This is a genomic window from Kitasatospora kazusensis, from assembly GCF_039529945.1.
Taxonomy (GTDB): Bacteria; Actinomycetota; Actinomycetes; order Streptomycetales; family Streptomycetaceae; genus Kitasatospora; species Kitasatospora kazusensis.
This window is the reverse complement of sequence record NZ_BAAANT010000036.1, coordinates 1-56761: the sequence shown is the minus strand read 5'-3', so window position 1 is coordinate 56761 and position 56761 is coordinate 1. Positions and strand designations below refer to the sequence as shown.

General features: G+C 73.1%; 48 protein-coding genes. 30 read left to right on the top strand and 18 right to left on the bottom strand.

Annotation, left to right across the window (positions count from 1 at the left end; translation table 11 throughout):
* The first annotated feature begins 172 nt into the window (after window positions 1-172).
* A complete protein-coding gene (lpdA, locus tag ABD330_RS24980; RefSeq protein WP_344468228.1) occupies window positions 173-1573 on the top strand; it encodes a dihydrolipoyl dehydrogenase in 1401 nt (466 codons plus the stop codon).
* Between the two features lie 61 nt (window positions 1574-1634).
* Here lpdA and ABD330_RS24975 read toward each other — a convergent pair whose 3' ends face one another.
* Window positions 1635-3416, bottom strand: a complete 1782-nt coding sequence (locus ABD330_RS24975; RefSeq protein ID WP_344468227.1) for an FtsW/RodA/SpoVE family cell cycle protein — start codon at window positions 3414-3416, stop codon at window positions 1635-1637.
* Window positions 3417-3787: 371 nt separating this feature from the next.
* Here ABD330_RS24975 and ABD330_RS24970 point away from each other — a divergent pair, with 371 nt between their 5' ends.
* Together ABD330_RS24970 and gcl are read left to right on the top strand one after the other, a co-directional pair.
* Window positions 3788-4708, top strand: coding sequence for an undecaprenyl-diphosphate phosphatase (locus ABD330_RS24970; RefSeq protein ID WP_344468226.1), 921 nt, complete (start codon window positions 3788-3790; stop codon window positions 4706-4708).
* 650 nt (window positions 4709-5358) lie between these two features.
* Entirely contained in the window at window positions 5359-7140 is a 1782-nt protein-coding gene (gcl, locus tag ABD330_RS24965) for a glyoxylate carboligase (protein WP_344468225.1), read from the top strand.
* 171 nt (window positions 7141-7311) lie between these two features.
* On the opposite strand, the gene ABD330_RS24960 is transcribed toward gcl, so the two are convergent.
* Window positions 7312-7563, bottom strand: a complete 252-nt coding sequence (locus ABD330_RS24960) for a DUF4190 domain-containing protein (protein WP_344468248.1) — start codon at window positions 7561-7563, stop codon at window positions 7312-7314.
* Between the two features lie 55 nt (window positions 7564-7618).
* Window positions 7619-7786 (bottom strand): hypothetical protein, encoded by a 168-nt coding sequence (locus tag ABD330_RS24955; protein WP_344468224.1) that lies wholly within the window; start codon window positions 7784-7786, stop codon window positions 7619-7621.
* 131 nt (window positions 7787-7917) lie between these two features.
* Here ABD330_RS24955 and ABD330_RS24950 point away from each other — a divergent pair, with 131 nt between their 5' ends.
* The 5 genes from ABD330_RS24950 (at window position 7918) to ABD330_RS24930 (ending at window position 12943) form a co-directional block, all read left to right on the top strand.
* Complete coding sequence (locus tag ABD330_RS24950; RefSeq protein ID WP_344468223.1) at window positions 7918-8625, top strand: TetR family transcriptional regulator; 708 nt, start codon at window positions 7918-7920, stop codon at window positions 8623-8625.
* 136 nt (window positions 8626-8761) lie between these two features.
* Complete coding sequence (locus ABD330_RS24945; protein ID WP_344468222.1) at window positions 8762-9619, top strand: trypsin-like serine peptidase; 858 nt, start codon at window positions 8762-8764, stop codon at window positions 9617-9619.
* A 145-nt stretch (window positions 9620-9764) separates the two neighbouring features.
* On the top strand, window positions 9765-10391 hold the full coding sequence (locus ABD330_RS24940; RefSeq protein WP_344468221.1) for a TetR/AcrR family transcriptional regulator: 627 nt from the start codon (window positions 9765-9767) through the stop codon (window positions 10389-10391).
* Window positions 10375-12003, top strand: coding sequence for an isovaleryl-CoA dehydrogenase (locus ABD330_RS24935; protein ID WP_344468220.1), 1629 nt, complete (start codon window positions 10375-10377; stop codon window positions 12001-12003). Before ABD330_RS24940 ends, ABD330_RS24935 begins: the two co-directional genes overlap by 17 nt.
* Before the next feature lie 37 nt (window positions 12004-12040).
* A complete protein-coding gene (locus ABD330_RS24930; protein WP_344468219.1) occupies window positions 12041-12943 on the top strand; it encodes an amidohydrolase family protein in 903 nt (300 codons plus the stop codon).
* A gap of 52 nt (window positions 12944-12995) precedes the next feature.
* Here ABD330_RS24930 and ABD330_RS24925 read toward each other — a convergent pair whose 3' ends face one another.
* Window positions 12996-13349, bottom strand: a complete 354-nt coding sequence (locus tag ABD330_RS24925; RefSeq protein WP_344468218.1) for a hypothetical protein — start codon at window positions 13347-13349, stop codon at window positions 12996-12998.
* A gap of 92 nt (window positions 13350-13441) precedes the next feature.
* Between ABD330_RS24925 and ABD330_RS24920 the strand changes: the two genes are divergently transcribed.
* Genes ABD330_RS24920 through ABD330_RS24910 form a run of 3 tightly spaced genes read left to right on the top strand, consistent with a single transcriptional unit; the run spans window position 13442 to window position 15301 of the window.
* On the top strand, window positions 13442-14314 hold the full coding sequence (locus ABD330_RS24920) for a helix-turn-helix domain-containing protein (protein WP_344468217.1): 873 nt from the start codon (window positions 13442-13444) through the stop codon (window positions 14312-14314).
* Window positions 14311-14541 carry a DUF397 domain-containing protein gene (locus ABD330_RS24915; RefSeq protein ID WP_344468216.1) on the top strand — a complete coding sequence of 77 codons (231 nt, stop codon included), beginning with the start codon at window positions 14311-14313 and terminating at the stop codon, window positions 14539-14541. Before ABD330_RS24920 ends, ABD330_RS24915 begins: the two co-directional genes overlap by 4 nt.
* 55 nt (window positions 14542-14596) lie before the next feature.
* A complete protein-coding gene (locus tag ABD330_RS24910) occupies window positions 14597-15301 on the top strand; it encodes a VOC family protein (RefSeq protein ID WP_344468215.1) in 705 nt (234 codons plus the stop codon).
* 137 nt (window positions 15302-15438) lie between these two features.
* Here ABD330_RS24910 and ABD330_RS24905 read toward each other — a convergent pair whose 3' ends face one another.
* Window positions 15439-15936 carry a DUF2269 family protein gene (locus ABD330_RS24905; protein ID WP_344468214.1) on the bottom strand — a complete coding sequence of 166 codons (498 nt, stop codon included), beginning with the start codon at window positions 15934-15936 and terminating at the stop codon, window positions 15439-15441.
* 398 nt (window positions 15937-16334) lie between these two features.
* On the opposite strand from ABD330_RS24905, the gene ABD330_RS24900 reads away from it, so the two are divergent.
* From ABD330_RS24900 to ABD330_RS24880, 5 genes are all read left to right on the top strand, one after another.
* On the top strand, window positions 16335-17618 hold the full coding sequence (locus tag ABD330_RS24900) for a choice-of-anchor A family protein (protein ID WP_344468213.1): 1284 nt from the start codon (window positions 16335-16337) through the stop codon (window positions 17616-17618).
* 248 nt (window positions 17619-17866) lie between these two features.
* Window positions 17867-18205 (top strand): CU044_2847 family protein, encoded by a 339-nt coding sequence (locus ABD330_RS24895; protein WP_344468212.1) that lies wholly within the window; start codon window positions 17867-17869, stop codon window positions 18203-18205.
* 14 nt (window positions 18206-18219) lie between these two features.
* Window positions 18220-20025 carry a VMAP-C domain-containing protein gene (locus tag ABD330_RS24890; RefSeq protein WP_344468211.1) on the top strand — a complete coding sequence of 602 codons (1806 nt, stop codon included), beginning with the start codon at window positions 18220-18222 and terminating at the stop codon, window positions 20023-20025.
* A 16-nt stretch (window positions 20026-20041) separates the two neighbouring features.
* Window positions 20042-21049, top strand: coding sequence for an AAA family ATPase (locus ABD330_RS24885; protein WP_344468210.1), 1008 nt, complete (start codon window positions 20042-20044; stop codon window positions 21047-21049).
* Window positions 21039-24161: a TIR-like protein FxsC gene (locus ABD330_RS24880; protein ID WP_344468209.1), complete on the top strand. Its 3123-nt coding sequence runs from the start codon at window positions 21039-21041 to the stop codon at window positions 24159-24161. Before ABD330_RS24885 ends, ABD330_RS24880 begins: the two co-directional genes overlap by 11 nt.
* On the opposite strand, the gene kynU is transcribed toward ABD330_RS24880, so the two are convergent.
* Window positions 24136-25362, bottom strand: coding sequence for a kynureninase (kynU, locus tag ABD330_RS24875; protein WP_344468208.1), 1227 nt, complete (start codon window positions 25360-25362; stop codon window positions 24136-24138). The two genes, ABD330_RS24880 and kynU, sit on opposite strands and share 26 nt — an antisense overlap.
* 10 nt (window positions 25363-25372) lie before the next feature.
* The gene (locus ABD330_RS24870) at window positions 25373-26203 is read right to left on the bottom strand and encodes a tryptophan 2,3-dioxygenase (RefSeq protein ID WP_344468207.1); all 831 of its coding nucleotides are present in this window, start codon (window positions 26201-26203) and stop codon (window positions 25373-25375) included.
* A gap of 186 nt (window positions 26204-26389) precedes the next feature.
* Between ABD330_RS24870 and ABD330_RS24865 the strand changes: the two genes are divergently transcribed.
* Complete coding sequence (locus tag ABD330_RS24865) at window positions 26390-26824, top strand: Lrp/AsnC family transcriptional regulator (RefSeq protein ID WP_344468206.1); 435 nt, start codon at window positions 26390-26392, stop codon at window positions 26822-26824.
* A gap of 16 nt (window positions 26825-26840) precedes the next feature.
* Here ABD330_RS24865 and ABD330_RS24860 read toward each other — a convergent pair whose 3' ends face one another.
* From ABD330_RS24860 to ABD330_RS24845, 4 genes are all read right to left on the bottom strand, one after another.
* Entirely contained in the window at window positions 26841-27482 is a 642-nt protein-coding gene (locus ABD330_RS24860; protein WP_344468205.1) for a MarC family protein, read from the bottom strand.
* 69 nt (window positions 27483-27551) lie between these two features.
* Complete coding sequence (locus tag ABD330_RS24855) at window positions 27552-27953, bottom strand: RidA family protein (RefSeq protein ID WP_344468204.1); 402 nt, start codon at window positions 27951-27953, stop codon at window positions 27552-27554.
* Between the two features lie 20 nt (window positions 27954-27973).
* Complete coding sequence (locus tag ABD330_RS24850) at window positions 27974-28723, bottom strand: IclR family transcriptional regulator (protein WP_344468203.1); 750 nt, start codon at window positions 28721-28723, stop codon at window positions 27974-27976.
* A complete protein-coding gene (locus ABD330_RS24845) occupies window positions 28720-29742 on the bottom strand; it encodes a sugar kinase (protein ID WP_344468202.1) in 1023 nt (340 codons plus the stop codon). The genes ABD330_RS24850 and ABD330_RS24845 overlap by 4 nt, the downstream gene beginning before the upstream one ends.
* A gap of 125 nt (window positions 29743-29867) precedes the next feature.
* Here ABD330_RS24845 and ABD330_RS24840 point away from each other — a divergent pair, with 125 nt between their 5' ends.
* Genes ABD330_RS24840 through ABD330_RS24830 form a run of 3 tightly spaced genes read left to right on the top strand, consistent with a single transcriptional unit; the run spans window position 29868 to window position 33363 of the window.
* Window positions 29868-31157, top strand: coding sequence for an alanine racemase (locus tag ABD330_RS24840; protein ID WP_344468201.1), 1290 nt, complete (start codon window positions 29868-29870; stop codon window positions 31155-31157).
* The gene (locus ABD330_RS24835; RefSeq protein WP_344468200.1) at window positions 31157-32755 is read left to right on the top strand and encodes an N-acyl-D-amino-acid deacylase family protein; all 1599 of its coding nucleotides are present in this window, start codon (window positions 31157-31159) and stop codon (window positions 32753-32755) included. The genes ABD330_RS24840 and ABD330_RS24835 overlap by 1 nt, the downstream gene beginning before the upstream one ends.
* Window positions 32752-33363 carry a bifunctional 4-hydroxy-2-oxoglutarate aldolase/2-dehydro-3-deoxy-phosphogluconate aldolase gene (locus tag ABD330_RS24830; protein ID WP_344468199.1) on the top strand — a complete coding sequence of 204 codons (612 nt, stop codon included), beginning with the start codon at window positions 32752-32754 and terminating at the stop codon, window positions 33361-33363. Before ABD330_RS24835 ends, ABD330_RS24830 begins: the two co-directional genes overlap by 4 nt.
* Before the next feature lie 38 nt (window positions 33364-33401).
* On the opposite strand, the gene ABD330_RS24825 is transcribed toward ABD330_RS24830, so the two are convergent.
* Window positions 33402-33698 (bottom strand): barstar family protein, encoded by a 297-nt coding sequence (locus tag ABD330_RS24825; RefSeq protein WP_344468198.1) that lies wholly within the window; start codon window positions 33696-33698, stop codon window positions 33402-33404.
* A gap of 129 nt (window positions 33699-33827) precedes the next feature.
* Between ABD330_RS24825 and ABD330_RS24820 the strand changes: the two genes are divergently transcribed.
* The 4 genes from ABD330_RS24820 (at window position 33828) to ABD330_RS24805 (ending at window position 37739) form a co-directional block, all read left to right on the top strand.
* Entirely contained in the window at window positions 33828-34391 is a 564-nt protein-coding gene (locus ABD330_RS24820) for a DoxX family protein (RefSeq protein WP_344468197.1), read from the top strand.
* Window positions 34391-34894 carry a hypothetical protein gene (locus ABD330_RS24815; protein WP_344468196.1) on the top strand — a complete coding sequence of 168 codons (504 nt, stop codon included), beginning with the start codon at window positions 34391-34393 and terminating at the stop codon, window positions 34892-34894. Before ABD330_RS24820 ends, ABD330_RS24815 begins: the two co-directional genes overlap by 1 nt.
* 83 nt (window positions 34895-34977) lie before the next feature.
* The gene (locus ABD330_RS24810) at window positions 34978-35556 is read left to right on the top strand and encodes a Uma2 family endonuclease (protein ID WP_344468195.1); all 579 of its coding nucleotides are present in this window, start codon (window positions 34978-34980) and stop codon (window positions 35554-35556) included.
* A 332-nt stretch (window positions 35557-35888) separates the two neighbouring features.
* Window positions 35889-37739: a glycosyl hydrolase family 18 protein gene (locus tag ABD330_RS24805; RefSeq protein ID WP_344468194.1), complete on the top strand. Its 1851-nt coding sequence runs from the start codon at window positions 35889-35891 to the stop codon at window positions 37737-37739.
* 93 nt (window positions 37740-37832) lie between these two features.
* Here ABD330_RS24805 and ABD330_RS24800 read toward each other — a convergent pair whose 3' ends face one another.
* Both ABD330_RS24800 and ABD330_RS24795 read right to left on the bottom strand, forming a co-directional pair.
* Window positions 37833-39278: a M1 family metallopeptidase gene (locus ABD330_RS24800; RefSeq protein ID WP_425555630.1), complete on the bottom strand. Its 1446-nt coding sequence runs from the start codon at window positions 39276-39278 to the stop codon at window positions 37833-37835.
* Between the two features lie 6 nt (window positions 39279-39284).
* Complete coding sequence (locus ABD330_RS24795; RefSeq protein WP_344468192.1) at window positions 39285-43169, bottom strand: Pls/PosA family non-ribosomal peptide synthetase; 3885 nt, start codon at window positions 43167-43169, stop codon at window positions 39285-39287.
* Between the two features lie 409 nt (window positions 43170-43578).
* Here ABD330_RS24795 and ABD330_RS24790 point away from each other — a divergent pair, with 409 nt between their 5' ends.
* The gene (locus ABD330_RS24790; protein ID WP_344468191.1) at window positions 43579-45264 is read left to right on the top strand and encodes a hypothetical protein; all 1686 of its coding nucleotides are present in this window, start codon (window positions 43579-43581) and stop codon (window positions 45262-45264) included.
* Between the two features lie 187 nt (window positions 45265-45451).
* On the opposite strand, the gene ABD330_RS24785 is transcribed toward ABD330_RS24790, so the two are convergent.
* Window positions 45452-46024 (bottom strand): MarR family winged helix-turn-helix transcriptional regulator, encoded by a 573-nt coding sequence (locus ABD330_RS24785; RefSeq protein WP_344468190.1) that lies wholly within the window; start codon window positions 46022-46024, stop codon window positions 45452-45454.
* A 121-nt stretch (window positions 46025-46145) separates the two neighbouring features.
* Here ABD330_RS24785 and ABD330_RS24780 point away from each other — a divergent pair, with 121 nt between their 5' ends.
* Window positions 46146-47453: an MFS transporter gene (locus ABD330_RS24780; RefSeq protein ID WP_344468189.1), complete on the top strand. Its 1308-nt coding sequence runs from the start codon at window positions 46146-46148 to the stop codon at window positions 47451-47453.
* Window positions 47454-47550: 97 nt separating this feature from the next.
* Here the strand turns inward: ABD330_RS24780 and ABD330_RS24775 are convergent, their stop codons facing one another.
* Window positions 47551-48636: a DNA polymerase III subunit beta family protein gene (locus ABD330_RS24775; RefSeq protein ID WP_344468188.1), complete on the bottom strand. Its 1086-nt coding sequence runs from the start codon at window positions 48634-48636 to the stop codon at window positions 47551-47553.
* A 230-nt stretch (window positions 48637-48866) separates the two neighbouring features.
* Between ABD330_RS24775 and ABD330_RS24770 the strand changes: the two genes are divergently transcribed.
* From ABD330_RS24770 to ABD330_RS24760, 3 genes are all read left to right on the top strand, one after another.
* Window positions 48867-50510, top strand: a complete 1644-nt coding sequence (locus ABD330_RS24770) for a dolichyl-phosphate-mannose--protein mannosyltransferase (RefSeq protein ID WP_344468187.1) — start codon at window positions 48867-48869, stop codon at window positions 50508-50510.
* A gap of 48 nt (window positions 50511-50558) precedes the next feature.
* Window positions 50559-51329 (top strand): ABC transporter permease, encoded by a 771-nt coding sequence (locus ABD330_RS24765; protein WP_344468247.1) that lies wholly within the window; start codon window positions 50559-50561, stop codon window positions 51327-51329.
* A 221-nt stretch (window positions 51330-51550) separates the two neighbouring features.
* On the top strand, window positions 51551-52135 hold the full coding sequence (locus tag ABD330_RS24760; protein ID WP_344468186.1) for a TMEM165/GDT1 family protein: 585 nt from the start codon (window positions 51551-51553) through the stop codon (window positions 52133-52135).
* A gap of 74 nt (window positions 52136-52209) precedes the next feature.
* Here the strand turns inward: ABD330_RS24760 and ABD330_RS24755 are convergent, their stop codons facing one another.
* Window positions 52210-53247, bottom strand: coding sequence for a peptidoglycan-binding domain-containing protein (locus ABD330_RS24755; protein WP_344468185.1), 1038 nt, complete (start codon window positions 53245-53247; stop codon window positions 52210-52212).
* A 355-nt stretch (window positions 53248-53602) separates the two neighbouring features.
* Between ABD330_RS24755 and ABD330_RS24750 the strand changes: the two genes are divergently transcribed.
* Window positions 53603-55687, top strand: a complete 2085-nt coding sequence (locus tag ABD330_RS24750) for an MDR family MFS transporter (protein WP_425555629.1) — start codon at window positions 53603-53605, stop codon at window positions 55685-55687.
* A gap of 28 nt (window positions 55688-55715) precedes the next feature.
* Here ABD330_RS24750 and ABD330_RS24745 read toward each other — a convergent pair whose 3' ends face one another.
* Complete coding sequence (locus tag ABD330_RS24745; RefSeq protein WP_344468184.1) at window positions 55716-56624, bottom strand: GNAT family N-acetyltransferase; 909 nt, start codon at window positions 56622-56624, stop codon at window positions 55716-55718.
* Window positions 56625-56761 lie beyond the last annotated feature (137 nt).

Genomic DNA, 56761 nt, shown 5'->3' with positions numbered 1-56761 from the left:
GCGTTCCCCGGGCTGGAAGGCTGGGGCCGGAAGAACCTCCGACGGGGTCGGCGGAGAATCGCCTTACCCCTGCCGCCGCCGCGTCAGAGAATGGATCTTGAAAGCCAGGACGCCGGTGCGGCTCGTGAGGGCCGGACCGGCGCGCGGGCCATCAACAAGGCGAAGGCGAACCATGAGCACACATTTCGACGTCGTAGTCCTCGGTGCGGGCCCCGGCGGGTACGTGGCCGCGATCCGCAGCGCCCAACTCGGCCTCAGCGTAGGGATCGTGGAGGAGCGGTACTGGGGCGGCGTCTGCCTGAACGTCGGCTGCATCCCGTCGAAGGCGCTGCTGCGCAACGCCGAGCTGGCCCACCTGCTGACCCACGAGACCAAGACCTACGGCATCCAGGTCGAGGGCAGCATCACCTTCGACTACCGCGAGGCGTTCCAGCGCAGCCGCCGGGTCGCGGACGGCCGGGTCAAGGGCGTCCACTACCTGATGAAGAAGAACGGGATCACCCAGTTGGAGGGCCGCGGGACCTTCGTCGACGCCAACACCCTCCAGGTGACGGCCGCCGACGGCAGCACCCGGGCGGTGACCTTCGGCAGCTGCATCCTGGCGACCGGCGCCACGCCGAAGCTGCTGCCCGGGACCTCGCTGAGCAGCAAGGTGGTCACGTACGAGGAGCAGATCCTCTCCGACGAGCTGCCCGGCAGCATCGTCATCGCCGGGGCCGGCGCGATCGGCATCGAGTTCGCGTACGTGCTGCACAACTACGGCGTGAAGGTGACGATCGTCGAGTTCCTGGACCGGATGGCGCCGCTGGAGGACGAGGAGGTCTCGGCCGAACTGCTCAAGCGGTACCGGCGGCTCGGGATCGAGGTGCTGACCTCCACCCGGGTGGAGTCGATCGACGAGTCCGGCGAGCAGGTCCGGGTCACCGTCTCCGGCGGCGGGGAGCAGCGCGTCCTGGTGGCGGACAAGGTGCTGCAGGCGATCGGCTTCCAGCCGCGCGTCGCGGGCTACGGCCTGGAGACCACCGGGGTGCGGCTGACCGAGCGCGGCGCCGTCGAGGTCGACGGGCGGTGCCGGACCTCGGCGCCGCACATCTTCGCGATCGGCGACGTGACCGCCAAGCTGATGCTGGCGCACGCGGCCGAGGCGATGGGGGTGATCGCGGCCGAGACCATCGCCGGTGCGGAGACGATGGAGCTGGACTACGTGATGATCCCGCGCGCCACCTACAGCCAGCCGCAGATCGCCAGTTTCGGCTGGACGGAGGCGCAGGCGAGGAGCCAGGGCTTCGACGTCCAGGTGGCGAAGTTCCCGTTCACGGCCAACGGCAAGGCGCACGGTCTCGGGGACACCGTCGGCTTCGTCAAGATCCTCAGCGACGCGGCCCACGGCGAACTGCTCGGCGCCCACCTGATCGGCCCGGAGGTCACCGAGCTGCTGCCCGAGCTGACGCTCGCCCAGCAGTGGGACCTGACCGTGACCGAGCTGGCCCGCAACGTGCACGCGCACCCCACGCTGGGCGAGGCGGTCAAGGAGGCGCTCCACGGCCTGGCCGGGCACATGATCAACATGTGAACGGAGGACGGCCCCGACCGCTACCGGTCGGGGCCGTCCCGCAGGGTTGCCGCGCCGTCGCTCAGCCGGTCGCGTTCCCGAAGCCGGGCTGGCCGAAGCTCGGCTGGTCGAACCCGGCCGGGCCGCCGCCGTGCGTGCCGCCGGAGCCGTGCGTGCCGCCGGAGCCGTGCGTGCCGCCCGAGGTGGTCGGGCTGCCGAACGGGGGTGCACCGGCGCCGTCGAACCGCGGCGAGTCGCCGCCGCCGAACTGCGGCTGAGCGCCGCCCCCGAACTGCGTCTGCCCGGTGCTGCCGAACGGAGCCGCGTCGGGCCCCGTCGCCGGAGCCGCGTGGCCGGGCGGCCTCGCGTTGCCGCCGAGTTGGACGGTGTGGTCGGGGACGGGCCGGCCCGTCCCGAAGGTCCCGCTGCCGGACGTTCCGCTCCCGGCGGTGCCGGTCCCGAGGGTGCCCGTTCCGGCGGTGCCGCTCCCGGCGGTGCCGGTCCTGGGCGCAGCCAAGGCCACGGGCTCGTCGGTCGACTCCGGGGCCGGTTCGAGCGCGGTGCGTCCGGCCGCGTCGCTCAGCTTGATCAGCAGCGCGATGAGCAGCCAGTTCGCCACCAGTGAGGACCCGCCGGCCGCCAGGAAGGGCAGCGCCTTGCCGGTCAGCGGGATCAGGCCCGTCACGCCGCCGACCACCACGAAGACCTGGAGCGCGACGGCCGCCGAGAGGCCGGAGGCGAGCAGCTTGCCGAACGGGTCGCTCAGGGCGACCGCCGTCCGCAGGCCGCGCTGGATCAGCAGGGTGTAGACCAGCAGGACGACGGTGACACCGGCCAGGCCGAGTTCCTCGCCGACGGTGGTGAAGATGAAGTCGCTGCGCCCGGCGAAGTTGATCAGCCAGGGCCGGCCCTCGCCGAGGCCGGTGCCGAGCAGGTGTCCGCTGCCGAAGCTGAACAGCGCCTGCGCCGCCTGGTCGGACGGCACCTTGGGCTTGCCGTCGGGTCCGTAGACGTACGCGTCCAGCGGGTGCAGCCAGGCCACCACGCGGCCGTGCACGTGCGGCTCCAGGGTGCCGACGACCCCCGCGCCGCCGACCGCCATCAGCAGGCCGAAGACCACCCAGCTGGTGCGTTCGGTCGCGACGTAGAGCATCACGACGAAGACGCCGAAGAAGATCAGCGAGGTGCCGAGGTCACGTTCGAAGATCAGCACCAGCAGGCTGACCACCCAGATCGCCAGCACCGGTCCGGCGTTGCGCCCGCGCGGCAGGCTCATCCCCCAGACCTTGCGGCCGGCCAGCGCGAGCGCGTCCCGGCTGGCCATCAGGTAGCCGGCGAAGAAGATGGTGATCGCCAGTTTGACGAACTCGTCCGGTTCGAAGGAGGGCAGCCCGGGGAGCTTGATCCAGCGCTTGGCGCCGAAGCTGTCGCTGGGGGAGAACACCGGTGCGGCCAGCAGGACCAGCGCGCCGACCATCAGGACGTAGACGTACCGCTGGAAGAACCGGTGGTGCTTGACGGCGATGATCAGTCCGATCGCCACCGCGACGGCGATGAAGAGCCACATCACCTGGCCGGGGGCGGACGGCAGCTTCTGGTAGTCGCCCTTGCCGCCGTGCACGACGGCGTACGACTCGTCGAGCCGGTGCTGGAGCACCAGGCCGAAGCCGCTCAGCAGCACCGCGATCGGCAGGATCAGCGGATCCGAGTACCGGGCGAACCGCCGCACCACGAGGTGCGCGACGAGGGCGAGGGCGGCCAGACCGCCGCCGTACTCGGCCAGGTTCTTGGGGAGCTTGTCGTTCATCGCCAGCTCGGCGCTCACCCAGCCGCCCAGGCAGATCGCCACGGCAAAAGCGATCATGAGCAGTTCGATGTTGCGGTGATTCCCGGAACGCCGGCGCCCCTCGGACCGCAGCTTTTCTCGCACGTGGACTCCCTCCCCGGGCGCCGATGACAGATTCGGGCATCCTTGCACGTCCTGGGCGCCGAGCGGACGGGCAGGTCTCCCAACGAGGTCGGACGAGGGGCGGGTGAATCCCTGGAGACCACTGGGTGAACAGTGCCGCGCACCTGGTCAGGCGTCTACAGGGCCGTAGTAGATTCTGCGCACTCCCACCCTGAAGTTCCAAATGGTGCCGTAGGCTCCCGACCGCCAGCGAACACCTGCCCGACAGCCATGCGCCCGAGCACCGCGCCGAGCACGCGCCGCGAAAACCCTGGAGAAGCACTCCGATGTCAGTCTTGACCTACCCCGAGGCCATCGGCGTCGGCCTGCTCCAGGGCGTCACCGAGCTCTTCCCGGTCTCCAGCCTCGGGCACAGCATCCTGGTGCCCGCACTGCTCGGCGGCCACTGGAAGCAGGACCTCAACGTCGCCGCCGACAACTCGCCGTACCTGAACGTGCTGATCGGCCTGCACCTCGCGACCGCGCTCGCCCTGGTCGTCTACTTCTGGCGGGACTGGATCCGGGTGATCAAGGGCCTGTTCAGTTCGGTGCGGGAGCGCCGAATAGCCACCGTGGACCAGAAGCTGGCCTGGCTGCTGATCATCGGCACCGTCCCGGTCGGCGTCGCGGGGCTCGCGCTGGACCACGTCTTCCGTACCGCGCTGGGCAAGCCGGTGCCGGCGGCGATCTTCCTGACGCTCAACGGCCTGGTGCTGTACGGCACCGAGCGGCTGCGCCGCGGTGGCACCGGCCGCCGCCGGGCGGGCCAGGCGGCGGGCCCGGGCGAGGAGCACCTGAGCGAGGAGGAGCTGTCGGACCGCCGGATCTCCGCGCTCACCTTCGGCCAGGCGGCCAAGATCGGCGCCGCCGAGATCCTGGCCCTGCTGCCCGGCATCAGCCGCTCCGGCGTCACCATCAGCGCGGGCATCTTCCGCGGTCTGGGACACGAGGACGCCGCGCGCTTCTCCTTCATGCTGGCCACCCCCGTGATCGCCGCCGCCGCCCTGCTCAAGGTGCCGAGCCTGCTCGGCCCGGCGGGTGCCGGCATCCGCGGCCCGATCGCGGCCGGCAGCGTGGCGGCCTTCGTGGCCGGGTACGTCGCGGTGCGCTTCCTCACCAAGTACTTCGAGACCCGTACCCTCACCCCGTTCGCGATCTACTGCACGGTCGCCGGTCTCGGCAGCCTCGCGTACCTGACCTTCGCCTGAGCCGTCCCGCCCGGGCGGGTTCCGCCCGCCCCGCCGTGCCCTCCCCTTTCCCGCCCCGAGCCGCTGTCCCTTCCGGCTCAGCTCTGCTCGGCCCGGCCCCGGCCGCTTCCGCTCCGTTCCGGCGGACCCGGCCGGTGGCGCCCCCGTGAGTGCTGCGCGCTCCGGCGCCCGCGCTGAGGCGCACGCCCCGGCGCCGCCGTCCGGCTGCGCGGTGAATTCGCAGTAATCGTGCCCCGAAGTCCATGACTTCGGGGCACTTTGCCGTCCGTGCGCGAATTCCTCCTTTCCCGGGCGCCTCGGCGGATCCGCCGAAAGGGCCTTTCCGGGATCACGGCTTCCTGTGCGGAATGACAGTCGGCGCCGCTGGGACCGGCCGGTAGCGTCCATGGGGACTCCCCTGTTCCGGATTCTTGTCCGCCGACGGAATCGGCCTGCCCGAAAACGGCCGCCACCGTCCGTCCGCTTCCCGCCCGTCCGCCCGCCCCCAGGGTGCCGCTGATGGACCCCCCTTGACGGCCGCGCGGCCGTCGGCTTACTTTGCTTCCGCATACCAAAACTACTCTTCCGCATCGTGGAATCGCTCGCATACGGGTGGACCTGCGGGACGGAGGAGGACCCCGACCTCACGGGCCGACCGCAGGAGTAACCCGATGCCTCGTATGACAGCCGCCCGCGCGGCGGTGGAGATCCTCAAGCGCGAGGGCGTTGACGTCGCGTTCGGCGTTCCCGGCGCGGCCATCAACCCGTTCTACGCGGCCCTCAAGGCCTCCGGGGAGATCCGCCACACGCTGGCCCGCCACGTCGAGGGCGCCTCGCACATGGCCGAGGGCTACACCCGGGCCAAGGCCGGCAACATCGGCGTCTGCATCGGCACCTCGGGTCCGGCCGGCACCGACATGATCACCGGCCTGTACTCGGCGATCGCCGACTCGATCCCGATCCTGTGCATCACCGGCCAGGCGCCGACCGCCGTGCTCCACAAGGAGGACTTCCAGGCCGTCGACATCGCCTCGATCGCCAAGCCGGTCACCAAGGCTGCGACCACCGTCCTGGAGGCCGCGCAGGTCCCCGGCGTCTTCCAGCAGGCCTTCCACCTGATGCGCTCCGGCCGTCCGGGCCCGGTCCTGATCGACCTCCCGATCGACGTCCAGCTGACCGAGATCGAGTTCGACCCCGAGACCTACGCGCCGCTGCCGGTCTACAAGCCGTTCGCGACCCGCGCCCAGATCGAGAAGGCGATCGGCTTCCTGCTGGAGTCCGAGCGTCCGCTGATCGTCGCCGGTGGCGGCATCATCAACGCCGACGCCTCCGCCCTGCTGGTCGAGTTCGCCGAGCTGACCGGCACCCCCGTCATCCCGACCCTGATGGGCTGGGGCATCATCGCGGACGACCACGAGCTGAACGCCGGCATGGTCGGCCTGCAGACCTCGCACCGCTACGGCAACGCGAACCTGCTGGCCTCGGACTTCGTCCTCGGCATCGGCAACCGCTGGGCCAACCGCCACACCGGCAACCTCGCCGTCTACACCGAGGGCCGCAAGTTCGTCCACATCGACGTCGAGCCGACCCAGCTCGGCAAGATCTTCGCCCCGGACTTCGGCATCGCCTCGGACGCCAAGGCCGCGCTGGAGCTGCTCGTCGAGGTCGCCAAGGAGCTCAAGGCCGAGGGCAAGCTGCCGGACCGCGCCGAGTGGGCCGCCGCCACCCAGGAGCGCAAGGCCACCCTGCAGCGCCGGACCAACTTCGACAACGTGCCGATCAAGCCGCAGCGCGTCTACCAGGAGATGAACAAGGCGTTCGGTCCGGAGACCCGCTACGTCACCACCATCGGCCTGTCCCAGATCGCCGGTGCGCAGATGCTGCACGTCTACAAGCCGCGCCACTGGATCAACTGCGGCCAGGCCGGCCCGCTCGGCTGGACCATCCCGGCCGCGCTGGGCGTCGCCACCGCCGACCCGGAGACCCCGGTCGTCGCGCTCTCCGGTGACTACGACTTCCAGTTCATGCTGGAGGAGCTGGCGGTCGGTGCGCAGCACAAGATCCCGTACGTCCACGTGCTCGTCAACAACGCGTACCTGGGCCTGATCCGCCAGGCGCAGCGCAACCTCGACATCAACTTCCAGGTCAACCTGGAGTTCGAGAACATCAACTCCCCGGAGCTGGGCGTCTACGGCGTCGACCACGTCAAGGTGGTCGAGGGCCTGGGCTGCAAGGCGATCCGGGTGACCGAGCCGGACCAGCTGCTGCCCGCCTTCGAGCAGGCCAAGAAGCTGGCCGCCGAGTTCCGCGTCCCGGTCGTGGTCGAGGCCATCCTGGAGCGCGTCACCAACATCTCGATGGGCGGCGCGGGCATCGACGCGATCAACGAGTGGGAGGAGCTCGCGACCGAGCCCGGCCACGCGCCCACCGCGATCAAGCCGCTGACGGTCTGACCGACCGCCGCCCGAGCGCCCCGGGGCCCGGTACCGCCGTCACGGCGGTACCGGGCCCCGGGGTTTCCCGGCTGTCAGCCCGCCCTGCGGACCAGAACGAGGGCGGCACCCAGCAGCAGCACGACCGCCGGAGTTCAGCGGACGGCGGTCCGGCGTTCGGCGCGCGGGTACTCAGGCGCCGAGCTGCCAGATGGTGTGGTGGCTGCCGAGGACCGAGATCGCGAGGATCACCAGGTCGGCGGTGCCGAGCGCGAGTCCGAGCAGGGCGCGGCCGCGACGGCCGGTCCGGCGGGCCAGGGCGAGGCCGCTCAGGACGATGGCGCAGGGGCCGAGGACGAGGTTGAAGATCAGCAGTCCGAGCAGGCCGAGGACGAAGGACGCGACGGCCATCTGGTCGGCGTCCTCGGTGGCCTGGTGGTTCATCGGGAAACTCACGGCGGGACTCCTCTTACTTCTTTACGTCTTCAGGGTCTGCTGGTCAGAGCGGGCGCTCTTGGTGCCGGCGGGTCCGGGCGAGGCCCTCGCGCGCTCCGAAGGCGAGCAGCCAGAGGGCGATCGCGGCGGAGGCGGTGAGGAAGACCGGAAGGGAGGTGTGGATGGCGGCCCCCGCGAGGAGGCCCATGGCGACGATGACGACGAGCAGCATGACCGGCCCTTCATGGTTGACGGACGTTCCGGCGGTTGAGGAGTTTCGGCGATCACTTGGGATGACAAGTGTTCGCTGACTTCTTCACTCTACGCTGGCGCAACTCGGCAAACAGTTGTTTACTGAATGACGTGAGTCACACCCCAGGGGTCAGACAGGCCCAGAAGCAGCAGAGTCGGCGCGCCCTGATGGATGCGGGCCTGCACCTGCTGGAGCACCAGAACCTGAGCAGCCTCGGCATGCGCGAGGTGACCCGCGAGGCGGGCATGTCGCCGGCCGGGTTCTACCGGCACTTCCGCGATCTCGCCGAGCTCGGGGTGGCGCTGGTCGAGGAGTCGCTGGCGAGCCTGCACGCGATGATCCGCGCCACGCTCGCCGAGCAGGGGGAGGCCGAGGCCCGGATCGACCGCACGGTCGAGGTGATCGCCCGGTACGTCCGGGAGCACCGCGCGCACGCGCGGTTCCTCGCCCGGGAGCGGCACGGGGGAGTGCGGCCGGTACGGGAGGCGATCGCCGCCGAACTGCGGCGCTTCGCCGAGGAGGTGGCCGGGGCGCTCGGGGCGCAGCCGGAGTCGGCGGGCTGGAGTCCGGAGGACGTCCGGATGCTCGCCGAGCTGTATGTCGACCACATGGTGTCGACGGCGGCGGCGTTCCTGGACGCCGGGCCGGACGGGCCTGGGATGGACGGGTCCGGCTCCGAGGGGCCTGGGGCGGGCGGACCTGGGTCGGACGGGTCGCGGGAGGGGTGCGAGGGCGAGGCCGAGCGGCGGATCGCCCGTACCGCGCGGATCCAGCTGCGGCTGATCGGCGTGGGGCGCCGACACTGGCTCGACTCCTGACCCCGCTGTCGGCACTGGTCCGGCCCCTCCTTTCGACGCGGTATCGACGGGTCAACTGGCAATTCGTGCAACAGTATTGACATGGCGGCATGTCCACGCCAGGTTTGGGGAAACCCCCACACCGAGAGGCACTCTCATGAAGAAGCCGCTCATCGGCGCGTTCTCCGCGTTGCTGCTGGCCGGGGCCACCGCCCTGGCCGGCGCCGTTCCCGCCTCCGCCGCGACCGTCGCGACAGCTCCGGCGAAGGCTGCCCCGGCCGTCACCGTGAACTTCGCCGGTACGGTGGCGCTCGACGACTGTTCCGGCTCCGTGGTGCGGATGCCGAACTCCGTCGCGTCCGACCCGGCGCTGGTCCTCACCAACGGGCACTGCCTCGAAACCGGCATGCCGGGCCCGGGCGAGGTCATCACCGACCAGCCGTCCAGCCGCACGTTCACACTGCTCAGCGCCAGCGGTGGCCGGCTCACCACGCTGCGGGCCAACAAGGTCGTCTACAGCACGATGACCGACACCGACGTGACGCTCTACCAGCTGACCACCACCTACTCCTCCATCAAGTCCCGTTACGGCATCAGCCCGTTGACGATCTCGGCGGCCCACCCGGTGGCGGGCGCCGCGATCAAGGTGGTCTCCGGGTACTGGAAGACGGTCTACTCCTGCAACGTCGACGGCTTCGTGTACCGCCTGGAGGAGGGCGACTGGACCTGGAAGGACTCGGTCCGCTACACCTCCACCTGCAACACCATCGGCGGCACCTCGGGCTCGCCGGTCATCGACACCAGCAGTGGCCTGGTCGTCGCGGTCAACAACACCGGGAACGAGAACGGTGAGACCTGCACCGTCGACAACCCGTGCGAGGTCGACCAGAACGGCAACGTGACGGTCCACCAGGGCACCAACTACGCCGAGGAGACGTACGGCATCCCCGCCTGCTTCGCCCCCGGCAACCAGCTGGACCTGACGCTGTCGGGCTGCGTACTGCCCCGGCCGTAGCGGTCCCCCCGGTGTGAACGGGCAATCTGGGCCGGGATCGTCGCCGGGTCACGCCACAGCGGTCTCCTGAACGGGCCACCCGACCGGGTGGCCCGTTCTGCGCGGTCCCTGGTCGAAGATCTGAATCAGTGGTTCAATTCTTGGTGTGGCATACCGACGTACCCCAGCCGTACAGGCCCGGCTCGACGCGCAGCGCGAGGCGGTGCTGCGGGCTGCCGTCGCGCTGCTCGGCGAACGGGGCTACGCCCGCTGCTCGATGGCGGCGGTGGCCCACCGGGCCGGTATCGCCACCGGCAGCATCTACCAGCACTTCGCCAACAAGGCCGAGCTGTCGGCGGAGCTGTTCCGCACCGTCGTAGGCCGCGAGGTCGCCGCCGTCACCGAGGCAGCCGCCCGGGAGACCACCCCGCACGGCAAGATCACGGCCGTCATCGAGACCTTCTCCGCCCGGGCGCTCAAGGCGCCCCGGCTGGCGTACGCGCTGCTCGCCGAGCCCGCCGAGGCCATCGTCGAGACCGAGCGGCTGGTCTTCCGCCGGGCCTTCCGCGACCTGCTCGCCGAGCAGATCGCCGACGGCGTCGCCACCGGCCAACTCCCCGACCAGCCGCCCGAACTGACCGCCGCCGCCCTGGTCGGCGCGGTCGGCGAGGCGCTGGTCGGCCCGCTCGACACGGGGTCTCCCTCGGACGACCTGATCCCCGCCCTGGTCTCCTTCGCCATGCGCGCCCTGGGAGACCCCACCCAAGGAGGACGCGATGCCGCCGACGCATGAGGTCACCAACCAGGTGCCCGACCCGTACGGTCACGACCAGGCCGAGGACCCGACCCTGCTGGCCGCCCTGCACCGGGCGGGCGCGGGCTGGGCCGAGCCCGAACTGCATGCGCTCGGCCGGCTGGCCGGTACCGCCGAGGCCGCCGAGTGGGGCCGGCTGGCGAACGAGAACCCGCCCGTCCTGCGCACCCACGACCGCTACGGTCACCGGATCGACGAGGTCGAATTCCACCCGGCCTGGCACGAGTTGATGCGTACCGCCGTCTCGCACGGCCTGCACGCCGCGCCCTGGCGCGACGACCGCCCCGGCGCGCACACCGCCCGCGCCGCCAAGTTCTACCTCTGGGGCCAGGTCGAGGCGGGTCACAGCTGCCCGATCTCCATGACGTACGCCGCCGTCCCGGCGCTGCGCGCCACGCCCGAACTCGCCGAGCGGTTCGAACCGCTGCTGGCCTCCCCCGAGTACGACTTCGGGCTGCGCGCGCCGGCCGGCAAGCGCGGCCTGATCGCCGGGATGTCGATGACGGAGAAGCAGGGCGGCTCGGACGTTCGGACCAACACCACCAAGGCCACCCCGCACGCCGACGGCACCTACCGGCTGACCGGCCACAAGTGGTTCACCTCGGCGCCGATGTCCGACCTCTTCCTCACCCTCGCCCAGGCGCCGGGCGGGCTGAGCTGCTTCATGCTGCCACGCGTGCTGCCCGACGGCACCCTGAACCGGCTGATGCTCCAGCGGCTCAAGGACAAGCTGGGCAACCGCTCCAACGCCTCCGCCGAGATCGAGTACGACGGCGCGGTCGGCTGGCTGGTCGGCGAGGAGGGGCGGGGCGTGCGGACCATCATCGAGATGGTCAACATGACCCGGCTCGACTGCACGCTCGGCGCCGCCTCCGGGATGCGGCTCGGCGCCGTCCGGGCGCTGCACCACGCCACCCACCGGCGGGCGTTCGGTGCCGCGCTGGTGGACCAGCCGCTGATGCGCAACGTGCTCGCCGACCTGGTGGTCGAGTCCGAGGCCGCGACGACGGTGGCACTGAGGCTGGCCGCCGCCACCGACGGCTCGCTGGCCGGTGACGAACAGGAGACCCTGGTACGCCGGTTGGGCCTGGCCGTCGCCAAGTACTGGGTCTGCAAGCGTGGCCCGGCGCACGCCGCCGAAGCGCTGGAGTGCCTGGGCGGCAACGGGTACGTCGAGGAGTCCGGCATGCCCCGGCTCTACCGGGAGGCGCCGCTGGTCTCGGTCTGGGAGGGCTCGGGCAACGTCGCCGCGCTGGACGCGCTGCGTGCGATGGCCCGGCAGCCCGCCACCGTCGAGGCGTTCTTCGCGGAGGTCGGGCAGGCCGCCGGCGCGGACCGCCGGCTGGACGCGGGCATCGCGGAGTTGCGCAAGCAGCTCGGCGACCTGACCGAGCTGGAGTACCGCGCCCGGCGGCTGGTCGAGCTGATGGCGGTCACCTTCCAGGGCTCACTGCTGGTCCGGTACGGCGACCCGGCGGTGGCCGACGCCTTCTGCGCCTCCCGGCTCGGCGGCGACCACGGCGGCGCGTTCGGCACGCTGCCGGCCGGGGTGGACACCGAAGCCGTCCTGGCCCGGGCCCGGTATGTCTGAGCCGGGCATGTCTGAGTCCGGCATGTCTGAGTCCGGCATGTCTGAGCCGGGCATGCCGGAACGCGGTATGCCCGGCTCCGGCGGAGTCAGGTCCTTCTGGCAGGAGTTGGGACTGCCCGGGCTGATCGACGTGCACACCCACTTCATGCCCGCACAGGTGCTGGCGAAGGTCTGGGCCTACTTCGACGCGGCCGGTCCGCTGACCGGCCGCCCCTGGCCCATCACCTACCGCGAGGAGGAGGAGCAGCGCCTCGCCCGGCTAAGCGAGTTCGGCGTCCGCGCGTTCACCGCGATGCTGTACCCGCACAAGCCCGGGATGGCCGCCTGGCTGAACGCCTGGTCCGCCGACTTCGCGGCCCGCACCCCGGACTGCCTGCACACCGCGACCTTCTACCCCGAGCCCGGCGTCGAGGAGTACGTCGCGGCGGCTCTCGCCCAAGGCGCGCGGGTCTTCAAGGCCCATGTCCAGGTGGGGGCGTACGACCCGGCCGACCCACTGCTGGACGGCGTCTGGCGCCTGCTCGCCGAGACCGGCACCCCGGTCGTCACCCACTGCGGCTCCGGCCCGGCTCCGGGCAAGCACACCGGCCCGGACCCGATCGCCACGGTCCTCGCCCGCCATCCCGAACTCCCCTTGATCGTCGCGCACATGGGCCTCCCGGAGTACCAGGAGTTCCTCGACCTCGCCGAGCGGTACCCGCGCGTCCACCTGGACACCACGATGGCGTTCACCGCCTTCACCGAGGAGCAGTCCCCCTTCCCGCCCGCCCAACTCCCGCGCCTGCGAGTCCTCCAGGACCGCATCCTGCTCGGCAGCGACTTCCCGAACATCCCCCACCCCTACGTCGAGGCGCTGCACTCCCTGGCCGGACTCGGCCTCGGTGACGACTGGCTGCGGGCGGTCTGCCACGACAACGCGGCCCGGCTGTTCGGTCTGTAGGAGGGGACGCCGGGGCCGACTCGTACGTACGGGGTTCGGGTGAGGTGAGGGGTCAGCGGCCGGGTCGGAGCGGAGACGGTCCGGCCTCGGGCGCGCGGTCGATGAACCGGGGGTCGGCGGTCCATTCGCACCCGCCGCCCACCGGCCGGAGGTAGATCCGGCCGCCCTGCCGGTCCTGGTAGCTGCCGAGCCGCCCGGTCCGGGTGTCGCGGACCAACTCTCCGACCCTGGTCGGCAGGTAAGGGGAGGCGAGCGGCCGGGCGGCCGGATCCACCGGATCGTCGGCCGGGTACAGGTCGGCGACCTTGAGCCCGGTCTCCGGCCGGCCGTCACAGGCGTCGGCGCCACACCTGCACGGCGCCAACATCCGGTTGAACAGGTTGTCGGATGTCTGACCAGTTGTCATGGCTGTCACCTCGGTGATCTCTGTGCGTCCCGCGTTCCTCGCTGTCCGTGACCCAAGCGTCGCGCTCCGGCGCTAGCCTGGGAAGGAGCGCCATGTTCGCAATGGCGTTGCGAACATGGGAGGTTCGAACACTCGTGGTAGCGCAGGAGCGAGAACTCCAACCCGGGCGATCGGTCAGGGACCTCTTCGGCTTCCAGCTCCGGGTACATCGCAAGAGACGTGGGAAGTCCCTCGCCGCACTTGCGGTCGAGATCAACCGCAGCAAGACGGTGCTCTCCAACATCGAAACCGCCGACCGCAGCATCCCTCCGGAACTTCCCGCCGAGCTCGACGAGTACTTCGAGTCGGACGGGATCTTCACGGCCCTCTATCCGCTGGTCTGCCTGGAGGGCTTCCCGGACTGGTCCCGCCGGTTCATGGAGCTGGAGGCGTTGGCCTCGACGCAGCGGAAGTTCGCAAACGGTGCATTTCCCGGACTGTGGCAGACGAGGCGGTACGGCAAGCGTCTTCTGGAACTCGGCCTACCGAGAGCCACCCCTGACCAGATCGAAGAACGTTGGTCGGCACGAGAGAGCCGACAGGCTCTCCTGACCAGAGACGAGCCACCGCACATCTGGGTAGTGCTGGACGAGGTGACCATGCGTCGGGCGGTTGGCAGCCCTGAGACGATGCGCGAGCAGATCAGTCACGTTCTGGACCTGACCGACGGCCCGAACGCGGTGGTCCAGGTCCTGCCATTCTCCAGTGGTGGGCACGGCTCGATGGCTGGTTCCATCACGCTTCTGGACTTCCTGGACGCTCCCCGGGCGGCGTACGTGGAGGGCTACGTGGTGGGTCAGCTCCTCGAATCCCCGGAACAAGTGGCCGAGACCTCGTTGAACTACGATTTCATCCAGGCAGCAGCTCTGCCGCCCAAGGAGTCGAGGACATGGCTCCGACGCGTCATGGAGGAGTTCCGAGTATGAGCACCGCCTGCACCCCCGACCTGCACGCCGCCGAGTGGTTCAAGAGCACCTACAGTGACGCTCAGGGCCAGGGCGACTGCGTCCGGGTGGCCACGAACTTCGCCTCGACCCACGGCGCTGTCCTGGTCGGTGACACCAAGGCTCCAGGGGTGCACTTCTCCGTGTCGTCCGAGGCCTGGTCCGCGTTCGTGGCTGCCACCGTCCGGGGGGAGTTCGGGGCCGTCTGATCGGCCGTTGGCTCCCTCCGCGTCGGTTGTCGGACCTGCCCGATAGGTTCCGGGCATGAGCGATGTCGAGAGCGCGGTCGGGCGGATCACCCCGCGACAGTTCCACCAGGCGGCCGGGGTCGAGGACTGGCGGGTGCTGGGCGACGGGGCGGTCGCGTTCTTCCGTACGGAGTCGTTCGCGGTCGGGGCGCGGTTCGCGCAGGCGATCGGTGAGCTGGACGGCCTCGCGGAGCAGCACCCCGCTGTGGACCTGCGGTCCGAGGGGGTCACGGTGCGCCTGGTCACCTGTACGGACGAGGTCTTCGGGATGACCGGGCGGGAGGTCGACTCGGCGCGGCGGATCTCGGCGGTGGCAAGCGAGTTGGGGCTGGTCGCCGACCCGTCGGTCCTGAAGACCGTGCAGGTCACGGTCGACGCGCTGGCCGGGCCCGAGGTGGTGGAGTTCTGGCGGGTCCTGCTCGGCTACCGGCACCGCGCCGGCAGCCCGGAGGACCTGGTCGATCCGCAGGGTCGCGGGGCGCCGTTCTTCTTCCAGCAGCTGGACGAGCCGCGCCCGCAGCGCAACCGGGTCCACGTCGACGTCTGGCTGCCGCAGGACCAGGCCGAGGCCCGGGTGGCGGCGGCGATCGCGGCCGGTGGGCGGCTGGTGACGGACGAGTTCGCCCCGTCGCACTGGGTGCTGGCCGACCCCGAGGGCAACGAGGCGTGCGTCGGCACGTGCGGCTGGACCGGGCCCGAGCCCACCGGCCGAGCGGTCTGACGGAGGGCGGGACGGCTGCACGCGGCTGCGGTGGCCCACCAGGGGCGGGGCCACCGCAGCGTACGGAATGCGGGAGAGCCGAGCGTCTCGCACGCGGTCAAGCACGCGGGGGTGGTGCTTCCCGGAGCCGCGAGCGGTCAGGCTCCGGTGGTCGAACCCGGGCGGATCACCATCATCACGACCACCACGGCCCACAGCAGGTTGAACACCCCGGCCGTCATCGGCAGCAGCCGCAGGCCGCCCGTCGCCCGGGTGCGGTCCTCGCCCGCCGGCTCGGCGCCGCTCTGCAGCGCGTCCACGACGGCCTGCTGGGCGGGCAGTACGAAGAGCATCAGCGTGGCCGCCGCGAGCACCGTGAGCACGATCGAGACGATCAGCCAGGTCTGGCCGATGATGCCCATCACCTGCGCGGTGCCGACGCCCATCAGCGGCACCGCGATGCCCAGCAGCGCGTAGATCTGGGTGATCCGGTGCAGCAGCCGGACGGAGGCCGCCGCCGAAACCTGCTCGGCGCCCTCTGCGCCGGCGGCGAGTGCGGCCTGCGCGCGGCGCGGGAACATGCTGACGGCGACGGCCACCGGGCCGATGAACAGCACCGAGGCCAGGACGTGCAGGCTCAGCAGGAACTTGGCCATGGGGGACACCTTTGCGGGCGGTGGGGCGGCGGGACAGCCGACGGCTGACCGGGGACTGGGCCGTTCTGGTGATCCTGGCCCCCGGCACGCTAACACCCGCTTATCCCCGCTCCGGAGCCGGGCTGCGGAGCTCCCGGGCGACCCCTCCCCGGACGGAAAGCCCCGAGGCCCGGCCCCCGGCCCCCCGGCCCCCCGGGCCGGCGGCCCCGGCCGTGGACCGTCCGGGCGGATCTGCGGCGGTGTGCGGCGTGGGGGCGGTGCCGTGCCGGGGGCGGGACGTTGACTGACCCGGGTCAGCTGCCCGGCTCCGGCCGGGGCCGGCTCCACCCGGAGGAGGAAGAGTGCGTCGCGGCACGCCGAACCGCCCTGCCCAGCAGAATCCGACCAGGCTCATTCGGATGGGGGTCGTCGCCGCTCTGGCGCTGGTACCGCTGGCCGTCGTCGTCCCGGGCTCGGCGGCGCCGCTGACGCCACCGCTCGGCCCGTGCAGCGGTCCGGCCTGTCCGGGCCCGTACCCGCCGCCGAACAACGGTGACTTCGCCGGCCGCGACGCCACGATCAACGTGTTCACCGGTGGTGACTACACCGCCCGGGGCCGGGCCGCCGAGGTGGAGGGCAAGGTGGTGACCCTCGGCAACCTGACCGTCGACAAGAACGGTGGTGGGGCCTTCAACATGGCCGTCGTCGGCGTCGGCTCCCGGGTACCCCCGCCGGACGACACCGACTTCGTCACCGTGGGCGGCGACCTGACCGTCCGGCCGGGCAACACCGTCTACATCGGCGGCTCGGACTCCAAGGGCGTGGCCTGGGGTCACCTCCGGTACGGCGGTACCGTCACCGGCACGGTGAACATCACGCCCGACGGTAGGCAGATCAAGGACCCGGCCGCGGCCGACAAGTACCGGCCGGTGCTCAAGACGATCGAGGACCTGTCCGCCTGCGCGGGCAAGGCGACGGCGACCGGTACCGTCACGCTGACCAGCAGCGAAGCCACCTTCACCGGCGACGGCACCAGCATGCGGCAGATCTTCGACGTCACCGGCAACCTGGGGACGGCGACCCGGCAGATCGGCCTGGTCTTCGCCGGCATCCCCGCCGGGGCCACGATCGTGGTCAACATGCTCGCGGCCGACGCCCTGATCAACACCTACACCGGCACCGGGAACCCGGGGGACCAGCTGACCGAGCTGCGGCCCAGGCTGATGTGGAACTTCCCGACCGCGACCGACGCCAGGATCACCGGCGGCGCGCAGTTCCAGGGCTCGATCCTGGCGGGCAACCCGGCCGGCACCATGACGCTCTCCCAGCCCGGGGTGAACGGGCGGGTCTACCTCGCGGGCAACCTCATCCAGGAGGGCAGCGGCGGGTACGAGCTCCACTCCTACCCTTTCACCGGCGACATGCCCGAGTGCGAGGAGCCCACCCCGACGCCGACGCCCACGCCCACGCCCACACCCACGCCGACCCCGACCCCGACCCCCACCCCGACCGGGACACCGACCCCCACCGCCTCCGCGACCACCCCCGCACCGTCCGTCTCCCCGAGCCCCGGCCCCGAACTTCCGGCCACCGGCGGCGGTATGACCATCCCGGCCGGCCTCGGCGCACTCGCCCTGGTCACGGCGGGCGGCACCGCCGTCTGGATGGCCCGTAAGCCCCGCAAGTCCCACAGGCACCGCTGACCCGGAGGGCGCATGGGGTCCCCCCGGCCGAAGGCTGGGGGGAGCGCGAAGCCGCGCGCACCCGGAGGTACCGGTGCCGCCCCTCCCGTGACACGCAGCCCCCCGCGCCCCCTTTGGCCTGTGCATGGTGAACGAAAAGTGCGAGATTGGCCGGAACCGGTGCATGGAGCCCGGTACCGTGCGACCATCGGTGGCCTCTGAGATGCACGCCTCTGAGATGCCATCAGGCTGAACGCACTGGGGGAGTCGTGGACTACGCGGAGTTCCTCACCGCCGAAGGTGCCGTCGTCCGGGTCGAGGGCGCCGGGGTGCGGGCCGAGGAGTCGTACGGGATGCAGCCGGTCGGCCGCAGCGGGGCGGTCGGGCGGGCCTCGGAGACCTTCGAGGAGGCGCTCTCGGGCGTGCGGGCCGCCGCCGAGTCGGCGCTCGCGGTGTTCCGGGGCGGCAGCCTCGCGCCGGACGAGGTGGAGATCGAGTTCGGGGTCAAACTCTCCGCCGAGGCAGGGGCGTTGGTCGCCCGGACGGCGGCCGACGCCCATCTGACCGTCAGACTCTCCTGGTCGTCCGGACGAGATCCGCAGCCCTGACGGCGGGCGCGTCGATGCAGGACGTGCTCTGGCTCGCCCGGGTCACCACCGACGGTCCGGCGCCGACCACCGGGGCCGGCATCCTGGTCTCCGACCGGCAGGTGCTGACCTGTGCCCATGTGGTCCACGGCCGGCAGCGGGCCGTCGTCCGGCTGGTCAACCGGCCCGACGACCCCGAGCTGTCGGCCACCGTCGTCCGGCGCGGCCCGTGGCCGGACCGCCCGGGCGGCGCCGGGGACGTCGCCGTCCTCGAACTGGACCGGCCCGTCCCCGCGCACGCCGCCGGTCCCGCGCGGTTCGCCGCGCTGCACAGCTGGTCCGGGCTCCAGGCGCCGCAGCTCGCCGCGTACGGCTTCCCCGCCGGGCACGACGGCGGACTGAGCAGTGAGATCCGGCTCACCCGGGGCGGTTTCCGGATCGGCGGTGAGCTGGTGCAGTTGGAGCACGAGGGCACCGGGATGCCGCTCTCGCCGGGGTTCAGCGGCGGGCCGGTGGTGATCGCGGCGACCGGCGAGGTGGTCGGCCTGGTGACGGCGGCGCAGGACACGCTCTGGCGCGGGTCGGACGAACGGGCCCGGCCGGCCGTCCGGCTCGGCCAGATGCTGCCCGGCGAGGCGCTCGCCCGGTACGTCCCCGAACTCGCCGAGCACCTGCCGGGGGCTGCCGTGGCGCCCTCCGCCGTACGGGAGTTGAGGATGCTGCTGGCCGATGCGGAGGTGGCCGCCGACCCGCTGGAGCTGTACCGGGCGGCGGTCGGCAGTCTCGGCTGCCCGGATCCGCCGACCCGGCCCGGCAGCCTCTGGGAGGTCTGCTGGTACCTGCTCTCCGAGGTGCCGCGCCCGCCCGACCGCCCGCATCCGGTGGTGGACTTCGCCGGGCTGGCCGCCGAGGCGGCGGGGGAGGGGCCGCTCCGCGAGGGCCTGCGCAGCTGGCTCGACGGGCACCCCGACCGGCCGGGCGGCGGCGCCGGGCGCGGCGAGGGCTGGCGGCCGATCCTGGTGGACATCGGGCCGAGCGGCGCCGGGCCCGGGATGTTCCATGTCGCGATCTCCACCATCCGCGACGGGGTGCTCGGCGAGCCGCACGCCAGTACGGTGACCAGGCCGCGCCTGCAGACCTTCGTCCGGGACCGGATCGACCGCGAGCTCGGGCAACTGGAGCCGGACGGAGCCGAGTTGATCATATTCGCGCTGCCCAGGAGGTGGCTCACCCAGCCCGTCCACAGCTGGACCCGCCGCCGGGCCGACTTCGGCCCGCTCGGCGCCGACCACGCGGTGGTCGTGGTGGACCAGCAGCGCCGCGCCGACCCGGCGGACCGCCGCCAGCTGGAGATCAAGTGGGCCCCGCTGCGCGGTGCACAGGGCACCGTCCTGCACGTGGTCCAGTGCACCGGCGTCCACGACGGCCGCAAGCTGTACCACCGCCTGCGCCCGGGGGAGCGCACCGAAATCCCCGCGCTCCCCGGGCCGCCCAAGGGCCCCCCGTACGAGCCCCTGCTCGCCGCCGCCCTCAAGGCCGGGGCCCCGGTGGTGCTCTGGCAGCAGTGCGCCTGCGCCACCGATCACACCCGCTCCGACACCTGCCGCAGCGCGCGATTCCTTGCCAGACTTGCAGAGGAACTGGCCGACGTCCCACCGGTCGATCTGCCGCGCCGGATCAAGGAGTTGCGCCATCAGGCGGAGGAGAGCGACGACCCGGCCGGGCACTGGGCCGACGGTCTCGTCCTGCTCTGGGAGGACCCGGAAGTACTGCCCAGCCCGCACCGGCCCTACCGGGTCGTCCCGACCGCCCGCCAACCCCGCCGCCCGGCGGGCCAGTAGCAGGAGAGTCCGCACCATGCCCCTGACCCCGATCTACCGGGGCGCCGACGCGCCGCACGACGGACTCTCCGCGCTGCCCGCCCCACCGCCCTGGCGCGCCTTCGACGGCGGCCCCGCCCTCGACCCGCCCACCGGCCCGGCCGACTCCGGCGCGGCCCCGGTCTGGCACCGCGCCAGCACCTTCCGGCCCACCCCCGAGACCGTCGAACTCGTCAATGCCGCCCTCTACCTGCGGCGCCCGCTGCTGGTCACCGGCCCGCCGGGCAGCGGCAAGTCCAGCCTGCCGTACGCCGTCGCCCGCGAACTCGGCCTCGGCCCGGTGCTGCGCTGGAACATCACCAGCCGCAGCACCCTGCGCGACGGCCTCTACCAGTACGACCCGCTCTCCCGCCTGTACGCCGCCAACCAGGCCGGCCCCGACCGCCAGGGCGCGGGCCTGGACGAGCACCTGCGGCTCGGCCCGCTCGGCACCGCCCTGCTCCCGTACGGCCGGCCCCGGGCGCTGCTGATCGACGAGATCGACAAGGGCGACCTGGACCTGCCCAACGACCTGCTGCACGTGCTGGAGGACGGCCAGTACGAGATCGACGAACTCGTCCGGGCCGCGCCGCAGCAGCCCGAGGCCCGGGTGCTCACCGCCGACGGGCACGGCCGGGCGCCGGTCAGCGGCGGGCGGGTGCGCTGCCGGGCCTTCCCGTTCACCGTGCTGACCAGCAACGCCGAGCGCGAGTTCCCCGCCGCCTTCCTGCGGCGCTGCGTGGTGCTGGAGCTGCGGCGGCCCGAGGGCGCCGAACTGGAGGCCATCGTCAGAGCCCACCTCCCCGGCACCGACGCCGAGTTGGTGGACGAGATCCTGCGGGTCTTCCTGAGCCGCCGGGAGGACGGCGAACTCGCCACCGACCAGCTGCTGAACGCCATCTATCTGACCTCCCGTTCCGAGTTCGCCGAGACCGCCGACCGCGCCGCACTGGCCGCCCAGGTGATGCCCTACCTCAGCCGGGGCCAGGACGACGATGTCTTCTGACCACGGCGACCCGCCGCCGGACCCGTCCGCCGGCCCCTCACCCAGCGGCCCCCCGCCCATCGGCCCCCCGCCCGTCGCGCCCACCGCCGTCGACCGGCTCAGCGCGCTGCTCGCCGACCTCGGCCGCCCCGATCCCGGGCCGATCGAGCTGGCCGAGGTGCTCTGGCTGGCCGCCCGCAGCGGCGAGCACGGCGCGGGCGCGGACGACCGCCCGGACGCCGACGGGAACGGCGCCCGCCGCCTCGGCGGTGCGGCCGGCCCGGGCGGGGCGGACGGCGGCGCCGACGGCACCGGCCGGGGCTCCGGGCAGTCGCTGCGCACCGCGCTGCACCTGCCCTCCGACGACCCGGCGGACGGGGTGGCGGCCGCCGTCGTGCCCACCCCGAGCGCGCCGATGCTGGCCCGTCCGCTCGCCCTGCAACGCGCGCTCCGCCCGCTGAAGCGCCAAGTCCCCGACCCCAAGCGCTCGTTGCTGGACGAGACGGCGACCGCCAACCGGCTGGCCGAGGCACTGCGCGGGCCGGGCCCGGTGCGCTGGCTGCCGGTGCTGCGGCCCGGCACCGAACGCTGGCTCGACCTGCACCTGATCCTCGACTGCGGCCCGACCATGGCGGTCTGGCAGCCGCTCGCGCTGGAGCTCCGCACCCTGCTGCGGCAGACCGGCGCCTTCCGGCAGGTCGGGCTCTCCCGGCTGGACGACGCCGGCCGGCTGGGCCGGCGGCGCCCCTCCGACGCCCGGACGGCGGTGCTGGTGCTCAGCGACTGCATGGGCCCGCAGTGGCGCCCCGGCGTGCCCGGCCTGCGTTGGCACCGCACGCTGCACGCACTGGCGCGCCGCTGCCCGGTCGCCGTCGTCCAGCCGCTGCCCGAGCGGCTCTGGCAGCTCGCGGCGCTGCCCGCCGTGGCGGGCCTGCTCTCGGCGCCGGAGGCCGGCGTCCCCGACTCGGCGTACGACTTCGCCCCGTTCACCGACTCGTTCACCGGCTCCGCCCGTGGCCGGGGCGAGATCGCCGTGCCCGTCCTGGAGGCGGGGGCCGGCTGGCTCGGCAACTGGGCCCGGCTGGTGGGCAGTCCGGCGGGCGGTCAGGTGGTGGGCTCCGCGTTGCTGCTCGGCCCGTCCCCGGTGCTGCCGGAGCCGGACGCCGGTACGGGTCCGGAGCCGGACGAACTCGCCGCCGAGGAGCTCGTGCTGAGATTCCGCTCGGTCGCCTCCCGGGAGGCCTTCACCCTCGCCGGGCTGACCGCGCTGACCACCCCGGCCCTGCCGGTGATGCGGCTGCTGCAACGCGCCAGCTTCGCCCGGCCGCAGCCCCAGCACCTGGCCGAGGTGGTGGTCAGCGGGCTGCTGAAGGAGCGCGAGGGGCGCCGCGACCACTTCGAGTTCCGGGCGGGTGTCAGGGAGTTGCTGCTCCGGACGCTGCCGCGCTCGACCACCCACCAGGCGGTCGGTCTGCTGGCCAGGGTCGGCGAACAGATCGCCGCCCGGGCCGGGCGGGTGCCGGGCGAGTTCGCGGCCCTCGCCGCGACCGAGCCGGACCACGGCCCGAACTGCACCGTGGTCGGCCCGGGCGGCAGCTCCGAGGCCGCCGGGCCGACGGCCCACACCGGGCCGCCGGCGGTCGCCGCCGAGCGGCACGCCTTCGCTCTGATCAGCCCGGCCGCGCTGCGGATGCTCGACGGCCCGCGCGCGCCCGTCCTGCGGATGGTGCCCGAGCCGGCCCCCGGCCCGGGCGCCGCCCCGGCGCCGCCGAGGCGGCTGCCCGACCCCGCGCGCTCGCGGGCCGTCCTGCTGCTGACCACTTCGCGGGCGGCCGAGGGCGATCCGCTGGGCCCGGAGGACGCCAGAGCCCACGGCGACCTCACCGGCCTGGCGGCGGCGCTGTCCAGCCGGGCCCTGGTCGGGCTGGATGCGGAGCACATCTGGCTCGGCCTCGACGACCCGCAGGGCTTCCTGCGGGCGCTGCGGACGGCCGCGGGCGAGGCCCAGGACACCCTGGTGGTCTACGTCGGCGGCGAGGTGACGACCCTCCCGGCGGAGGGCCTGGTGCTGGGCTCCCGGCCGCCGGGCGACCGCCGCCCGCTGCCCTGGGCCACCCTGCTGGGCCTGGTGTCCGGCAGCCGGGCCGCGAACCGGCTGCTGGTGCTGGACGGCTGGGAGGACGGCGAGCCCGCCGAGCCCGCCGAACCGGTCGGCGCCCAGGAGCCGGTGCACCAGCTGCTCAGCATCCGCCCGCCGGGCGAGCGCTCGCTCGCCGGCCGGCTGAACCAGCTGCTCCGGGACGGCGAGCCGGGCGGCGAGGCGGAGTTGAGCGCGCGCCATCTGCTGCGCGCGCTCCAGGCGCAGGCGGCGGAGGAGCAGCGGACCTCCCGCACCCGGTTCTGGTTCCGGCTGCACGAGCGGTCCTTCCTGCTCTCCCGCAACCCCGCCGCCGCCGCCGCCGGGCCGCCGCCCGTCCTGCCCGCCGTCGGCCGCCGCCCGGGCCGCCGCCCGGCCCCCTCCTCGCACGCCCGCCGGACCCACCGCACCGAACCGTCGGCGCCGTACTTCTTCCTCAGCTACGCCCGGCAGGCGCAGCCGTACGCCATGGTGGAGCAGCTCTTCGACGACCTCGCCGAGGAGATCCTCCAGCTGACCGACCTGCCCGAGGCGGCGCCGGCCGGTTTCATGGGCCGCCGGGACGAGCAGGATCCGCTGCGCCCGGCGGCCGAGGCGCTGGCCGTCTGCCGGGTGTTCGTGCCGCTCTACTCGCCGGGGTACTTCCTGGACGAGCGCTGCGGCAAGGAGTGGTCGGCCTTCGAGCAGCGCCCGCGCGGGGCGGGCTGGTCCAGCGGTATCGTCCCGGCGCTGTGGGCGCCCGTCCGGCGGGCCGAGCTGCCGGAGGTGGCGAGCCGGTTGCAGTACGTCGACAGCCGGGTCGAACTCTACGAGTCCGAGGGGCTGTTCGGCCTGGCTAAGGCCGGGCCGCCGCGTGAGCGGTACGAGTTGGCGGTGCACCGGCTGGCCACCCGGATCGTGGAGGTCGCGCACACGGCGGGCATCCCGCCCGGTCCGCCGCCGGACTGGGACACCCTGGTGAGCGCCTTCGCTACGTCACCGCCCCCCGGCGGTTGAACCGCTCGGCGCGCCACTCGCCGGACTCCAGCACCTCGGCGAGGTGGTGCGCCGCGTCCCAGACGTCCCGGTAGCCGACGTACAGCGGTGTGAAGCCGAAGCGCATCAGGTCCGGTGCCCGGAAGTCGCCGATCACGCCGCGTTCGATCAGCGCCTGCACCACCGGGTAGCCGTCGGGGTGCCGGAGTGCGATCTGGCTGCCCCGGCGCTCGCTCGCGCGCGGGGTCGCCACCTCCAGCTTCAGCGGCTCGACCAGTTCGACGAACAGGTCGGTCAGGGCCAGGCTCTTGGCCCGGACGGCTTGGAGGTCGGCCCGCTCCCAGATGTCCAGGCTCGCGCCCAGCGCCACCTGCCCGAGCATCGACGGCGAGCTGGTGAGGAACTTGCCGATGCCCGGCAGCGGTTCGTACCCGGGCTCGAAGTCGAACGGGCGGGCGTGGCCGAACCAGCCGCTCAACGGCTGTGCGGCGGCGGCCTGGTGGCGCTCGGCGGCGTACAGGAAGGCGGGTGAGCCGGGGCCGCCGTTCAGGTACTTGTAGGTGCAGCCGACGGCGAAGTCCACACCGCAGGCGTCGAGTTCGATCGGCAGCGCGCCGACCGAGTGGCAGACGTCCCAGATCATCAGGGCCCCGGCCTGCTGGACCCGCCGGGTGATCCCGGCCATGTCGAGCAACTCGCCCGTGCGGTAGTCCACATGGGAGAGCAGGACGACGGCCACGTCCTCGTCCAGCATGCCGTCCAGGTCGGCGGCCGACGGCAGCAGGACGCTGCGGGTGCCCTCGACCAGGCCGGTCACGCCCTCGGCGATGTACAGGTCGGTGGGGAAGGCAGCCTGCTCGGCCAGCACCGTGCGGCGTCCCGGGCGCAGCCGCAGCGCGGCGGTGAGCACCTTGAACAGGTTGACGGAGGTGGTGTCGCAGACCACCACCTGGCCGGCGGCGGCCCCGACCAGCGGGGCGATCCGGGCGCCGAGGGTGTGCGGCAGCGCGAACCAGCCGGCGTCGTTCCAGCTGCGGATCAGCTGTTGGCCCCATTCGACCTCGACCAGCTCGCGCACCCGCTCGGGGGTCCGGCGCGGCAGCGCGCCGAGCGAGTTCCCGTCCAGGTAGATCACGCCTTCGGGCAGCGCGAACTCGGCCCGGAAGCCGGCCAGCGGGTCGGCGGCGTCGAGCGCCGCGCACTCCTCACGGGTACGGGTCACAGTGCGTTCCTCACAGTTCGTTCCGTACGGTCCACAGCTCGGGGAAGACGTCCTGGTCGGCCGACTGCTTCAGCCAGGTCAGGCCGCTCGACCCGCCGGTGCCGGGCTTGGCGCCCATCGTGCGCTTGACCGAGGAGTAGTGCCGCTGGCGCCACCGGGTGACCCGCTCGGCCGTGTCCAGCAGCGCCTCGCCCAGGCGGGCCGCCTCGGCCAGCGCGGGGTCGGTGTACACCTGGCGCCAGGCGGCGACAACCTCCTCGCTGGCCCGGTAGCGCCCGGTGCCGGGCTCGTGCGGGACGGGCAGGCCCCGCCGGGCGAGCAGCGCGAGCGCCTCGTCGTAGAGGCTGGGGGCGTGCAGCGCGGCGGTCAGGTCGCCGTGCACGGCGGCGGAGCCCTCGTACATCTTCAGCAGCGACTCGTTCTTGTTGCCGAGCATGAACTCCAGCCGCAGGAAGGCCGAGGACTGGAACCCGGAGGCCTCGCCGAGCACCTCGCGGAAGGCGGTGAACTCGCCCGGGGTCATGGTGGCCAGCAGGTCCCAGGAGCTGATCAGCACGTCCTGGACGTGGGTGCCCCGGCGCAGCGCGGCGAACGCGGCCGTCAGGTCGTCCTCGCGCAGGGCGTGCTGCGCGGTGGTCCACTCGTGCCGCAGCAGGTCGAAGAGCAGCTCCATCACCTGGGTGGTGATGATGAACGACAGCTCGGCGTCGACCTTGCTGCGCGGGTGCTGGAGGCTGTGCAGCGTCTCCAGCCGGACGTACTGCGCGTACGGCGTGCCGATGTCCGGCTCCTCGTCCGGGCCGAACGACAGCCTCGGGGTACTGACACTGTCCTGACCCATCACGATTCCTCCTGAAGTCTCCCGGTCCGTCACCGGGCGGCGGACCGGCACTATTGTGCGGCGGTCCGGTCCCGTCTTGAATGGGCAACGGGCACCGGATCGCGGGGCCCGCCTTCCATTCAAAAGGTCTTTACGGCTTTCGGCCTTGCAGACCGAAAACAGCCGCTGGAAACATCAGGAGTTCCGATGGATGCCGTCGACCGCCTCTTGCTCGCCGAGCTGCAGAACGACGCCAGGCTCTCCTTCAACGAGCTGTCCCGCCGGGTCAACCTCTCCTCGCCGGCGGTGGCCGAACGGGTCCGCCGGCTGGAGTCGGAGGGCGTGATCAGCGGCTACCACGCCCACGTCGACCTCGCCCGGGCCGGGCTGGCGGTCACGGCGCTGGTGCAGATCCAGTGCTACGGGCCGCGGTGCGTCCTGCGTGACCCGTCGGTGGCGGCCTGGCCGGAGGTCCAGCAGCTGCACCGCGTCACCGGCGGGGCGTGCTGCGCGCTGCTGGTCGCGGTGTCCGGCATGGCCGAGTTCGAACAGCTGATAGACCGGCTGGCCGTCTACGGCCAGCCGTCCAGCTCGATGATCCTCTCCAGCCCGGTCCCCTGGCAGCCGGTCGTACCGTCCTGACCGGCGGGAGCCCCCGTCAGTGGGTGCTGTTCGGCAGGTGGACGCCGAGGCCGGACAGGCCGTTCAGGAAGAGCTCGACGCCGACCGCCGCCAGCAGCAGGCCCAGGAGCCGCGAGAGCACCTCCAGCGAGGTCTGGTGGGTGCGCCGCAGCAGGCGGGAGAGCAGCAGGACGCAGACGCAGTTGATCGCCACCACGGCGACGTACGCACTGGCGATGGTGCTGTGCCAGGACCAGGTGTCCTTCTCCAGCGACTCGACCAGCACGGCGGTGATCGCCAGCGGGCTGGCCACGTACGGGAGCATCAGCTCGCGGACGCCCTCGGCCAGCGGGCCGGCCAGTTGGCCCTCGTCGTCCTCGGCGCTGCCGCTGCCCAGATGGATGCCGAGCACCAGCGCGACGGCGTAGATGAAGAAGATCACGCCGCCGGCGAGCTGGAGGGACTCGTCGCTGATGTGGAAGAAGGTGGTGAGCCAGTCGGCCGTGTAGGCCATCGTCACGCCGACCACCGCCGACACCAGGGTCGTCACCAGAGTCAGCTTGCGCAGTTCCGCACTGGTCCGGGTCTTGGCCACGTGGGCGAACGCCAGCAGCACCTTGGGCGGCCCGACCACGGCGAAGAACGTCACGAAGGCGCTGCTGAGATTGAAGGCGGACATGAGCCAAGCATGCTTCAGCCAGGGCGCGGCGGCGGGCCGCCGCGCCCTGGCACCGGGACGGCGGCCCGATCAGCCGATGACGGCCTGGGCGTCGATCTCCACCAGCATCGCCTCGTGCGGCAGCTCGACGAAGACGGTGGTGCGGCAGGGCTTCACGCCGCCGGCTGGGACGTGCCGGTCGATGAACTCGCCGTACACCTCGTTCATCGCGGCGAAGTCCGCCCGCCGCGTCAGGTAGACCCGGAACATCACGACGTCCTCGACGGTCGCGCCGCCGGCCTCCAGCACCGCGAGGACGTTCTCCAGCGTCCGCCGGGTCTGCGCCTTCACGTCGCCGGGGTACAGGTACTCCGAGGTCGCCGGGTCCTGCGGGCCCTGGCCGGACACCTGGAGGATCGGGCCCTTGCGGACGCCCTGGGAGAACACCCAGGCGGGGGCGGGGGCGCCGGTGGTGCGTACTTCGGTCTTCATGTCCGTCCTTCTGGTCGGTTTCAGTGTGCGGCGAGCCCGCAGTCGGCCGAGACCGCCGCGGCCGTGGCCCGCAGGTCGGGCAGCAGCGCCAGGACCTCCGGGTAGCCGAGCAGGACGTCCGGCACCGAGAGCGAGACGGCGGCCACCACCCGCCCGGTGACGTCCCGGACGGGGGCCGCGACGCAGTTCACGAACGGCTCGTGCTCGGCGCGGTCCTGCGCCCAGCCCTGGGCGGCGACGGTCGCGAGCTCGGCCAGCAGCGCCTCCGGGGTGGTGAGGGTGTTCGCCGTGAACGGCGTGAACTCCACTGATCCGACCACCTGCTGACGCACCGTCAACGGCAGGTCGGCCAGCAGCACCTTGGACACCGCCGCGCAGTGCAGCGCCGCCCGCAGCCCGATCCGGGAGTACATCCGCACCGGCTGCCGCGAGTCGTACTTGTCGATGTAGACCACCTCGCCGCCCTCGTAGGCCGCCAGGTGGACGGTCTGCCCGGTGGCCGCGTTCAGCTCGCGCAGGTGCGGGGCGGCGACCGCGCGGATGCCGCGCTGCTCCAGGGCCAGCCCGGCCAGGGCGAACAGCTGCGGGCCGAGCCGGTAGTGGTGGGCGGCGTCGCGCTGGACGATCCGCTCGTCCTCCATCGGGCGCAGCAGCCGCAGCACGGTGCTCTTGTGCACGTCCAGAACGGCGGCCAGCTGCTCCAGGGTCCTTTCGCCCTCGCCCAGTTCGGCCAGCAGCCGCATCGCCCGGGCGACGGTCGAGCTGCTCACCGCCCACCCGCCGGGTGGAAGCCGGCCGCGTCGACGGTGACGGCCGCCCAGCCGGCCGCGTCGGCCGCGAGCAGCCGGCCGGTCAGCCCGGCGGGCGGCGCGGGCGCGAGGTCGCCCGCCGTGGTCAGGGCAGCCGCGGCCGACAGGTGGCCCAGCCGCAGCCGGGCCTGCTCCGGCAGGCCGCGCAGCGTGCCCGCCAGGTACCCGGCGGCGAAGGCGTCCCCGGCGCCGGTCGGCTCCAGCACGCTGACCCGCAGCGCGGGTTCGGCCGTGGTGGAGCCGTCCTGGGCGATCGTGGTGGCGCGGTGCCCGTCGTCCTTGAGCACCAGCACGCCCGGCCTCGGCAGCAGCTTGCGCAGCGCCGCCGGGTCGTCGGTGCCGAGCACCTCGCGGGCCTCGTCGGCGCCGAGCAGCACGATGTCCGAGGCGTTCATCAGGAAGCGCAGCGCCTGCCGGTCCCGCCCGGCCCAGAGCGCAGGGCGCCAGTTGAGGTCGAAGCTGACCAGGCGGCCGGGCACGGCCAGCAGGGTGCGGACCAGGCGGTGGCAGCTGTCGGAGAGCGCGGAGGTGATCCCGGTGAGGTGGACCAGCTCGGCACCGGCCAGCAGCGCGGCGACGGCCGGCTCGGCGAGCAGTTCGGGGCCCATCGCGGCGGCGGCCGACCCGCGCCGGTAGTAGTGCAGCCTGCTGCGCCCGGCGCCCAGGTCGTGCGGGTGGTCCGCGCCCGAGCCGGTCTCCTTCACGTAGAGGCCGGTCGGCCGGGCCGGGTCGTACCCGACCGCCGAGGTGTCGACCCCGTGCGCGGCGATCTGTTCGACCAGGCGGCGGCCGAAGCCGTCCGCACCGACCCGGCTGACCCAGGCGGCCGGCACGCCGAGCCCGGCCAGCCCGCAGGCGACGTTCGACTCCGCGCCGCCGTAGCTGTGGCGGAAGCTCTCGGCCTGCTCCAGCGGCCCGGCCGGCTCCGGGATGAGCACGGCCATCGACTCGCCGAGGCAGACGGCGGCGGGAGGGGTCACCTGGGTGCTCCTGAGGTCCGGATCGGGGTGCGGTGCGTTGACCAGTGGTCTGGACCTGAGGTTAGATCAGTGGAGGCAGACTGCGCAACGACCGTTGCGTATAACGCAACCGGAAGGCGGCGCTGATGCGGACTCCGAAGCAGGCCCCGACGCGGCTGATCGATCGCGGGAGGGTGGCGGCGCCGGCCGAGGAGCGGCTCGACTGGCGGTTCAAGGCCGTCCCCGCCGCCGCCTGGGGGCGGACGGCCGCCGAGTACCTGGCGACCGGGCCCACCCTGGACGACCTCGCCACCCCGCTGGTCACCCTCGACGCGGGCGCCCTCGACCACAACCTCGCCACCATGGCCCGCTGGTGCGCCGAGGCGGGCGTCGGCCTCGCCCCGCACGGCAAGACCACGATGGCCCCCGCCCTCTGGCAGCGCCAACTGGACGCCGGGGCCGTCGCGATCACCCTCGCCAACCTCCCGCAGGTCAACGTCGGCCTGGCCTTCGGCCTGCGCGCCGTCCACCTCGCCAACACCCTGCTCGACCCCGCCGGGCTGCGCCGGATCTCCGCCACCGCGGCCGCCGACCCCGGCTTCCGCTTCGCCTCCTGGGTCGACTCCACCCGCTCCGTCGAGCTGATGGACGAGGCCCTGCGCGGCGCCCCCGCGCCCGTGGACGTCTGCGTCGAACTCGGCGCCCCCGGCGCCCGCACCGGCTGCCGCACCCTCGAAGAGGCCCGGGCCGTCGCCCGCGCCGTCCACGCCGCGCCGGGCCTGCGGCTGACGGGCGTCAGCGGGTACGAGGGCGCCGTCGCCCACGACGCCCGTGCCGACTCGCTCGCCGCCGTCGCCCGCTACCTCACCGACCTCGGCGGACTGCACCGGATGCTCGACGCCGAGGGCCTGTTCGACCAGGCCGAGCAGGTCTGGATCACTGCGGGCGGCAGCGCGTACTTCGACACCGTCACCGAACTGCTCGCCCCGCTCGCCGACGACCGCACCCGGGTGGTGCTGCGCTCCGGCGCCTACCTCGCCCACGACGACGGCTTCTACCGGGGCATCTCCCCGCTCGCCCGCACCGCCGGCGCCACCCCCTTCCGCTCCGCCCTGCACGGCTGGACGAGGGTGGTCTCCCGCCCCGAGCCCGGACTCGCCCTGCTGGACGGCGGCAAGCGCGACCTGTCCTACGACGAGGGCCTGCCCGAGCCCCAACTCATCCGCGGGAAGGGACCGTTGACCAGTGGGCGGATCACCGCCCTGAACGACCAGCACGCCTACCTGCGGGACACCGAAGTCGAGGTCGGCGACATCGTACGGCTCGGCCTCTCGCACCCCTGCACGGTCTTCGACAAGTGGACGATGCTCCCCGTCCTCGACTCCGCCGACGCCGAACTCCCGCGCGTGGTGGACCTGGTGAGGACGTACTTCTGATGCCGGACCTGCTGGTCCGGGGCGCCTGGGTGGTCGACGGCACCGGCGCGGACCGTTACCGTGCCGACCTCGCCGTCACCGGCGGCGTGATCACCGAGCCGGACGGCACCCCGGCCGCCCGCACCATCGAGGCCGACGGGCTGGTCCTCGCCCCCGGCTTCATCGACATGCACGCCCACTCCGACCTCGCCGTGCTCACCGAACCGGCCCACCCGGCCAAGGTCAGCCAGGGCGTCACCTGCGAAGTCCTCGGTCAGGACGGGCTCTCCTACGCGCCGGTCGACTCCATCACCCTCCCGCTGCTGCGCCGCCAACTCGCCGGCTGGAACGGCGATCCGGCGGGCTTCGACTGGAGCTGGCGCACCGTCGGCGAGTACCTGGACCGGCTGGACCGCTCCGGGCTCGCCGCCCACGCCTGCTACCTCGTCCCGCACGGCACCCTGCGCGCCCTGGTGGTCGGCTGGGACGACCGCCCCGCCACCCCCGCCGAGCTGGCCCGGATGTGCGAACTGCTGGCCCAGGGCCTGCGCGAGGGCGCCGTCGGCCTCTCCAGCGGGCTCACCTACACCCCGGGCATGTACGCCGACAGCGCCGAACTCACCGCCCTGTGCGCGGTGGTGGCCGCCCACGGCGGCTACCACTGCCCGCACACCCGCTCGTACGGCGCCGGTGCGCTGGCGGCCTACGGCGAGGTGATCGAGCTCTCCCGGCGGACGGGCTGCGCGCTCCACCTCACCCACGCCACCATGAACTTCGGCGTCAACGAGGGCCGGGCCGGCGAGTTCCTGGCCCTGCTGGACGAGGCCCTCGCGGCCGGGGTCGACCTCACCCTGGACAGCTACCCGTACCTGCCCGGATCCACCACACTGGCCGCCCTGCTGCCCTCCTGGTCCACCGAGGGCGGGCCCGCCGCCACCCTCGCCCGGCTGGGCGACCCGGCCGTCCGGGAGCGGATCCGGACGGCCGTCGAGGAGACCGGCAGCGACGGCTGCCACGGCGTGGTCACCGACTGGGCCACCGTCCAGCTCTCCGGTGTCCGCGACGGCCGGCTCACCGGCCTGGTCGGGCTCACCGTCGCCGAACTGGCCCGCCGCCGGGGCGTCAGCGGCACCACCGCCTTCCTCGACCTGCTGACCGCCGACGAGTTGGGCACGACCGTCCTCCAGCACGTCGGCCACGAGGACAACGTCCGCGCGATCATGCGGCACCCGGCGCACACCGTCGGCAGCGACGGCCTGCTCACCGGCGCCCGCCCGCACCCGCGCGCCTGGGGCACCTTCCCGCGCTACCTGGCCCACTACAGCCGGGAGTCGGGCGTCCTCACGCTGGAGGAGACCGTCGCCCGGATGACCGGCCGCCCGGCCCGCCGGCTCGGCCTGCGGCGCCGGGGCCTGATCCGTCCGGGGTACGCGGCCGACCTCGTCCTGTTCGACCCGGACACCGTCCGGGACACCGCGACCTTCGAGCACCCGCGCCGCCCGGCGGCCGGCATCCCGTACGTCCTGGTCGGCGGGACACCCGTGATCGACGACTCCCGCCCCACCGGCGCCCTGCCGGGCCGCACCCTGCGCCGCCGCGCCGAAGGAGGCACCGCATGACACCGCTGCACGAGCTGGCCGCCGACCGGGTGATCGCCGTCGTCCGGGCCCCCGCGATCCCCGACGCCGCCGCGCTCTGCGCCGCGCTCGCCGAAGGCGGCATCCGCTGGGTGGAGTTCACCTTCACCACCCCGGACGTCACCGCGCACGTCCGGCGCGCCGTCGCGGCGGACACCGGCTGCCGGATCGGCGTCGGTACCGTGCTCACCGCCGGGCAGGCCGAGCAGGCGGTCGAGGCGGGTGCGCGGTACCTGGTGACCCCGGGCCTGCGCCCGGCCGTGGCGGCGGCGCCCGTCCCGGTCGTCCTCGGTGCGCTCACCCCCAGCGAGGTCGCCGACGCGCTCGACCTCGGCGCCGCCGCCGTCAAGGTCTTCCCGGCCCGCGCCTTCGGCCCGTCCTACCTGCGGGACCTGCGGGGCCCCTTCCCCGACGCCCCGCTGGTCGCCTCCGGCGGCGTCAGCGCGGCCAACGCCGCCGCCTTCCTCGCGGCGGGCGCGCTCGCGGTCTGCGCGGGCGGCGAGGTGGTCTCCCCGGCCCTGGTCGCCGCCGCCGACTGGCCCGAGCTCACCAGGCGGGCACGGGCGTTCGTCCGGTCCCTGGAGGGGTAGCGGCCGCTCCCCGGGAGGCGCGCCGGCCGCAGCGGCCGCTACCGGAGCACCACGGTCACCCCGCCGTCCCGCAGCACGTCCAGTACGGCGTCGAAGTAGCTCTGCTCCCGGACGCCGACCACCAGCCGCCGGGTCAGCGCCCGCCGGGCCGCCGCCGAGTCGTGCCAGACCAGGGTGAACGGCGGTTCGGTGCCGTACCCGCCGCGCAGGCAGTCGGCCAGGGCGTCCAGGTTGCGGCCGTAGTAGCCGTCCGGCGGGACGACGGCCCGGCCCAGGGCGGCGTAGAGGGACGGCTCGTCGGTGACGGCCGCGCCGTCGAGGTGGTACTCCGGCACGGTTCTCCTCGGCAGGGCGGGTTCGCCCGGATGGCGTCCCCGGGTCGAACGGGCCGCCCCGGTGGGCTGGGATGGGAGTCGGACCAGGTAACCCGTCCGCCGCCAGCCGGCACGATCCGAGGGCTCATCATGACCTGTCTGAACCGCAAGGACCTAGGACTGTTCGCCCTGCGCGCCGCCGTCGGCGGGGTGCTCGTCGCGCACGGCACGCAGAAGCTCTTCGGGTGGTTCGGCGGGGGAGGGCTGGCGGGGACGGCCACGGCGATGGAGCACATGGGCTTCGTGCCGGGCCGCCGCAGCGCGCTCGCCGCCGGGCTCGGCGAGGCGGGCGGCGGTGCGCTGCTGGTCGTGGGCCTGGCCACCCCGGCGGCCGGGGCGATCGTCGCGGGGACGATGGCGGGGGCGATCTCCGTGCACGCCCCGGGCGGCTTCTTCGCCACGGCCGGCGGCTACGAGTACCCGGCCTTCCTCGGCGCCTGCGGGCTCGCCCTCGGCCTCTCCGGCGCGGGCCGCTACTCGGTCGACCACGCGACCGGCCACGCGCTGGACCGCGCCTGGGTCGGCCTGCTCGCCTTCGCCGGCAGCGCGGTCTCGGCCGCCTGCGTGGTGGCCCGCCGCCAGGACGTCGTACGGCGCCGCGAGGAGCGCGCCGCCGACGAGGCGGCCCAGCAGAACGGGATCGGGCTCTCCTGATGAGCCACCGCCTCCCCGCCGCCACGGCCGCCGCCGTCGCCGCGCTGCTGCTGGCCGGCTGCTCCTCCGGCAGCAACCCGACCTCCGCCGCCTCCTCGGCGCTCGCCGCCGCCCGCTCGGGCGCCTCCGCGCTCGCCTCCGCCGCCAACGGCCTGGCCTCCTCGGCGGCCTCGGCCGCCGCCTCCGCCGAGTCGGCGGCCTCCTCGGCGCTGGCGGGCATCAAGGGCGGCCTGGACGCGAAGAGCGACATCGGCCTCGGCGCCGTGGTCACCGGCTCCGACGGCCGCTCGGACGTCCCGGTCACCGTCACCAACCGCAGCACCCAGGGCTACCGCTACACCGTCCAGGTCAACTTCGACGACGACACCGGCAAGCTCCTGGACACCGTCATCGTCAACGTTCCCGAGGTCGCCGCCGGCGGCACCGCCCAGGCCACCGCCCGCAGCAACCGCACCCTCTCGGGCACGGTGAAGGCGGCGGTGGGCAACGCGCTGCGTTACTGACCGTCACTCGAAGGAGCGATATTCGGGCGTTCCCGCTGGGTAGGCTGCCCGTGTCGGCGACGATCGCGCACATGGGAGCAACGATGACAGCCGTGCCCGACTGGCTCATCCCGCCGGAAGGCGGATTCACCGCCGACGATCTCGACCACATGCCTGGCCTCCCGCCGCACACGGAGTTGATCGACGGGAGCCTTGTCTTCATGAGCCCGCAGAAGTACTTCCACATGCTTGCGGTGGACCTGCTCACGCGGGGGCTCCGGGTGACGGCTCCCGGCGATCTCCGGGTGGTGCGCGAGATGAGCGTGATCCTCGGCAAGCGGGACCGTCCCGAGCCGGACATCTCCGTGGTCCGCGCCGAGGCGGTGACCGAGGGCGCGGAGGAGACCGGCTACCAGGCGGGAGACCTCGTCCTGGCGGTCGAGGTGGTCTCGCCCGACTCGGTCGAGCGTGACCGTGACACCAAACCCCGCAAGTACGGGCAGGCCGGGATCCCGCACTTCTGGCGGGTGGAGAAGGCGGAGGGCCGCCGACCGGTCGTCTACGTCTTCGAACTCGACCCGGCCACCAGGACGTACGTCGTCACCGGCATTCACCACGACCGGCTGAAGGTCGGCGTGCCGTTCGCCGTCGACATCGATCTGACGGAGATCGACCAGCTCTGAGTCGTCCGACGCCGGCCCGCAGCTCCAGCGGGCCGGCGTTGTGCTGCTCAGATGCCGGGCGAGGTGCCCGGACGAACCTTAACGGGGGCTCAAGGCGCAAGGCCGGCTCTTGACGCCGGAGTTGGTCTAGTCCATTTTTGTGCCAGGTGCAGGGAGCCCCTGGACCGGCGCCGGTGGTCCAGACCTCCGGTGCCGGTTCGGCGCACCCCGGCGCCCGCGTACCCACCCATGCCCGATTCCCAGCTGTCATGCCCCTGGCCACATGGCCCCACCCCGTGTGTCCCACCCCGACGAGGTACGGCAGTTCCCCCACAACCAGGAGTCATGCGCCCATGGATCGTGCTGTCTTCACCCCCCAGCTGACACCCCAGGAGCCGGCCAGGAAGCGGCGGCCCAAGAGCCTGGCCGCCCTCGCGGCCGGTACCGCCGTCTCCCTGCTGCTCGGCCTCGGCCTCGCGGTCGGCTCGGGCGCGACCGCCCAGGCCGCCGCCACCAACAGCACCGGCGCCCCCGCCACCAGCGGCGGCATCAAGGTCGCCTACTTCGACCAGTGGTCGGTGTACGGCAACGCGTACTACCCGAAGACCATTCAGGACACCGGCGTCGCGGGCAAGCTGGACTACCTGATCTACGACTTCGCGAACATCAACCCGACCAGCCTCAAGTGTTTCGAGGCCACCAAGGCCGCTTCGCAGAACGAGAGCGACCCGAACGCCGGTGACGGCGCGGCGGACGCCTTCGCCGACTACCAGAAGTCCTTCGACGCGACCACCAGCGTGAGCGGCGTCGCCGACACCTGGAACCAGCCGATCACGGGCAACTTCAACCAGCTCAAGGAGCTGAAGGCGAAGAACCCCAAGCTCAAGATCCTGCTGTCGATCGGCGGCTGGACGTACTCCAAGTACTTCTCCGACGTCGCCTCCAGCGACGCCAACCGCAAGGCCTTCGCGTCCTCCTGCATCGACATGTTCATCAAGGGCAACCTGCCCGTGGACGCCGGCTTCGGCGGCCCCGGCTCGGCGGCCGGCATCTTCGACGGTTTCGACATCGACTGGGAGTACCCGGGCGGCGGCGGCCACACCGGCAACCACTCCAGCCCGGCCGACAAGCAGAACTACACCCTGCTGATGGCCGAGCTGCGCTCCGAGCTGGACGCCCAGGGCAAGGCCGACGGCAAGACCTACGCCCTCTCGGCGGCGGTCGGCGCCGGCCAGGACAAGATCCAGAACGTCGAGACCGACAAGCTCGGCCAGTACCTCACGTTCCTGGACGTCATGACCTACGACATGCACGGTGCATGGGACGCGACCGGCCCGACCAACCACCAGGCCCCGCTGTACTCGGACCCGAACGACCCGATGACCCCGGTCGCACCGGGCACCGGCAAGTACTCGATCGACAACGCGGTCAAGGCCTGGACGGTCGGTGACCCGCAGTACGGGATCAAGGGCGGTTTCCCCGCCGCGAAGATAAACATGGGTGTGCCGTTCTACTACCGCGGCTGGACGGGCGTCCCGGCCGGCGCGAACCACGGTCTCTTCCAGAGCGCGACCGGCCCGGCCACCGGCGCGGCGATGTCCGGGAACGTCAACGGCATCCGGATGTACAAGGAGCTGAACGGCTTCGTCGACAACCCGGCCGACACCTACTGGGACGACACCGCCAAGGCCGCGTACTTCTACGACGGCAGCACCTTCTGGACCGGTGAGAACGCCCAGTCGATCCAGGCCAAGCTGGACTACGCGCACTGCAACGGGCTCGGCGGCTCCTTCGCCTTCTCGCTCTACGACATGGGCACGCAGACCGCGCTGTTCGACAAGATGGCCAGCGCGACCGACGGCTCCGCCGCGAGCTGCCCGGCCGCCCCGGCCCCGTCCGGCTCCGCCTCGGCCACCCCGACCGGCTCGCCCAGCAGCTCCCCGAGCAGCTCGCCGTCCTCGTCGCCGTCGAGCTCGCCGAGCAACTCGCCCTCGTCCTCGCCGAGCAGCTCCCCGAGCAGCTCGCCGTCGACCACGCCGACCGGCTCCTGCACCGCCCCGAGCTGGGACGCCGCCGCGGTCTACGCCACGGCGACCAAGGTCTCCTGGAAGGGCCACTACTACACCAACAAGTGGTGGACCACGAACGAGGACCCGACCGCGAGCGGTCAGTGGGGCGTCTGGACCGACAACGGCCCCTGCTGAACCGAACCCCGGACCTGACGGACCGCAAGGTACCCGGCCCCGGACGAGTCGCCGACTCGTCCGGGGCCGGCCGCGTCCGCGCCAGGAGCCGAGTCAGGAGCCGGAGCCGGACCACCACCGCCCGGCCCGCGAGAGCCGGCCGCCGCCGCTCCCGGCCGAGCCGTCGGCCCGGGGGCCCGGCAGCGGCGGCAGGGCCGGGTCCTGGAGCCAGGCGTCGAAGAACCCGTCCAGCGACCCGGTCGCGTACTGCCCGGCGTGCGCGGTGAACCCGGCGGTGTCGACCACACCGTGCCGGTGTATCGCGGCCCAGTCCCGGACCATCCGGAAGAACGCCTCGTCGCCCAGCTCGCACCGCAGCGCGTGCACCGTCAGCCCGCCGCGCTCGTACAGCCGGTCGTCGAACATCAGCTTCCGGCCCGGGTCGGCGAGCCGCATGTCCTGCGGCAGGCCGGCCAGCAGGGTGTGCGCCACGGCGGCGTGCTCGGCCGCCGTCCGGCCGCCCGCGTGCTCGGACCAGAGCCACTCGGCGTACTTGGCGAAGCCCTCGTTCAGCCAGATGTGCCGCCAGTCGGCGATCGAGACGCTGTTGCCGAACCACTGGTGCGCCAGTTCGTGCGCCACCAGCCGCTCCGAAGTGCGGGCGCCGTCCAGGTGGTTGGTCCCGAAGGTGGCCACCCCCTGGGCCTCGACGGGTACGTCCAGCTCCTCGTCGGCGACCACCACCGCGTACTCGCCGAACGGGTACGTGCCGAACAGGCCCTCGAAGAACGGCAGCATCAGGGTCTGCCGCCCGAAGTCGTGGGTGAACTCCGGCAGCAGCCGGGCCGGCAGGTACGCGCGCTGCGGCACCCGCCCCGAGGCCGGGTCCGCCTCGGTCAGCAGCACGCTCCGGTACTGGCCGATCGAGACCGTCACCAGGTAGCTGGAGGTGGGCGCGGCCTGCTCGTAGACCCAGGTGGTGCTGGAGGAGTGGGTGGTCCGGGTGAGCAGCCGGCCGCCGACCACCACGGTGTAGGGGGAGGGCGTGGTGATCGAGACCTGGTAGGTGGCCTTGTCGGCCGGCCGGTCGTTGCAGGGGTACCAGGAGGGCGCGCCGACCGGCTGGCTGGCCACCAGCGCACCGTCCGTCAGTTCCTCCCAGCCCAGCCCGCCCCACTGGCTGCGCACCGGCCGGGGGTTGCCGCTGTAGTGCACCTCGACGGTGAACGCGGCCCCGGCGGGCAGCGGCTTGGCGGGCCGGATCCGCAGCTTCCCGGCCCGGTGGGTGTAGTGGACGGCCTTGCCGTCCACCAGCACCCGGCCGATCCGGAACTCCGCCAGGTCGAGCGCGAACTCGCGCAGGGCCTCGCCGCCCGCGACGGCGCTCAGCCGGGCCGAGCCGGCCAGCCGGTTGGGGCCGGGGCGGTAGTCGAGCGCGAGTTCGTACCGGTGCACCCGGTAGCGGGCGTCCCCGTGGGCCGGGAAGTACGGGTCCACGCCGGGGGCGGGCACCTGCTTGGGACTCACGGGTTCGTACGCTCCCTGCGCTCCGACGGGCATGTTCGCCTATGCCTGCCAGGCCTCGATCGGGTTGCCCAGCCAGCGGGTGTCGGCGGGGACGGACTCCGCCCGCATCACCAGCGAGGCCGGCCCCAGGGTGCTACGGGCCCCGATGGTGCTGCCGGGCAGCACGATTCCGCCAGGGCCGAGCGTGGCGCCCTCGCGGAGGATCACAGTATCCATCCGCATGATCCGGTCGTGGAAGAGGTGGGTCTGGAGCACGCAGCCCCGGTTCACGCTCACCCCGTCGCCCAGCGTCACGAGGTCCGCCTCGGGCAGCCAGTAGCTCTCGCACCAGACACCCCGGCCGATCCGGGCGCCGAGGCCCCGCAGCCACAGGTTCATCACCGGCGTTCCGGGCACCGAGCCGATCAGCCACGGCACGGCCAGCACCTCGGTGAAGGTGTCGGCCAGCTCGTTGCGCCAGACGAAGCTGCTCCAGAGCGGGTGCTCGACCGCGCGGAACCGGCCGACCAGCAGCCACTTGGCGGCCAGCGACACCAGGCAGGCCAGCGCCCCGGCGCCCAGCAGCACCACCCCGGAGAGCAGCGCGGCCAGCGCGACCGACGTGGTGGCCAGCCGGGCGAGCACCGCCAGCGTCAGCACCCCGACGGCGGCCGAGGCCAGCACCGGCACCAGCCGGCAGACCTCGACCAGCCCGCGCGCCCAGAGCAGCCGGGCCGGCGGGTCGTACGTCAGGCTCTGGTCGCCGCCGGTGGCGGCGCGCGGCAGCTTCATCGGCGGCATGCCCAGGTACGAGCTGCCCTTCTTGGCCTTCTTCGGGGTGGCGGACAGCACGCCCACCAGCCCCCGGTCCGGCACGGCGCGCCCGGGCGCGGTCATGCCGGAGTTGCCGAGGAAGGCCCGCTCGCCGATCTCCGCCTCGCCGAGCCGCAGCCAGCCGCCGCCCAGCTCGTACGGGGCGATCAGGGTGTCGTCGGCCAGGAAGGCGCCGTCGCCGACGGTGGTCAGGCTGGGCAGCGCGAGCACCGTGGAGGCCTCGACCCGGCTGCCGACCTTCATGCCCAGGGCGCGCAGCCAGACCGGCGTGATCAGGCCGGCGTAGAGCGGGAAGAGCGTCTCGCGGGCCAGGTCCATCAGCTGGCTGACCGTCCAGGCCTGCCAGCCGATCCGCCCGTGCAGCGCGTGGTGCCCGGGGCGCAGCCCGAGGCTGAGCAGCCGGACGCCGGCCAGCAGCAGCGCGGCGTACGTGAGGCCGAAGGCCAGCGTGGCGGGCGCCAGGCCGGTCAGCGCGCCGGTGACCGCCGCGCCGAGGGTGTCGCCGGGGTGCACGAAGAGGCTGATCACGGCGAGCGCGACGAGGCCCGAGACCACCGGCAGCAGGGTCAGCGCGAGACCGGTCGCGCCGTAGCCGACGGCCCAGCCGGTGCGGTGCGGCGGGCGCTGCTTGGGCCAGGCGCGGTCGGCCTTGCCGAGCTTGGTGGCGGGTGCGCCGCCCCAGCGCTGGCCGGTGGGGATCTGGCCGGTGACGCCGGAGCCGGGTGCGACCTCGGCCCGCTTGCCGACCCGGGCGCCGGGGAAGAGCACGCTGCGGGTGCCGATCACCGCGCCGGACCCGACCCGGAGCTGGCCGATCTTCAGCAGGTCGCCGTCCAGCCAGTAGCCGGACAGGTCCACCTCGGCCTCGATCGCGCAGCCCCGGCCGAGCCGGATCATGCCGGTGACGGGCGGCAGCGAGTGCAGGTCGACCTCCGGTCCGATCCGGCCGCCGAGCGCCCGGCCGTAGCGGATCAGCCAGGCCCCGGAGAGCGAGGTCGCGCCGCTCAGCTCGGCGAGCCGCTCGGCGGTCCACAGTCGCAGGTGGACGCCGCCGCCGCGCGGGTAGCTGCCGGGTTTCAGCCCGCGCAGCAGCAGCCGGGCGCCGCCGGCCGCGAGGGCGAGCCGGCCCGGCGGGCTGAACAGCAGCAGCGCGGCGGCGCCGACCAGCCACCAGGAGGCGGTCGGTGCCCACGGGTAGGCGCCGAACCAGCCGAGTACGTTGCCGAGCGCCAGCAGCCCGGTGGTCCAGCGCAGGCCGACCAGGGTGAAGAGCGGGAGCAGCAGCAGCGTCTGCACGACTCTGGCCCGCAGCGGCACCGGAGCCACCGGGCGGACGGCGCCGTCGCCCTGCGCCGAGCGCTCCAGCAGGCGGGCGAGCTTGCGCAGCACGGGCTGCTGGTAGATGTCGAGGACGGCGGCGGAGGGGTAGCGGCGGCGCAGCAGCGTGGTGAGCTGTGCGGCGGCCAGGCTGCCGCCGCCGATGGCGAAGAAGTCCTCCTGGGCGCCGGTGACCGGCACGCCGAGGATCTCGCTCCACTGCTCGGCCAGCCAGGCCTCGGTGCCGTAGAGCTGTTCGGCGGGGGCGCCGTCGTCCTTCGCGCCCGCCAGGTCGGGCAGCGGCCAGGGCAGGGCGGCCCGGTCGACCTTGCCGGAGGTGCGGGTGGGCAGCGACTCGACGGGGGCGAGCAGCGGCACCAGTGCGGCGGGCAGCTCGGCGCGCAGCCGCTCGACGGCCTTCGCCCGGTCCCAGCCGTCCTGGGTGACCAGGTAGCCGACCAGCAGCTGGTTGCCGCCCTTGGCGGTCCGGACGGCGGCGGCGGCACCGGCCACGCCGGGCAGCGCCTGGAGCGCCGCGTCCACCTCGCCGAGCTCGATCCGGCGGCCGCCGAGCTTGATCTGCTCGTCGGCGCGTCCGAGGAAGACCAGGCCCTCGGGCTCGGCCTGCACCAGGTCGCCGCTGCGGTAGGCACGCTGCCAGCCGAGCGACTCCAGCGGGGCGTACTTCTCCGCGTCCTTCCCGGCGTCCAGGTAGCGGGCCAGCCCGACGCCGCCGATCACCAGCTGGCCGCTGGCGCCCATCGGGACGGGCTGCCCGGCCTCGTCCACCACGGCCAGCTCCCAGCCGTCCAGCGGCAGGCCGATCCTGACCGGTCCGTCGCCGGTCAGCAGTGCGGCGCAGGCGACCACGGTGGCCTCGGTCGGGCCGTACGTGTTCCAGACCTCGCGGCCCTCGGTGACCAGGCGCTGCACCAGCTCGGGCGGGCAGGCCTCGCCGCCGAAGATCAGCAGCCGCACCTCGATCAGCGCCTCGGCGGGCCAGAGCGCGGCGAGGGTGGGCACGGTGGAGACCACGGTGATCTCCTGCTCGGCCAGCCACGGGCCGAGGTCGGCGCCGCTGCGCACCTGCGAGCGCGGCACCGGGACGAGGCAGGCGCCGTAGCGCCAGGCGAGCCACATCTCCTCGCAGGAGGCGTCGAAGGCGACGGACAGTCCGGCCATCACCCGGTCGCCGGGGCCGATCGGCTCGTCCTGGAGGAAGAGCGCGGCCTCGGCGTCGACGAAGGCGGCGGCGCTCCGGTGCGTGACGGCCACGCCCTTGGGCCTGCCGGTGGAGCCGGAGGTGAAGATGATCCACGCGTCGTGCCCGGGGCCGGGGCGGCCGGGGGCGTTGCCGCTCGGCGGTCCGGTCAGGGTCAGGCTGCGCCCGGCGCCCAGCACGGCGGCGACGGCGGCCTCGCCGAAGACCAGCTCGGCGCGCTCGTCCGGGTCCTCGGCGTCCACCGGGACGTAGGCCGCCCCGGCGGCGAGCACGGCCAGGATGCAGACGTACAGGTCGTTGGTGCCGGACGGCACCCGGACGCCCACCCGGTCGCCGACGCCGATCCCGGCCGCCGCGAGGCGCCTGCGCAGCGCCTCGACCTCGGCGGCCAGCGCGCGGTAGCTGAGCGTGGTGGTGCCGTCGTCGAGGGCGGGCTCCTGCGGGTGGGCCCGGACGGTCTCGTCCAGCAGGTCCACCAGGGTGCGCGGCGCGGTGGCCGGGCGGCCCGGGAACAGGGCGGGTGCCGGGGCGTCCTGCTCCGGTGCGGTGCGGCTCTGCGTCGTGACGACCATCGGGTGCTCCTCGTCCCTCGTACCCCTCCGTGACCTGTGCCGAAGCGGACAACCCATCGATAGTAGCCCCGCCGTTCCGCCGTTCCGGGGTGACCTGCCGGACGATCTTCGTCCCAACTCGGCGAAATCCGAGCTGATCTGACGAGCCGTCAGCAGTGGGGAGGGTTGACCGGCAAGAGATATGACGGACAGTCAGTCGATCTGACGGTCCGTCAGTCGCATTCCCCGAAATGTGACTCACGCCACACCGACATCAGGGTGATTCGCCCGTACGGCCCAGCCGGGCATGCGCCGTCCGGCCGGTCGGACCCGCCCGTTACGATCACGGTCCGTCAGCCCGTCACAGCCCGTGCCGAGCGACACCGAGCATCGCCGCACCGGGGGGAGCGGCACTCAATCGAAGGGTGACATGACCACTCGCACAGCCCGCCACAGACGCATCCGGATAACCCGCCGGGGACGTCTGCGGACGACCACACTGACCGTCGCCGCCGCCGCGGGGCTCCTCGCTTCGGTCTCGCCCAGCTGGGCCGACGGCGCCACCCACTCCAACGCGGCCCCCGACATCACGTTCGGCCCGGTCGGAATCCCCGACCAGGTCCAGCTCGGCGGCAGCCTCGACGTCGACTTCGCGCTGACCGACTCGGTCGGCTACACGAAGGTCGACGTGACGGCGCACGGGCCGATGGCCTGCGCGCCCACCGCCTCCGCGAGCTACCCGGCCGGCACCACCAGCGGCCCGGTCGAGGTCAAGCTCGACTTCCCGGCCCCCAGTGCCGTCCAGGACGCCGGCGGCCACTTCACGCCGACGGGCTGCGCTCCGGGCATGTACAGCCTGGAGATCGACGTCACCGACGCCAACGGCACCCACGCCTACGGTGACCACGGCACCCCCCTGAACAGCTCCTCGGGCACCCCGCTGACCTTCACCCTGGGCAGCGCCGGCACCTACGTGCCGGTCACCCCGCGCCGGCTGCTGGACACCCGCAACACCCAGGCCATCGCGCCGGGCGGCACCCTCATGGTCCCGGTCACCAAGAACGGTGGCGCCGTCCCGAACGGCGCCATCGCGGTGGCGCTGAACCTGACGGTCACCAACACGCAGGCGGCGGGCTTCATCACCGCGTACCCCGCCGACCAGTCCAACCCCGGCACGTCCAACCTGAACTACGGTGCGGGCCAGACCGTCCCCAACATGGCGACGGTCCCGCTCGGCCTGGACGGCAACATCGAGCTCTACAACCACTCCGGCGGCACCGCCGACGTGGTCGTGGACATCGCCGGCTACTACACCCTGGGCTCCAGCGGCGCGCTCTACAACCCCACCAGCCCGGCCCGGGTGCTCGACACCCGGTACGGCACGGGCGGCTCGGGCACCGTGCCGGGCCACGGCACCGTGACGCTGGACGTCTGCAACGGCAGCCAGGTGCCCTCGGCCGCCGACGCGGCGGCCCTGAACGTGACCGTCACCAACCCGCAGTCCGCCGGCTTCCTCACCGTCTACCCGCACGGCCAGGACCGTCCGACCGCCTCGAACCTCAACTTCACGGCGGGCGAGACCATCCCCAACATGGTCACCGCGAGCCTCGGCGGCAACTGCTCGGTGGACATCTACAACGGCGGCACCGGCCCGGCCGACGTGGTGGCGGACACCACCGGGTACTTCACCCCGGACACCACGGGCGACATCTCGCACGGCGTGTTCGTCCCGCAGGCGCCGGAGCGGCTGTTCGACACCCGTACGGACGGCAACGCCTCCAACCCGCTCGCGGCCCACCACTCGCTCACGGTCTGGGACCGGGAGCCGGCCACCTGGGGCATCAGCTCGCTGCTGCTCAACGTGACCGCCACCCAGCCCACCACCGGGGGCTTCGTCACGGTCTTCCCCGACGCCGGCCCGGTGGGCCAGCCAGCCGATGGATCCGGCCTCCCGGTCGCCTCGAACCTCAACTTCACGGCGGGTGCGACGGTCGCGGGGATGGCCAACGCCACGGTCGGCGCGGACGGCTTCGTCGACCTGTACAACTCCGGCCCGGGCACGGTGCAGCTGATCGGCGACATCTCCGGCTACTACACGGGCGGCCACGGGTCCTGACCCGCCGCCCCTGACCGGGGCCCTCCCGGCCACGAAGCCCGGGCCGCCCTCCGGCGGCCCGGGCTTCGTGCTGCCCGCAACGTCCGCATCGTCCGTGCTGTCCCTGTTGTCCCCGCGGTGCTCGCGGTGTTCCCGATCCGGGGGACGGCCGCTGCTCTGTCAGGTCGCGGACCTCTCCGTCAGGTCGTCAGGTCGCCAGGTCGTCGGTGCGGCCGAGGGCGTCCGGCTGGGTCCGCTCGATCCGGTGCAGCATCCGGCCGAGCAGGTTCGACAGGGCGGGACGCTCCTCGGCGGTGATGTCCTGGAGCAGTTCCTCCTCGAAGACCGCCGCCATCCGCATCGACTCCAGCCACTTGTCGCGGCCGTCCTCGGTCAGTTCGATGATCACGCGGACCCGGTTGTTCTCGTCCCGCTCCCGGGTGACCAGGCCCTCGGTGACCATCCGGTCGATCCGGTGGGTCATCGCGGCGGGCGTCAGTCCGAGCCGTTTGGCCAGGTCACCGGGCCCGAGCCGGTACGGGCTGCCCGCGACCACCAGGGCCTTGAGCACCTCCCACTCGGCGGATGTGATCCCGAGCACGGTCAGCTGCCTGCTGTACGACACGCCCATCCGCCGGGCGACCCGGGACAGCGTCGACACGATGGTCTCCACCTGGGGGTCCACGGTGGGGAATTCCCGCTGGTAGAGGGCGACCTGCTCGGCGATGTCCAGCTCGCCGCCGGCCCCGCAGGTCGGTGCTGCGGGTCTGTGTTCACTCATGGGCCCAGTGTCCCATGGCGGCTTGTGAGGCTTAAGCCTTTGACACGTTAAGGTTTCCCTACATAGACTTTAGCTCTGAAATCTTCCGAGCTTAAAAGTATCCAGTGAAAGGGTGTGCACGGTGACCGGCACGGTGAAGCAGCAGAGGCAGCGGCGTCATGGGGCGGGCGGCCCGCTGCGCCGCGTCCAGATCGGCAACGCGCTCAGTGCGTTCGGCAGCGGATTCACGATGCCGTACATGTTCGTCTACGTGGACCAGGTGCGGGGCCTGGGCTCACTCGCGGCCGGGATGGTGTTCACCGTCTTCGCGCTGGCCGCGCTCGCCGTGCTGCCGTTCACCGGCCGCGGCATCGACCGCTACGGCCCCCGGCCGGTGCTGCTGGCCGGCGCGGCGCTCGCCGCCACCGGCGCGTTCGCGTTCGGGCACGCCACCGGCGCGCCGATGCTGCTGGTCTCCTCGTTCCTGTTCGGCGCCGGTGTCACCACCTGCCAGCCGGCCCTGGCCACCATGATCGTGCGCTGCTCGACCAAGGCCACCCGGTCGCGCGCCTTCGCGCTCCAGTTCACCCTGATCAACCTGGGGATGGGCATCGGGGCCCTGGTCGGCGGCCAGATCGTGAACGTCGCGGACCCGTCCAGCCTGACCCGCCTGTTCACCATCGAGGCGGTCACCTTCCTCGGCCTGGCCGCCGTGACCGGCTCGGCCCGCATCCCGGCCGCCGCGCCCTTCCTGCTCCAGGACGCGAAGGGCCCGAGCGGGCTGCGCGCCCTGGTCGCGGACAAGGCCATGCTGCGGCTCTGCCTGCTCGCCGGGCTGATCTTCTTCACCTGCTACGGCCAGTTCGAGTCCGGCGTCGCCGCGTTCGCCACCGACACCGTCGGCACCGCGCCGTCCACCCTGGGCCTGGCGATCGGCGCCAACGCGCTGACCATCGTCGTCCTGCAGATGTTCATGGTGAAGCTCACCGAGCGCCGCCGCCGCACCACCGCCATGGCGGCGGCCGGAGTGGTCTGGCTGGGCGCCTGGACGATGGCGCTGGTGGCCGGCCTGATCCGGGGCGAGGCGCTCGCCGCCACCGTCGCGATCGTCGCCGTCTACGCCCTCTTCGGGGTCGGCGAGTCCCTGCTCGCCCCCACCCTGGGCCCGATCGTCGCCGACCTGGCCCCGGCCCGGCTGCTCGGCACCTACAACTCCGGGTACGCCCTGGTGAAGCAGATCGCCATCGCGGTCGGCCCGGCGGTCGGCGTCCTGCTGGTCGGCTCCGGCACCTGGCCGGTCTACCTGGCCGCCATGGCGGGCTGCACCCTGCTGATCGTCACCCTGGCGATCCGCCTGCGGCGGCACTTGACGCCGGCCCAGGACAACGCGGCCGGGGCGACCGCCGCACCCGTCCCGGCCCCGGTCCGCGAGCTCCGGACGGCGGCGTAACGGCTCCGCCGGAAGCGCTGCGCGCCGACGGCGTGCCCAGCGGGGGCGCGGGGGAGGTCTCCCCGCGCCCCCGCCGCGCTCGCTCCACGATGTGCGGTTACGACAGCCTGGTCGGCATCAGCAGCGAGAAGGTGTCCTGGCGGGCCGGGAAGCGGATCGCCAGCGGGACGATCGGGCCGCCGAGCTCCAGGACCAGCTGGTCCTGGCCGACCGCGTCCAGGGCCTCCAGCAGGAACTCCCGGTTCACCCCGACGGACACCGCGGCGTTCTCGCTGCCGCTGTCCGAGACGGTGAGTGTGCCGTCGGCGTCCAGGACCAGTACCGAGACCTCGCACTCCGCGCCGTCCTGGCCGCGCACCATGCTGCGGGTGGCGCCCGAGGACAGGGTCTCGCGCAGGGCGGCGGCCCCGACCGGGACCTGATGGGTCGGCTGGAGGCGCAGCATCCGGCGGTAGTCGGGGTAGTCCTGGTCGATCCGCTCCGCGCCGACCCGGCGGTCGCCGACGGTGACGGTCAGCAGCGGCCCGTCGATCTCCAGCACCGCGTCCGCCGGCACCGTGTCCGCCGACCCGGCGTCGCCGCCGTCGAGCAGCGCGCGCAGCCCGTCCACGAACGGCAGCGGCGCGATCGCACTCACCGCAGGGCCGGCCAGGCCGCCGGCCGGGGCCGCGGAGACGGCGAGCCGGTAGCGGTCGGTGGCGACCAGGCGCAGCACGTCCGCCTCCAGCTCCAGCAGTACACCCGTCACGGCGGGCAGTCCGGGGTCGGTGCCGACGGCGAACCGCACCGCGTCCAGTGCGGCGGCCAGCCCTGCGGCGGGGACGGTCAGCCGGGTGGTGGTCGTGCTCATGGGGTTCTCCCTCAGGTCGATCAGCGTGTGGACCGTGGAGAGCTCGCGGCGGGCATCGGCGAGGCCGTCCTCCAGCCGCCGCAGATGGCCGTCGAGCACCTGCCGGGCCTCGGCCCGGTCGCCCGTGAGCACCCGGGAGATGTCCGGCAGCGGCATCCCGACCCGGCGCAGCCGGGCGATCAGCCGGGCGTCTGCCACCTGCTCCCGGGCGTAGCGGCGGTACCCGGTCCGCGGGTCCACCTCGGCGGGCCCGAAGACCCCGGCGCCGTCGTAGAACCGCAGGGCACTCACGCTCAGCCCGCTGTCCCGGGCCATCTCCCCGATACTGCGCATCTCGCTCTCCACATCCAGGACTCTGAGCCCTCGACCAGGTCGAGGGTCAACCGCCGGCCGGCACCCGAACCGGCACCCGAACCGGCCCGCGCCCACCCGCCCGCACGGCTCGCCGGGCCGTCCCGGGCTAGGATTTCGCCCCAAACCCCACATAGTGTCAGCCGGGGCTGTCACCCCATCAGCAGCCGGGGACCAGCGCTCAGCGGTCCAAGCGACGAATCGGCGAGGTCATGGCGTACGCGGCAGTCACCGACACCCCAGCCCCCGAGGACGCCCCCGACGCGCCGGCCGGCAGTGGCCCGTCGGCCTGGGTGGCCCGCGGCGGCCTGCCGGCCTGGGCCGTCCGCCACTCGGGGTGGCTCGGGCCGATCGCCGTGGCGCTCTTCGCCGGGCTGCTCCGGTTCTGGGACCTCGGCCACCCGAACGCCTTCGTCTTCGACGAGACCTACTACCCCAAGGACGCCTGGTCGCTGCTCCAACAGGGCTACGAGGGCCAGTGGCCGGAGAACGCCAACACCGACATCCTCGGCGTCCCGCAGATCGTCCCGCTCACCCCCACCCCCGAGTTCATCGCGCACCCGCCGCTCGGCAAGTGGGTCATCTCGCTCGGCGAGTGGGCGTTCGGGCTGCACCCCTTCGGCTGGCGGGTGATGGTCGCGCTGATCGGCACCGTCACCGTGCTGATGCTGGCCAGGATCGGGCGGCGGCTCTTCTCCTCCACCCTGCTCGGCTGCACCGCCGCGCTGCTGATGTCGGTGGACGGCCTCCAGTTCGTGATGAGCCGGGTCGGGCTGCTGGACAGCGTGCTGATGTTCTTCGTGCTCGCCGCCTTCGGCTGCCTGCTGGTCGACCGCGACCGCACCCGCCGGACGCTGCGCGCCGCCCGGGCCGAGGGCGGCAGAGCCGGTGACGAGGTCCGGTTCGGGCTGCGGCCCTGGCGGCTGGCGGCCGGGCTGCTGCTCGGTGCGGCCTGCGGCACCAAGTGGAACGGCCTCCAGGTCCTCGCGGTGTTCGGCCTGCTGACCGTGCTGTGGGACCAGGCCGGCCGGCGCTGGGCCGGGGCGCACCGCCCGTACCGCTCGATGCTGCGCCGGGACGCGCTGCCCGCCTTCCTCTCGCTGGTCGGCGTCGCCGTCCTGGTCTACCTGGGCTCCTGGGCGGGCTGGTTCCTCACCAAGGGAGGCTTCGACCGGCAGTGGGCCGACGGGCGGGCCGGGCTCTCCCCGCCCCGGACGCCGGTGGTGGACATCCCGCTGCCGCAGGTCCCGATGGGCTGGGTGCCGAGCGGTCTGCGCAGCTGGTGGCACTACCAGGCGCAGATGTACGACTTCAACACCGGTCTCAGCAGCCCGCACACCTACCAGTCCAACCCGTGGAGCTGGCTCGTCCAGGGCCGCCCGGTCTCGATGTACTGGCAGCAGACCGCGCAGGGCCAGCAGGGCTGCACCGCGCCCGGCGGCTGCGCGAGCCAGATCCTGGCGCTCGGCACCCCGCTGCTCTGGTGGACGGCCTGCTTCGCCCTGGTCTACCTGCTCTGGCGCTGGTTCTTCCGGCGGGACTGGCGCTCGGGCGCGGTGCTGGCCGCCGTCGCGGCGGTCTACCTGCCCTGGTTCCAGTACCAGCACCGGACGATCTTCTCGTTCTACATGGTGGTGCTGGTGCCGTTCCTCTGCCTTGCGGTGGCGCAGCTGCTCGGCGCGATCCTCGGGCCGCCCGGCTGCTCGGTCCGGCGGCGCCGGTACGGGGCGGCCGCCGCCGGCACGATCGTCCTGGCGATCATGATCTGCTTCCTGTTCTTCTACCCGCTCTACACGGCGGAGGTGATCCCGATGACGGACTGGCAGAACCGGATGTGGTTCACCACCTGGATCTGACCGGTGACGGCGGAGGTGGCGTCGAAGGCGGCGTCTGAGGCGGCACGGCTGGCGGCGGCCTCCACCCAGCTCCTGCCGGTGACCCCGCTGCTGGGCGTGGTCACCGCGCTGCTGGGCCTGGGCGCCGTCGCGGCGGCGGGTTGGGGCCTGCTCGGGCACGGGCGGGCGGTGCTGCGCGCGGTGGTGCGGGCGGTGGTCCAGCTGGGGGTGGTCGCGCTGGTGATCACCTGGGTGGTCGGCTCGCTCTGGACGTCCGCGCTGTTCGTCCTGGTCATGTTCGCGGTCGCCGTCCGCACCGCCGGGCGGCGGATGACCGACGGGCCGGACTGGGTCTGGGCGGCGGCGCCGATCGGCCTGGGGATACTGCCGGTACTGGCCCTGCTGCTCGCCACCGGGCTGCTGCCCCGGCACGGCATCTCGATCATCCCGGTGGCCGGCATCCTGATCGGCGGCGCGCTGAGCGCCACCTCGCTGGCGGGCCGCCGGGCGCTGGACGAGCTGCGCCAGCGGCGCGGCGAGGTGGAGGCGGCGCTCGCGCTGGGCTTCGAGGACCGGGACGCCCGGCTGGAGATCTGCCGGACGGCCGCCGCGACCTCGCTGGTCCCCGCGCTGGACCAGACCCGGACGGTGGGCCTGGTCACGCTGCCCGGCGCGTTCGTCGGCATGCTGCTCGGCGGCGCCACGCCCGTCCAGGCGGGCGCGGTGCAGCTGTTCGTGCTGGTCGCGCTGCTCGCGGTGGAGTCGGTGGCGATCGTGGTGGTGCTGGAGCTGGTCGGCCGGGGCCGGGTGACCACCGGGACCGGGCCGGTGATCGGGTAGGCTGGCGGGCGTTGAAGGGGAGTAGCCCTCCACCGGACCGTCGACATACTGGCCCATTCGTGGGCCCGGCGCCCGGGACACCCGCCAGGTTTCTCAGCAAGGGGCCGGGGTGTTGGCGAGACCTTCGGCCGCAGTGCTGTGACCATGACCAGTGCTGTCGGGCCGAGGCGTCCCTGACGGAGCACCGGCTCGGCAGCCCGAGCGAGGGAATCCCACCACCGATGAGCCTGACCGTTGCCGCCGTCACCTTCGGCATCATCTTCCTGGCCGAACTGCCGGACAAGACCGCCCTGGCCAGCCTGGTGCTGGGCACCCGCTACCGGGCGGGCTACGTCTTCGCCGGGATCGCCGCCGCCTTCGCCCTCCAGGTCGGGCTGGCCCTGGTCGCGGGCAGCCTGCTGGCGATGCTGCCGCAGCGCTGGGTGGAGGGCGTCACCGGCCTGCTCTTCCTGATCGGCGCGGCGATGCTGCTCTGGCACAACGACGACGACGAGGAGGGCCACGCCGGGAAGGAACCGTCCTCGTCCGGCTTCTGGCGGGTGGCCGGCGCGAGCTTCGTGGTCGTCGCGGTCGCCGAGTTCGGCGACCTCACCCAGATCATGACGGCCAACCTGGCGGCCAAGTACGCCGACCCGCTCTCGGTCGGCCTGGGCGCCTGGCTGGCGCTCTGCGCGGTGGGCGGGATCGCCATCGTGGGCGGGCAGAAGCTGCTGCAGTACGTGCCGATGAAGGTCATCGTCAGGATCGCCGCCGGGATCATGCTGCTGATGGCGGCCTTCAGCCTGTTCGAGGCGATCGCGGGCTGAGCCGCCCGCGGCTGCGGCCCTGGCCGGCTGTTGGGTGCCAGGGCCAGGGCCAGGGCCACGGGCCGGAGCCGGGGTCAGCAGCCGCTGCGCTGCTCCAGGGCGGCCCGGGTGTTCGGCCCGTACACGCCGTCGGGGTCGCCCTGGACGCCCTGGACGGTCTGGAAGTCGCTGACGGCCTGCTCGGTGCGGGAGTCGTAGTTCCCGTTGGTCCGGACGTGCTCCCAGCACAGCACGACGGCGAGCTTCTGCTGCATCGCCAGCACGGCCGGGCCGCTGTCGCCGTACTGCAGCGTGTCCGGGGTCGCCACCGGCGCGGAGGGCGTGGGGGTGTCGGTGCTCGGCGTGGGGCTGGGGGCCGTCGGGCTCGCGGACGGGGACGGCTTGGCCGGTGCACTGGTCGTGGCGGATGCCGTGAGGCTGGGGGAGGGGCTCGGGGTCGCCTTGTGGGTCGCCTTCGTCCGGGAGGGCGAGGCACTCGGCGTGCCGGAGGCGGACGACGGGGTGACGGCGCCGGCCGGCGCCGCCGGGAGGCTCATGTAGGTGCTGCTGACCGGCGGCACGGCGCCCTGGGCGGCGGCGGGGTGGCCCCCGCCGGAGAAGGGTGAGACCAGGAGGGCCAGCCCCGCGCCGACCGCGGCGATGCCCGCGCCCGCCGAGAGGATGACGGCCCGTCTGCGGCCCGGTGACGCCTCCCGCTGCCGTGCCCGCTGCTCGGCCCGGCCGCCGGGGCCCGAACCGGCCGCCGGGGTCTCGGGCGGTCCGGGTATCCGGTGCGGCGCCTGTCCGTAGGCGGGCCGGCGGCGCTGCGGTCCGTGCTGCTGGTACGCCTGCGGCTGGTGCGCGTCCTGGTGGACGTTCTGGTGGACGTCCTGCGCGGGCCCGTCCGGCTGGTACCCGCTCAGCTCGTGCGGCGGCAGGTGCGGCATCAGCGCGGTGGGGAAGTCGTCCGGCTCGGTGGGGGGAAGCACCGCCGCCGGGACGTACGGGCGGACGAGCTCCGGGCCGTCGAGCTGCGGCAGGATCGCCGTCTCCTCGAAGTCCGGGTGCTGGTGACAGGCGCAGCCGCCGGGGGTCGGTACGGCTCCACAGGCGGGGCAGTGCTGTCCCGGCATGGGCCGGTCCTCCTCGGCTCGGGTGGCGGACGCGCCTGATTATGCAGCAGCTTCCGCCGACTGCACAGGGAGAGTCGTCCGCTCTGGGGAGGGAATGGGCGGGTTGCGGGCGATATCGAATCCGCGAACGGCTTGTGGCGGCCGGCTGCGTGGGCCGTCTCCGGTCAGCGTCGGACAGGCTTCGGCGGCTCTCGGCCGGCCGTCGGGTCGCAGGCGGGCTGCCGGATTGCCGCTGCACGGCTGCGGATGGAGCAATCAAATGCCGCAATACGGGGCAATCCTGACATCATGGTGAAGCTGGATGATCATCTGCGAGGTGCCCGGTCCCGCCGGGCCACATCACCGAGGAGCTGGCATGGCGGACCCGGCGGCCGAGCCCGAGCGCAGTGCGACGGGGCCCGTCGCCTCCCCGCCGACCGGCCCCCCGTCGGTGCCGGTGCACAACCTCTGGGTCCCGATCGGCGCGCTGCTGCTGGCGATGCTGCTCGCCGCGCTCGACCAGACCATCGTCTCCACCGCGCTGCCCACCATCGTCAGTGACCTGGGCGGGCTGGAGCACCTCTCCTGGGTGGTCACCGCCTATCTGCTCGCCTCCACGGCGGCCACCCCGCTCTGGGGCAAGCTCGGCGACATGTACGGGCGGAAACGTTTCTTCCAGGCCTCCATCGTGATCTTCCTGGTCGGCTCGGCGCTCTGCGGAATCTCCCAGAACATGGGCGAGTTGATCGCCTTCCGGGCGGTCCAGGGCCTGGGCGGCGGCGGTCTGATGGTGCTCTCCCAGGCGATCGTCGGCGACCTCGTGCCGCCCCGTGACCGGGGCAAGTACCAGGGCCTGTTCGGTGCGGTCTTCGGCGTCACCAGCGTGCTCGGCCCGCTGCTCGGCGGGGTGTTCGTCGACAACCTGAGCTGGCGCTGGGTCTTCTACATCAACCTGCCGATCGGCGCGGTCGCCCTGGCCGTGATCGCCACCGTGCTGCACACCGGCGACAACAAGCGGCAGCACACGATCGACTATCTGGGAACCTTCCTGATCGCTTCGGTGGCCACCTGCCTGGTGCTGATGACCTCCCTCGGCGGCACCACCTGGGCCTGGAGCTCCTGGCAGGTCATCGGACTCGGCATCCTCGGGCTCGTCCTGCTGCTCGGCTTCGTCGAGGTCGAGCGGCAGGCGGCCGAACCCGTGCTCCCGCTCCGGCTGTTCCGCTCGCGCACCTTCAGCCTGGTCGCGGTGATCTCCTTCGTGGTCGGCTTCGCGATGTTCGGCGCGCTGACCTACCTGCCGACCTTCCTCCAGGTCGTCATGCAGGTCTCGCCGACCATGTCCGGCATCCACATGCTGCCGATGGTGCTCGGCATGCTGCTCACCTCGATCGGCTCCGGCCAGATCGTCGCCCGGACCGGGCACTACCGGGCCTTCCCGATCGCGGGTACCGCCGTGACCACCGTCGGCCTGCTGCTGCTCTCCCGCCTCACCGAGAACACCAGCACCACGGTGATGAGCCTCTACTTCCTGGTCTTCGGCCTGGGCCTCGGCCTGGTGATGCAGGTCCTGGTGCTGATCGTGCAGAACTCGGTCGGCTACGAGGACCTGGGCGTGGCGACCGCCGGGGCGACGTTCTTCCGCTCGATCGGCGCCTCCTTCGGCGTCTCGATCTTCGGGTCGGTCTTCGCCAGCGGCCTCACCAGCCGCCTGACGGACGCCCTGCGCGGCGTCCCGCTCCCGCCCGGCTTCCACCCCGCGGCGATCAGCTCCGACCCGCGCGTCATCACCACGCTGCCGCCCGCCGTGCAGACGGCCGTCCACCACGCGTACGCGGAGTCGATCACCCGGGTCTTCCTGTACGCCGTGCCGATCGCCGTCGTCGCGTTCGTGCTCTCGCTCTTCATCCAGCAGCAGACGCTCCGCTCGACCGTCACCGCGCCCGACCTCAGCGAGTCCATCGGGCTCAACCCCGTCGAACGGTCCTCGCTGGACGAGATCGCCCGCGCGCTGTCCGTCCTGAGCACCCGTGACGCCCGCCGGGACCTGTTCCGCCGGATCACCGCCGAGGCCGGGCTCGACCTCGAACCGGCCTCCAGCTGGCTGCTGCTCCAGATGCACCGGCACGGCCACGCCGAACCCGCCGAGCTGGCCGAGCGCAAGATCATCCCGGTGGACGTGATCGAGGCGGCCGCCCGTGAGGTGGAGGGCCGGGGCCTCGCCGTCCGCAACGGGCTGCCCATGCACCTCACCGACACCGGGACGGAGGTGGCGGTCAGACTCGTCGCCGCCCGCCGGACCCAGCTCGGCAAACTCCTCGGCGACTACGACGAGCAGCAGTTCAGCGACCTCGCCGACCTGCTCAACCGTCTCAGCGCCACCCTGTGCGGCGACGAGCGGGACCGCCCCGACCGGACCGAGTCGGCGCACGTCCCGCACAGTGAGGGCCGCTCCTTCTGACCCGGGCCGACCCGGCCGCACCCCGTGATCAGCCGGCCGGGAGGTCGATCGACCGGGTCTCCTCCACCACCAGGTAGCCCGTGCCGGTGTAGAGGCTCATCGCCACCTCGTTCCCGCCCCACACGTTGAACATCAGTGCCGAGTCCCCGCCCGCGAGAGCAACCCGTTCGCCGACCGCCATCGCGTCCCGCCCGTACCCCTTGCCGCGCTGCTCCTCGTAGACGTCCAGCGAGTAGCCGAAGCTCACGCCGGGCAGGTGGCCGTGGTGCAGCCAGCCCGTCCCGACCACCTCGCCCGCCACCTCCATCATCATGATCGTGTGGCCGGCGGTGTCCGGTCCGTCCGGGAGCAGCCGGGCGTAGTCCTCGTCGGACTTCTGCCGTGCCTCCTCGGGCGTCCGGGCTCCCGACCGGACGATGTCGGTGACGTAGTGCGCCTTCTTGCCGGCCAGCCACGCCGGGTACTCGTCCCCGGTGACCGGCCGCGTCGTCACGTCGTGGACGAGCGCGGCGGGGGAGTCGATGACGCGCATCCTGCTCTGCGCACGGACCGGGTAGTCGGCGAAGACGTCACCGGCCGGCCAGGTGAGCCGCACGTGGACGCTGCGCGCGCCCTGCTCCGTGCACCGGCGCTCGGCCCACGCGCGCGCGGCCCGCTCGTGGCCGAGACCCTCGTACGCCGGGTCGACCCAGAGGTCCCCGATCCGCCCCCGCAGCGCGCCGTCGCGCTCCCCGACCCCGACGGCGACCCAGCCCACCGGAGCGCCGGCGGAACCGATCCGGGCGACCGTCCAGCCGGCGGCGTCCTCGCGTACCTGGCGGAGCAGTTCCCCGGCCGCCGCCTCGCCGTAGCCCACCGATCCGTACCAGGACCGGAGCCGCCGCTCGAAGCCGGACTGCCAGGACGCGGTGTCGGTGATGATCTCGAATTCTGTCACCGGGGCACGGTAGTCGGTCGGCCCGTCAGCACGCAGCGGGTTAGAGCTCGCGCAGATAGGCGTGCGCTCATGGGCGGCGGTTCGGGCGGTTGTCCCAGCGGTGAGTGGTCCATGCCCGGCGGATCAGGCTACGGATG

Coding starts and splice junctions, on each gene's coding strand:
- lpdA (WP_344468228.1), top strand. CDS start 173: ATGAGCACACATTTCGACGTCGTAGTCCTCGGTGCGGGCCCCGGCGGG.
- ABD330_RS24975 (WP_344468227.1), bottom strand. CDS start 3,416: ATGATCGCTTTTGCCGTGGCGATCTGCCTGGGCGGCTGGGTGAGCGCC.
- ABD330_RS24970 (WP_344468226.1), top strand. CDS start 3,788: ATGTCAGTCTTGACCTACCCCGAGGCCATCGGCGTCGGCCTGCTCCAG.
- gcl (WP_344468225.1), top strand. CDS start 5,359: ATGCCTCGTATGACAGCCGCCCGCGCGGCGGTGGAGATCCTCAAGCGC.
- ABD330_RS24960 (WP_344468248.1), bottom strand. CDS start 7,563: ATGAACCACCAGGCCACCGAGGACGCCGACCAGATGGCCGTCGCGTCC.
- ABD330_RS24955 (WP_344468224.1), bottom strand. CDS start 7,786: ATGCTGCTCGTCGTCATCGTCGCCATGGGCCTCCTCGCGGGGGCCGCC.
- ABD330_RS24945 (WP_344468222.1), top strand. CDS start 8,762: ATGAAGAAGCCGCTCATCGGCGCGTTCTCCGCGTTGCTGCTGGCCGGG.
- ABD330_RS24935 (WP_344468220.1), top strand. CDS start 10,375: ATGCCGCCGACGCATGAGGTCACCAACCAGGTGCCCGACCCGTACGGT.
- ABD330_RS24930 (WP_344468219.1), top strand. CDS start 12,041: ATGTCTGAGCCGGGCATGCCGGAACGCGGTATGCCCGGCTCCGGCGGA.
- ABD330_RS24925 (WP_344468218.1), bottom strand. CDS start 13,349: ATGACAACTGGTCAGACATCCGACAACCTGTTCAACCGGATGTTGGCG.
- ABD330_RS24920 (WP_344468217.1), top strand. CDS start 13,442: ATGTTCGCAATGGCGTTGCGAACATGGGAGGTTCGAACACTCGTGGTA.
- ABD330_RS24915 (WP_344468216.1), top strand. CDS start 14,311: ATGAGCACCGCCTGCACCCCCGACCTGCACGCCGCCGAGTGGTTCAAG.
- ABD330_RS24910 (WP_344468215.1), top strand. CDS start 14,597: ATGAGCGATGTCGAGAGCGCGGTCGGGCGGATCACCCCGCGACAGTTC.
- ABD330_RS24905 (WP_344468214.1), bottom strand. CDS start 15,936: ATGGCCAAGTTCCTGCTGAGCCTGCACGTCCTGGCCTCGGTGCTGTTC.
- ABD330_RS24900 (WP_344468213.1), top strand. CDS start 16,335: ATGGGGGTCGTCGCCGCTCTGGCGCTGGTACCGCTGGCCGTCGTCGTC.
- ABD330_RS24890 (WP_344468211.1), top strand. CDS start 18,220: ATGCAGGACGTGCTCTGGCTCGCCCGGGTCACCACCGACGGTCCGGCG.
- ABD330_RS24885 (WP_344468210.1), top strand. CDS start 20,042: ATGCCCCTGACCCCGATCTACCGGGGCGCCGACGCGCCGCACGACGGA.
- ABD330_RS24880 (WP_344468209.1), top strand. CDS start 21,039: ATGTCTTCTGACCACGGCGACCCGCCGCCGGACCCGTCCGCCGGCCCC.
- ABD330_RS24870 (WP_344468207.1), bottom strand. CDS start 26,203: ATGGGTCAGGACAGTGTCAGTACCCCGAGGCTGTCGTTCGGCCCGGAC.
- ABD330_RS24865 (WP_344468206.1), top strand. CDS start 26,390: ATGGATGCCGTCGACCGCCTCTTGCTCGCCGAGCTGCAGAACGACGCC.
- ABD330_RS24860 (WP_344468205.1), bottom strand. CDS start 27,482: ATGTCCGCCTTCAATCTCAGCAGCGCCTTCGTGACGTTCTTCGCCGTG.
- ABD330_RS24855 (WP_344468204.1), bottom strand. CDS start 27,953: ATGAAGACCGAAGTACGCACCACCGGCGCCCCCGCCCCCGCCTGGGTG.
- ABD330_RS24840 (WP_344468201.1), top strand. CDS start 29,868: ATGCGGACTCCGAAGCAGGCCCCGACGCGGCTGATCGATCGCGGGAGG.
- ABD330_RS24835 (WP_344468200.1), top strand. CDS start 31,157: ATGCCGGACCTGCTGGTCCGGGGCGCCTGGGTGGTCGACGGCACCGGC.
- ABD330_RS24830 (WP_344468199.1), top strand. CDS start 32,752: ATGACACCGCTGCACGAGCTGGCCGCCGACCGGGTGATCGCCGTCGTC.
- ABD330_RS24820 (WP_344468197.1), top strand. CDS start 33,828: ATGACCTGTCTGAACCGCAAGGACCTAGGACTGTTCGCCCTGCGCGCC.
- ABD330_RS24815 (WP_344468196.1), top strand. CDS start 34,391: ATGAGCCACCGCCTCCCCGCCGCCACGGCCGCCGCCGTCGCCGCGCTG.
- ABD330_RS24810 (WP_344468195.1), top strand. CDS start 34,978: ATGACAGCCGTGCCCGACTGGCTCATCCCGCCGGAAGGCGGATTCACC.
- ABD330_RS24805 (WP_344468194.1), top strand. CDS start 35,889: ATGGATCGTGCTGTCTTCACCCCCCAGCTGACACCCCAGGAGCCGGCC.
- ABD330_RS24800 (WP_425555630.1), bottom strand. CDS start 39,278: ATGCCCGTCGGAGCGCAGGGAGCGTACGAACCCGTGAGTCCCAAGCAG.
- ABD330_RS24795 (WP_344468192.1), bottom strand. CDS start 43,169: ATGGTCGTCACGACGCAGAGCCGCACCGCACCGGAGCAGGACGCCCCG.
- ABD330_RS24790 (WP_344468191.1), top strand. CDS start 43,579: ATGACCACTCGCACAGCCCGCCACAGACGCATCCGGATAACCCGCCGG.
- ABD330_RS24785 (WP_344468190.1), bottom strand. CDS start 46,024: ATGAGTGAACACAGACCCGCAGCACCGACCTGCGGGGCCGGCGGCGAG.
- ABD330_RS24775 (WP_344468188.1), bottom strand. CDS start 48,636: ATGCGCAGTATCGGGGAGATGGCCCGGGACAGCGGGCTGAGCGTGAGT.
- ABD330_RS24770 (WP_344468187.1), top strand. CDS start 48,867: ATGGCGTACGCGGCAGTCACCGACACCCCAGCCCCCGAGGACGCCCCC.
- ABD330_RS24760 (WP_344468186.1), top strand. CDS start 51,551: ATGAGCCTGACCGTTGCCGCCGTCACCTTCGGCATCATCTTCCTGGCC.
- ABD330_RS24755 (WP_344468185.1), bottom strand. CDS start 53,247: ATGCCGGGACAGCACTGCCCCGCCTGTGGAGCCGTACCGACCCCCGGC.
- ABD330_RS24750 (WP_425555629.1), top strand. CDS start 53,603: ATGGCGGACCCGGCGGCCGAGCCCGAGCGCAGTGCGACGGGGCCCGTC.